The organism is Dactylosporangium sp. CS-033363, from assembly GCF_050942475.1.
In the GTDB taxonomy this organism is placed as follows: Bacteria; Actinomycetota; Actinomycetes; order Mycobacteriales; family Micromonosporaceae; genus Dactylosporangium.
On the sequence record NZ_CP192032.1, the window covers coordinates 2,038,570 to 2,094,468 of the forward strand.

General features: G+C 72.0%; 57 protein-coding genes (2 of these 57 cut by a window edge). 31 read left to right on the top strand and 26 right to left on the bottom strand.

From position 1 onward, the window contains the following. A protein-coding gene (tkt, locus tag ACQPZ4_RS09350) for a transketolase (RefSeq protein ID WP_433066407.1) crosses the window boundary here: on the bottom strand, window positions 1–742 show its start. The gene continues 1,316 nt to the left of window position 1, outside the view; 742 of the gene's 2,058 nt are visible here — the first part of the coding sequence; its start codon is at window positions 740–742; the stop codon falls past the left edge of the window. 461 nt (window positions 743–1,203) lie between these two features. Between tkt and ACQPZ4_RS09355 the strand changes: the two genes are divergently transcribed. From ACQPZ4_RS09355 to ACQPZ4_RS09390, 8 genes are all read left to right on the top strand, one after another. Continuing rightward, on the top strand, window positions 1,204–2,193 hold the full coding sequence (locus ACQPZ4_RS09355; protein WP_433057937.1) for a heme o synthase: 990 nt from the start codon (window positions 1,204–1,206) through the stop codon (window positions 2,191–2,193). Window positions 2,194–2,474: 281 nt separating this feature from the next. Continuing rightward, on the top strand, window positions 2,475–2,798 hold the full coding sequence (locus ACQPZ4_RS09360; RefSeq protein WP_433057939.1) for a hypothetical protein: 324 nt from the start codon (window positions 2,475–2,477) through the stop codon (window positions 2,796–2,798). Between the two features lie 67 nt (window positions 2,799–2,865). Then, window positions 2,866–3,777, top strand: coding sequence for an ATP-grasp domain-containing protein (locus ACQPZ4_RS09365; RefSeq protein WP_433057940.1), 912 nt, complete (start codon window positions 2,866–2,868; stop codon window positions 3,775–3,777). A 26-nt stretch (window positions 3,778–3,803) separates the two neighbouring features. Next, window positions 3,804–4,436, top strand: coding sequence for a hypothetical protein (locus ACQPZ4_RS09370; protein ID WP_433057942.1), 633 nt, complete (start codon window positions 3,804–3,806; stop codon window positions 4,434–4,436). Window positions 4,437–4,439: 3 nt separating this feature from the next. Beyond that, window positions 4,440–5,162, top strand: coding sequence for a TIGR03089 family protein (locus tag ACQPZ4_RS09375; protein WP_433057944.1), 723 nt, complete (start codon window positions 4,440–4,442; stop codon window positions 5,160–5,162). A 48-nt stretch (window positions 5,163–5,210) separates the two neighbouring features. Next, a complete protein-coding gene (locus tag ACQPZ4_RS09380) occupies window positions 5,211–5,534 on the top strand; it encodes an ArsR/SmtB family transcription factor (protein ID WP_433057946.1) in 324 nt (107 codons plus the stop codon). A 56-nt stretch (window positions 5,535–5,590) separates the two neighbouring features. After that, a complete protein-coding gene (locus ACQPZ4_RS09385) occupies window positions 5,591–5,953 on the top strand; it encodes an SRPBCC family protein (RefSeq protein ID WP_433057948.1) in 363 nt (120 codons plus the stop codon). 12 nt (window positions 5,954–5,965) lie between these two features. Continuing rightward, window positions 5,966–6,721, top strand: a complete 756-nt coding sequence (locus tag ACQPZ4_RS09390; protein WP_433057950.1) for an alpha/beta fold hydrolase — start codon at window positions 5,966–5,968, stop codon at window positions 6,719–6,721. Window positions 6,722–6,723: 2 nt separating this feature from the next. Here ACQPZ4_RS09390 and ACQPZ4_RS09395 read toward each other — a convergent pair whose 3' ends face one another. Genes ACQPZ4_RS09395 through pcaB form a run of 3 tightly spaced genes read right to left on the bottom strand, consistent with a single transcriptional unit; the run spans window position 6,724 to window position 9,000 of the window. Beyond that, complete coding sequence (locus tag ACQPZ4_RS09395; RefSeq protein ID WP_433057952.1) at window positions 6,724–7,503, bottom strand: IclR family transcriptional regulator domain-containing protein; 780 nt, start codon at window positions 7,501–7,503, stop codon at window positions 6,724–6,726. Continuing rightward, a complete protein-coding gene (locus tag ACQPZ4_RS09400) occupies window positions 7,500–7,862 on the bottom strand; it encodes a carboxymuconolactone decarboxylase family protein (RefSeq protein ID WP_433057954.1) in 363 nt (120 codons plus the stop codon). Before ACQPZ4_RS09400 ends, ACQPZ4_RS09395 begins: the two co-directional genes overlap by 4 nt. Then, window positions 7,855–9,000, bottom strand: coding sequence for a 3-carboxy-cis,cis-muconate cycloisomerase (gene pcaB, locus ACQPZ4_RS09405; protein ID WP_433057956.1), 1,146 nt, complete (start codon window positions 8,998–9,000; stop codon window positions 7,855–7,857). Before pcaB ends, ACQPZ4_RS09400 begins: the two co-directional genes overlap by 8 nt. A gap of 136 nt (window positions 9,001–9,136) precedes the next feature. Here pcaB and ACQPZ4_RS09410 point away from each other — a divergent pair, with 136 nt between their 5' ends. Further along, window positions 9,137–10,558 (top strand): benzaldehyde dehydrogenase, encoded by a 1,422-nt coding sequence (locus ACQPZ4_RS09410; RefSeq protein WP_433057957.1) that lies wholly within the window; start codon window positions 9,137–9,139, stop codon window positions 10,556–10,558. A 53-nt stretch (window positions 10,559–10,611) separates the two neighbouring features. On the opposite strand, the gene ACQPZ4_RS09415 is transcribed toward ACQPZ4_RS09410, so the two are convergent. After that, window positions 10,612–10,926, bottom strand: coding sequence for a hypothetical protein (locus ACQPZ4_RS09415; protein WP_433057959.1), 315 nt, complete (start codon window positions 10,924–10,926; stop codon window positions 10,612–10,614). 81 nt (window positions 10,927–11,007) lie between these two features. Between ACQPZ4_RS09415 and ACQPZ4_RS09420 the strand changes: the two genes are divergently transcribed. The 3 genes from ACQPZ4_RS09420 to ACQPZ4_RS09430 all read left to right on the top strand — a co-directional run bounded on the left by ACQPZ4_RS09420 (window position 11,008) and on the right by ACQPZ4_RS09430 (window position 12,686). Next, window positions 11,008–11,373, top strand: a complete 366-nt coding sequence (locus ACQPZ4_RS09420) for a VOC family protein (protein WP_433057961.1) — start codon at window positions 11,008–11,010, stop codon at window positions 11,371–11,373. A gap of 82 nt (window positions 11,374–11,455) precedes the next feature. After that, entirely contained in the window at window positions 11,456–12,187 is a 732-nt protein-coding gene (locus ACQPZ4_RS09425) for a DUF4184 family protein (RefSeq protein ID WP_433057963.1), read from the top strand. Continuing rightward, on the top strand, window positions 12,141–12,686 hold the full coding sequence (locus ACQPZ4_RS09430; protein WP_433057965.1) for a GNAT family N-acetyltransferase: 546 nt from the start codon (window positions 12,141–12,143) through the stop codon (window positions 12,684–12,686). The genes ACQPZ4_RS09425 and ACQPZ4_RS09430 overlap by 47 nt, the downstream gene beginning before the upstream one ends. Here ACQPZ4_RS09430 and ACQPZ4_RS09435 read toward each other — a convergent pair. Together ACQPZ4_RS09435 and ACQPZ4_RS09440 are read right to left on the bottom strand one after the other, a co-directional pair. After that, window positions 12,638–13,570 carry a COX15/CtaA family protein gene (locus ACQPZ4_RS09435; protein ID WP_433057967.1) on the bottom strand — a complete coding sequence of 311 codons (933 nt, stop codon included), beginning with the start codon at window positions 13,568–13,570 and terminating at the stop codon, window positions 12,638–12,640. The genes ACQPZ4_RS09430 and ACQPZ4_RS09435 overlap by 49 nt on opposite strands. A gap of 20 nt (window positions 13,571–13,590) precedes the next feature. Next, window positions 13,591–13,791 (bottom strand): DUF397 domain-containing protein, encoded by a 201-nt coding sequence (locus ACQPZ4_RS09440; RefSeq protein WP_433057969.1) that lies wholly within the window; start codon window positions 13,789–13,791, stop codon window positions 13,591–13,593. Between the two features lie 178 nt (window positions 13,792–13,969). On the opposite strand from ACQPZ4_RS09440, the gene ACQPZ4_RS09445 reads away from it, so the two are divergent. Then, on the top strand, window positions 13,970–14,236 hold the full coding sequence (locus ACQPZ4_RS09445; protein WP_433057970.1) for a DUF6232 family protein: 267 nt from the start codon (window positions 13,970–13,972) through the stop codon (window positions 14,234–14,236). 1 nt (window position 14,237) lies between these two features. Here ACQPZ4_RS09445 and ACQPZ4_RS09450 read toward each other — a convergent pair whose 3' ends face one another. Further along, the gene (locus ACQPZ4_RS09450) at window positions 14,238–15,101 is read right to left on the bottom strand and encodes a helix-turn-helix domain-containing protein (protein WP_433057972.1); all 864 of its coding nucleotides are present in this window, start codon (window positions 15,099–15,101) and stop codon (window positions 14,238–14,240) included. Between the two features lie 223 nt (window positions 15,102–15,324). Here ACQPZ4_RS09450 and ACQPZ4_RS09455 point away from each other — a divergent pair, with 223 nt between their 5' ends. From ACQPZ4_RS09455 to ACQPZ4_RS09490, 8 genes are read left to right on the top strand one after another with little or no spacing between them, the layout of a single operon-like run. Further along, window positions 15,325–16,038, top strand: a complete 714-nt coding sequence (locus ACQPZ4_RS09455; RefSeq protein ID WP_433066410.1) for a helix-turn-helix transcriptional regulator — start codon at window positions 15,325–15,327, stop codon at window positions 16,036–16,038. Next, window positions 16,035–17,441, top strand: coding sequence for a Fe-S cluster assembly protein SufB (gene sufB, locus ACQPZ4_RS09460; RefSeq protein ID WP_433057974.1), 1,407 nt, complete (start codon window positions 16,035–16,037; stop codon window positions 17,439–17,441). Before ACQPZ4_RS09455 ends, sufB begins: the two co-directional genes overlap by 4 nt. Further along, on the top strand, window positions 17,438–18,577 hold the full coding sequence (sufD, locus tag ACQPZ4_RS09465; RefSeq protein WP_433057976.1) for a Fe-S cluster assembly protein SufD: 1,140 nt from the start codon (window positions 17,438–17,440) through the stop codon (window positions 18,575–18,577). Before sufB ends, sufD begins: the two co-directional genes overlap by 4 nt. Beyond that, on the top strand, window positions 18,574–18,900 hold the full coding sequence (locus ACQPZ4_RS09470; protein WP_433057978.1) for a non-heme iron oxygenase ferredoxin subunit: 327 nt from the start codon (window positions 18,574–18,576) through the stop codon (window positions 18,898–18,900). The genes sufD and ACQPZ4_RS09470 overlap by 4 nt, the downstream gene beginning before the upstream one ends. Then, entirely contained in the window at window positions 18,897–19,673 is a 777-nt protein-coding gene (sufC, locus tag ACQPZ4_RS09475) for a Fe-S cluster assembly ATPase SufC (protein WP_433057979.1), read from the top strand. The genes ACQPZ4_RS09470 and sufC overlap by 4 nt, the downstream gene beginning before the upstream one ends. Before the next feature lie 10 nt (window positions 19,674–19,683). Then, window positions 19,684–20,931, top strand: coding sequence for a cysteine desulfurase (locus ACQPZ4_RS09480; RefSeq protein WP_433057981.1), 1,248 nt, complete (start codon window positions 19,684–19,686; stop codon window positions 20,929–20,931). Beyond that, the gene (gene sufU / locus ACQPZ4_RS09485; protein ID WP_433057982.1) at window positions 20,931–21,389 is read left to right on the top strand and encodes a Fe-S cluster assembly sulfur transfer protein SufU; all 459 of its coding nucleotides are present in this window, start codon (window positions 20,931–20,933) and stop codon (window positions 21,387–21,389) included. Before ACQPZ4_RS09480 ends, sufU begins: the two co-directional genes overlap by 1 nt. Further along, a complete protein-coding gene (locus ACQPZ4_RS09490; RefSeq protein WP_433057983.1) occupies window positions 21,386–21,712 on the top strand; it encodes a metal-sulfur cluster assembly factor in 327 nt (108 codons plus the stop codon). Before sufU ends, ACQPZ4_RS09490 begins: the two co-directional genes overlap by 4 nt. Before the next feature lie 60 nt (window positions 21,713–21,772). On the opposite strand, the gene ACQPZ4_RS09495 is transcribed toward ACQPZ4_RS09490, so the two are convergent. Next, a complete protein-coding gene (locus ACQPZ4_RS09495) occupies window positions 21,773–23,371 on the bottom strand; it encodes an ABC-F family ATP-binding cassette domain-containing protein (RefSeq protein ID WP_433057985.1) in 1,599 nt (532 codons plus the stop codon). A gap of 193 nt (window positions 23,372–23,564) precedes the next feature. Here ACQPZ4_RS09495 and ypfJ point away from each other — a divergent pair, with 193 nt between their 5' ends. Both ypfJ and ACQPZ4_RS09505 read left to right on the top strand, forming a co-directional pair. Further along, window positions 23,565–24,503 carry a KPN_02809 family neutral zinc metallopeptidase gene (gene ypfJ, locus ACQPZ4_RS09500; RefSeq protein WP_433057987.1) on the top strand — a complete coding sequence of 313 codons (939 nt, stop codon included), beginning with the start codon at window positions 23,565–23,567 and terminating at the stop codon, window positions 24,501–24,503. After that, on the top strand, window positions 24,500–25,174 hold the full coding sequence (locus ACQPZ4_RS09505; protein ID WP_433057988.1) for a DNA alkylation repair protein: 675 nt from the start codon (window positions 24,500–24,502) through the stop codon (window positions 25,172–25,174). The genes ypfJ and ACQPZ4_RS09505 overlap by 4 nt, the downstream gene beginning before the upstream one ends. Here the strand turns inward: ACQPZ4_RS09505 and ACQPZ4_RS09510 are convergent. Next, window positions 25,158–25,802, bottom strand: a complete 645-nt coding sequence (locus ACQPZ4_RS09510) for a LysE family transporter (protein WP_433057990.1) — start codon at window positions 25,800–25,802, stop codon at window positions 25,158–25,160. The genes ACQPZ4_RS09505 and ACQPZ4_RS09510 overlap by 17 nt on opposite strands. Window positions 25,803–26,106: 304 nt before the next feature. Then, a complete protein-coding gene (locus ACQPZ4_RS09515; protein WP_433057992.1) occupies window positions 26,107–27,267 on the bottom strand; it encodes a hypothetical protein in 1,161 nt (386 codons plus the stop codon). 104 nt (window positions 27,268–27,371) lie between these two features. Between ACQPZ4_RS09515 and ACQPZ4_RS09520 the strand changes: the two genes are divergently transcribed. Then, entirely contained in the window at window positions 27,372–27,995 is a 624-nt protein-coding gene (locus tag ACQPZ4_RS09520) for a helix-turn-helix domain-containing protein (protein WP_433057994.1), read from the top strand. Here the strand turns inward: ACQPZ4_RS09520 and ACQPZ4_RS09525 are convergent. Beyond that, complete coding sequence (locus tag ACQPZ4_RS09525) at window positions 27,930–28,685, bottom strand: hypothetical protein (RefSeq protein ID WP_433057996.1); 756 nt, start codon at window positions 28,683–28,685, stop codon at window positions 27,930–27,932. The two genes, ACQPZ4_RS09520 and ACQPZ4_RS09525, sit on opposite strands and share 66 nt — an antisense overlap. 714 nt (window positions 28,686–29,399) lie before the next feature. On the opposite strand from ACQPZ4_RS09525, the gene ACQPZ4_RS09530 reads away from it, so the two are divergent. The 3 genes from ACQPZ4_RS09530 (at window position 29,400) to ACQPZ4_RS09540 (ending at window position 32,452) form a co-directional block, all read left to right on the top strand. Further along, window positions 29,400–29,624, top strand: coding sequence for a helix-turn-helix domain-containing protein (locus tag ACQPZ4_RS09530; RefSeq protein WP_223102223.1), 225 nt, complete (start codon window positions 29,400–29,402; stop codon window positions 29,622–29,624). Further along, window positions 29,621–30,397: an enoyl-CoA hydratase/isomerase family protein gene (locus ACQPZ4_RS09535; RefSeq protein ID WP_433057998.1), complete on the top strand. Its 777-nt coding sequence runs from the start codon at window positions 29,621–29,623 to the stop codon at window positions 30,395–30,397. Before ACQPZ4_RS09530 ends, ACQPZ4_RS09535 begins: the two co-directional genes overlap by 4 nt. 141 nt (window positions 30,398–30,538) lie before the next feature. After that, window positions 30,539–32,452, top strand: coding sequence for an ABC transporter ATP-binding protein (locus ACQPZ4_RS09540; RefSeq protein ID WP_433057999.1), 1,914 nt, complete (start codon window positions 30,539–30,541; stop codon window positions 32,450–32,452). Between the two features lie 934 nt (window positions 32,453–33,386). Here the strand turns inward: ACQPZ4_RS09540 and ACQPZ4_RS09545 are convergent. From ACQPZ4_RS09545 to ACQPZ4_RS09570, 6 genes are all read right to left on the bottom strand, one after another. Continuing rightward, window positions 33,387–34,160 (bottom strand): caspase family protein, encoded by a 774-nt coding sequence (locus ACQPZ4_RS09545; protein WP_433058001.1) that lies wholly within the window; start codon window positions 34,158–34,160, stop codon window positions 33,387–33,389. A 119-nt stretch (window positions 34,161–34,279) separates the two neighbouring features. Continuing rightward, window positions 34,280–34,537 (bottom strand): hypothetical protein, encoded by a 258-nt coding sequence (locus tag ACQPZ4_RS09550; protein WP_433058003.1) that lies wholly within the window; start codon window positions 34,535–34,537, stop codon window positions 34,280–34,282. Window positions 34,538–34,798: 261 nt separating this feature from the next. Then, the gene (locus ACQPZ4_RS09555) at window positions 34,799–35,203 is read right to left on the bottom strand and encodes a hypothetical protein (RefSeq protein WP_433058005.1); all 405 of its coding nucleotides are present in this window, start codon (window positions 35,201–35,203) and stop codon (window positions 34,799–34,801) included. Beyond that, entirely contained in the window at window positions 35,185–36,009 is an 825-nt protein-coding gene (locus ACQPZ4_RS09560) for a DUF692 domain-containing protein (RefSeq protein ID WP_433058007.1), read from the bottom strand. Before ACQPZ4_RS09560 ends, ACQPZ4_RS09555 begins: the two co-directional genes overlap by 19 nt. Next, complete coding sequence (locus ACQPZ4_RS09565) at window positions 36,006–36,947, bottom strand: TIGR04222 domain-containing membrane protein (RefSeq protein ID WP_433058009.1); 942 nt, start codon at window positions 36,945–36,947, stop codon at window positions 36,006–36,008. The genes ACQPZ4_RS09560 and ACQPZ4_RS09565 overlap by 4 nt, the downstream gene beginning before the upstream one ends. An 81-nt stretch (window positions 36,948–37,028) precedes the next feature. Further along, window positions 37,029–37,619 carry a TetR/AcrR family transcriptional regulator gene (locus ACQPZ4_RS09570; protein ID WP_433058011.1) on the bottom strand — a complete coding sequence of 197 codons (591 nt, stop codon included), beginning with the start codon at window positions 37,617–37,619 and terminating at the stop codon, window positions 37,029–37,031. 154 nt (window positions 37,620–37,773) lie between these two features. Between ACQPZ4_RS09570 and ACQPZ4_RS09575 the strand changes: the two genes are divergently transcribed. Both ACQPZ4_RS09575 and ACQPZ4_RS09580 read left to right on the top strand, forming a co-directional pair. Further along, window positions 37,774–38,421: an HAD family hydrolase gene (locus tag ACQPZ4_RS09575; RefSeq protein WP_433058013.1), complete on the top strand. Its 648-nt coding sequence runs from the start codon at window positions 37,774–37,776 to the stop codon at window positions 38,419–38,421. A gap of 144 nt (window positions 38,422–38,565) precedes the next feature. After that, a complete protein-coding gene (locus ACQPZ4_RS09580) occupies window positions 38,566–39,459 on the top strand; it encodes a serine protein kinase RIO (protein WP_433058015.1) in 894 nt (297 codons plus the stop codon). 215 nt (window positions 39,460–39,674) lie between these two features. Here the strand turns inward: ACQPZ4_RS09580 and ACQPZ4_RS09585 are convergent, their stop codons facing one another. Then, complete coding sequence (locus tag ACQPZ4_RS09585) at window positions 39,675–41,225, bottom strand: MFS transporter (protein WP_433058017.1); 1,551 nt, start codon at window positions 41,223–41,225, stop codon at window positions 39,675–39,677. A gap of 80 nt (window positions 41,226–41,305) precedes the next feature. After that, a complete protein-coding gene (locus ACQPZ4_RS09590; RefSeq protein ID WP_433058019.1) occupies window positions 41,306–42,265 on the bottom strand; it encodes a quinone oxidoreductase family protein in 960 nt (319 codons plus the stop codon). A gap of 168 nt (window positions 42,266–42,433) precedes the next feature. Between ACQPZ4_RS09590 and ACQPZ4_RS09595 the strand changes: the two genes are divergently transcribed. Continuing rightward, a complete protein-coding gene (locus tag ACQPZ4_RS09595) occupies window positions 42,434–45,328 on the top strand; it encodes an Hsp70 family protein (RefSeq protein ID WP_433058021.1) in 2,895 nt (964 codons plus the stop codon). A gap of 48 nt (window positions 45,329–45,376) precedes the next feature. On the opposite strand, the gene acnA is transcribed toward ACQPZ4_RS09595, so the two are convergent. The 6 genes from acnA to asnB all read right to left on the bottom strand — a co-directional run bounded on the left by acnA (window position 45,377) and on the right by asnB (window position 55,601). Next, entirely contained in the window at window positions 45,377–48,142 is a 2,766-nt protein-coding gene (gene acnA, locus ACQPZ4_RS09600) for an aconitate hydratase AcnA (RefSeq protein ID WP_433058023.1), read from the bottom strand. A 161-nt stretch (window positions 48,143–48,303) separates the two neighbouring features. Further along, on the bottom strand, window positions 48,304–51,456 hold the full coding sequence (locus tag ACQPZ4_RS09605; RefSeq protein ID WP_433058025.1) for a BTAD domain-containing putative transcriptional regulator: 3,153 nt from the start codon (window positions 51,454–51,456) through the stop codon (window positions 48,304–48,306). Window positions 51,457–51,471: 15 nt separating this feature from the next. After that, window positions 51,472–51,855, bottom strand: a complete 384-nt coding sequence (locus ACQPZ4_RS09610; protein WP_433058027.1) for a hypothetical protein — start codon at window positions 51,853–51,855, stop codon at window positions 51,472–51,474. A gap of 86 nt (window positions 51,856–51,941) precedes the next feature. Further along, window positions 51,942–52,673: a hypothetical protein gene (locus tag ACQPZ4_RS09615; protein WP_433058029.1), complete on the bottom strand. Its 732-nt coding sequence runs from the start codon at window positions 52,671–52,673 to the stop codon at window positions 51,942–51,944. A 44-nt stretch (window positions 52,674–52,717) separates the two neighbouring features. Further along, window positions 52,718–53,641, bottom strand: coding sequence for a carbohydrate kinase family protein (locus ACQPZ4_RS09620; RefSeq protein WP_433058031.1), 924 nt, complete (start codon window positions 53,639–53,641; stop codon window positions 52,718–52,720). A 25-nt stretch (window positions 53,642–53,666) separates the two neighbouring features. Further along, on the bottom strand, window positions 53,667–55,601 hold the full coding sequence (gene asnB / locus ACQPZ4_RS09625; RefSeq protein WP_433058033.1) for an asparagine synthase (glutamine-hydrolyzing): 1,935 nt from the start codon (window positions 55,599–55,601) through the stop codon (window positions 53,667–53,669). A 70-nt stretch (window positions 55,602–55,671) separates the two neighbouring features. Between asnB and ACQPZ4_RS09630 the strand changes: the two genes are divergently transcribed. Continuing rightward, window positions 55,672–55,899, top strand: the 5' portion of a protein-coding gene (locus tag ACQPZ4_RS09630; RefSeq protein WP_433058035.1) for an aminopeptidase P family protein. 1,212 nt of this gene lie beyond the right edge of the window; 228 of the gene's 1,440 nt are visible here — the first part of the coding sequence; its start codon is at window positions 55,672–55,674; the stop codon falls past the right edge of the window.

Sequence of the window (55,899 nt, forward strand, 5' to 3'; positions counted from 1 at the left end):
AGCCGATGATGGTGCGCAGCGCGATGAACGACGGCTTGTCGGTCACCGCCTTGGCGGCCTGGATCGCGTCCCACAGCGCGTGGACGTCCTCCTTGTAGACCCCGTCGCCGGCGTCGTGGCCCTTGCGCCAGTCGACGACCTGCACGTGGAAGCCGTACGCCTCGTAGCGCTTGGCCACGTCCTCGCTCTTGGCGACCTTGGTGTCGTCCTCGATCGAGATCTCGTTGTCGTCGTAGATGACGGTCAGGTTGCCCAGCTTCTGGTGTCCGGCGAGCGCACTGACCTCGTGGCTGATGCCCTCCTCGATGTCACCGTCGGAGCACAGCACGTAGACGTCGTGGTCGAAGAGGCTCTGCCCGACGCCCGGCTCCGGGTCGAACAGGCCGCGCTCGCGGCGGGCCGCCATGGCGAAGCCGACCGCGTTGCCGATGCCCTGGCCGAGCGGGCCGGTGGTGGTCTCGACGCCGGCGGTGTGGCCGTGCTCGGGGTGGCCCGGGGTCAGCGAGCCCCACTGCCGCAGCGACTTCAGATCGTCGATGCTCAGGCCGTAGCCGGCCAGGTACAGCTGGATGTACAGCGTCAGGCTGGAGTGCCCGCAGGAGAGCACGAACCGGTCGCGGCCGAGCCAGTTCGGGTCGGTGGGGTCGTGCTTCATGACCTTCTGGAACAGAAGGTAGGCGGCCGGTGCCAGGCTCATCGCGGTGCCGGGGTGGCCGTTGCCGGCCTTCTCGACGGCGTCCATCGCGAGCACCCGGACCGTGTCGACCGCGCGCCGGTCGACGTCGGACCAGGAAAGCTCGGGACCCTTGACCTTCTCATCGCTCACGGCGGTGCTGCTCCTGTCGAACGGCGAGTTTGTGAAAATCGCGAAAGGGGTTATCAAGTCGACCCTACCCACGATCGGGTGGCGGCACGCGCAGTCGACCATGTTTCGGACATCGGCGACACTGCCTGCGGCAACGGTAGTCGATGACGTCATGCCGTCACCTCGCCCGGATGAGCCGCAATGCCTGCGAGCCGGACACGCCTGGATCGATTCAGCCCTGAGCGAAATTTCTCATCGCGGGACAGCCCCCTCGATCGGGTCCCCGGGGTCGCCGTCCGAGCTGCTCTGATCCTGTTCTACGATGCGGGAGCCCGCTGATCTCGGCGGGATCCCCGCTCCGCCGCATGGCCTCGCCCCGGGAAGGTGGCAAACCAGACGTGACGCAACTCGTCGACCGCGGTGTCGCTGACCAGCTCACGTCCGCCCCGGTGCGCCCGACCACGGCGGCTGCCCTCGCCCGGTTGCAGCAGCGCGAGGACGCCGCGCGCCGGGCCGGCTTCGGCGCGGTGGTCAAGGCCTACGTCTCGCTGACCAAGCCGCGCATCATCGAGCTCCTGCTGATCACCACCGTCCCGGTGATGTTCCTGGCCGACAAGGGCCTGCCGTCGCTGTGGCTGGTGCTCGTCGTGCTCGTGGGCGGCTCGCTCGCGGCCGGCGCGGCCAACGCGCTGAACTGCTACATCGACCGCGACATCGACCAGCTGATGAAGCGCACCTCGCGGCGCCCGCTGGCCACCCACACCGTGTCCCCGCGCAACGCGCTCATCTTCGGCCTGACCCTGGCCGCGGTGTCGACGGTGCTCATGGCCACGTTCACCAACCTGCTGGCCACGCTGCTGACGGTGGGCGCGATCGCCTACTACGACCTCGTGTACACGATGTGGCTCAAGCGCACCACGCCGCAGAACACGGTCTGGGGCGGCGCGTGCGGGGCGGCCCCGGTGCTCATCGGCTGGGCCGCGGTCACCGGCGGGCTCTCGTGGACCGCATGGGTGCTCTTCGCCGTGGTCTTCCTGTGGCAGCCGCCGCACTTCTACGCGCTCGCCATCAAGTTCAAGGACGACTACGCCCGGGCCGGCATCCCGATGCTGCCCGTGGTGCGCAGCCTGCGCCGGGTCGGGCTGGAGACGGTGATCTACAGCTGGCTCACCGTCGGCGCCTCGGTCGCGCTCTGGCCGATGGGCATGACCCCGCTGTACGGCGTCGTCGCGGTCATCACCGGCGTGCTGCTGCTCGTCGAGGCGCACCGCCTCTACGGCCGCGCCCGCCGCGAGGAGCCGCTGAAGCCGATGCGGCTGTTCCACTGGTCGGTCACGTACCTGACGCTGCTGTTCGTCGCCGTCGCGGTGGACGCGCTCATCCAGTAAGTTTCGGGGCCGTCACCGGGGGCCGAAACCCCCGGTGATATGGGGGTCTAAGCGAAACTTAAGCCAGAAACGCCCGAATTTTGTGGCACACCCTTCAGGGTTCACCCGACGTGACAAGAGTCTCGCTTTCCGGCGGATGTCAACCCCGAAGAAAATCCGGATATTTACGGACATGGGCTGACGAATCGGTCGCCGTCACTGCTAAACCCGTTGGTAAGAACGGTCACAACCGGGGCCGAGTTCACCCGCAGGTGGCTTTTCGTGCCTCTAGTCTGGCCGACATGGCAGATGGTTCCGATACGACGATGACCCTCAACCGCCCGGTCCCGGGTGGTCTGATCGCCGGCCTGAAGTCCTTCGCGGACGACCACGGCGGCGCGAAGGCGGTCATCGAGTACGTCGGCCGGCGCGGTGCTCGCATCGTGCTCGTCGGAGAGGACGGCGTCTGGGGCGACCAGTTCGCCGAGGGCACGGACATCGCGCGGTCCGCCTGCGCCCAGGCCGGGGTCACGATCGAGAACGCCTGGGAGCGCGAGCTCCTCGAGCACATGCGCCCGAGCAACGACCTCTGGCGCTCCATGGGGCGCCGCACGCTCTCCCGCTAGCGTGCCGCGGATTGCGGCCCACGCGCGGTAGCGGCGCTCCTGCCCCGCACGCAGGTATCGTCGCCGCGTGAGCCAAGATCCACCACAGACCGACCCATCCCATTCCCAAGCGACCCGGGCCGCCGCCCGGGTCGCTCTCGTTACCTGTGCCGACCTGCCGGACCTGGACGCGGACGACCGCCCGCTGGTGGCGGCGCTGGCCGCGCTGGGCATCGCCGCCGAGCCGGTGGTCTGGGACGACCCCGGCGCCGACTGGGCCGGCTACGACCTGGCCGTGGTCCGCGACACCTGGGACTACGCCAAGCGGCGCGAGCAGTTCCTGAAGTGGGCGCGCGCGGTGCCGCGGCTGGCCAACCCGGCGGGCGTCATCGAGTGGAACACCGACAAGCGGTACCTGCGCGAGCTGGCCGCGGCCGGCATCCCCATCGTCCCGACGACCTGGGTCGAGCCTGGCGACGCGTTCGTGCCCGAGGGCCGCGGCGAGATCGTGGTCAAGCCCGCGGTGAGCGCCGGCAGCATCGACACCGGGCGGTACGACCTCGCGACCCAGGCCCCGGCGGCCGCGGCGCACGTGCGGCGGCTGCAGGAGGCCGGCCGGGTGGTGATGATCCAGCCGTACCTCGACGCGGTGGACACGGCGGGGGAGACGGCGCTGCTGTACTTCGACGGCGTCTTCAGCCACGCGATCCGCAAGGGCGCCATCCTCACCGGGCCGTACGAGGAGGGCGGGCTGCTGTACCAGAACGAGAACATCTCGGCGCGGGTGCCGTCGGCGGCCGAGCGCGCGCTGGGCGCCCGGGTGCTGGAGGCGCTGCCGGTGCCGGCGGGCACGTTGCTGTACACCCGCGTGGATCTGCTGCCCTCGCCGGACGGGCCGGTCGTGATCGAGGTCGAGCTGACCGAGCCGTCGCTGTTCTTCGGCTTCGCGGCGGGATCGGCGGACCGCTTCGCCGCGGCCGTCGCGCGCCGGCTCACATAGCGGCTGCCCGTGCCGATGTTCCGGGTGTGAAGCGGCGCATCGGCGCGGGCCTGGCCCTGTTCGCCGCCCTGGCGACCGGGGTGGCCGGCTGCAGCATGCTGCCCGGGCTCAACGGCTCCGGGACCGGCGATGGGACCAGTACCAGCAAAGGCTCCGGCAAGGTCGTCAACCTGCCCGAGAAGACCGTCTACTCCCGCGGCGACGCGGTGAACCCCTCGGCCGGCGACACCACGGGCGCCCCGGTGCGCGGCCCGATCGCGTCGCTGTCGCCGTTCGCGTCGCGCACCCCCGCGACCGCCACCCCGAGCTACAGCCCGACCGAGTGCACCGGCGTCTACCGCCAGGGCGTCATCAGCGGCGCCGACGTGGTCGCCGGCACCACCTCGGCCCAGGTCAGCTGGTGGAACATCGGCGACCCCACGCTGATCGAGTACCAGGTCGCGGCGGTGTCGCAGGAGCTGTACCAGGGCGCGCCGCCGGCCTGGACCTGGCAGACGGTCGCCAAGGGCACCGGCTGCACCCGCGTCACGACCACCGTCACCGGCCTGACCTCGGGCGTCCCGTACGTCTTCGTCGTGCACGCGCGGCTGCGCAAGTACGAGTCGCTGCCGCCGATCGCCCCGGAGGTGGCGCGCAGCAGTGCGACCGTCATGCTCTAGGGCATGGGTTCCCACCGCGCGCCGGAGCTGACCGAGCCGTCCCTGCTCACCTTCCACGACGCCGCCACCGGCGAGCACACCTCGCTGAGCGCGACCGAACTGGGCGGGTGCGCGGCGCAGGTGGCCGGGCTGCTGCGCGAGGGCTGTGGCATTGCCGAGGGCGGCCGGGCCGCGGTCCTGCTGCCGCCGCACTGGCTCACCGCCGCGGTACTGCTGGGCGCCTGGTCGGCCGGGCTGCAGGTGTCGCTGCAGAGCCGGGCGACGGCCGGGCTCAGCGTGCTCGAGCCGGGCGCGGACACGCCGTACGACGTGCTCTTCGTCGCCGGGGACCGGATCGGCTCGTGGCTGGAGAACATCCCCGACGCCAAGCACCGGTTCGCGCTGTTCGCCGAGGAGCCGCCGCCGGGGTACCGCGACCTGGAATCGGCCATCGACGAGTATTCCCCGCACGTACCGTCGCCGGCGCACACCCGCGCCGGCGACGCGGTCACGCCGGACGGCACCTCGTTCGGCGCGTTCGGGACGATCGCGCTGGAACTCGCGGAGCGGATCGGCCTGCGGGCGGGGGACCGGCTGCTCGTCGACGCGTCCACGGAGGAGCAGCCGCTGAAGTGGCTGCTCGCGCCGCTGTCGGTGGGCGCGTCGGTGGTGCTGGCGGCCAACGCGACCCCGGCCTCGTTCGAAGCCCTCGCCGAGTCGGAGGGCGCGACGCACCGGCTGACTTAGACAACCTTCTGGTTGTTAAACCGCTGAGTTGTCGGTACCGTCGCAGGCATGGCGGTTGTCACCGACGAGCTCAGTCTCGTCTTCGCGGCCCTGGCCGACCCGACGCGGCGGGCCATCCTGGAGCGGCTCACGGCCGGTGAGGCCACGGTCCACCAGCTGGCCGAGCCCTTCGCGATGACCCAGCAGGCGATCTCGAAGCACCTGAAGGTGCTGGAGAACGCGCGGCTCATCTCGCGCACCCGCAGCGCCCAGGCGCGCCCGTGCGTCCTGGAGGGCGCCCGGCTCACCGAGGCGGCCGGCTGGATCGAGCGGAACCACGCCCTGTGGGCGGACCGCCACGACCGGCTGGCTGCTTACCTGGAGCAGTTGTGAGCGCATTCGAATTTCGGCGTGTCCACATGGCCTCGACCGAGCGTCTGTTCGACTGCATGACCACTCCTGCGCACCTCACGCACTTCTGGGGCCCGACCGGCACCACGACCCCGCTCGACGGCATCGTGGTCGAGCTCCGCCCGGGCGGCCGCTTCGAGACGACCATGGTGGGCGCGGACGGCTCGGCGTACACCATGCGCGCCGTCTACGCCGAGATCGACCGCCCGAACCGCCTGGTCTGGATCGAGGCCGAGAGCCGCATGCGCACGGAGGTCACGTTCCTGGACCTCGGCGACGGCCGCACGGAGGTCGTCACCCACCAGACGGACGTGCCCGAGGCCTACGCCACCGCCGAGGCCCGCGCCGGCTTCGCCACGAGCCTCGACCGCTTCGACACCTACCTCGCCACGCTGGAGTAGCCCATGCCGACTTTGACTTCTGTCGATGGCACGACGATCGCCTTCTCGGCGACCGGTTCGGGCCCCGCCGTGGTGCTGGTGGACGGCGCCTGCTGCTTCCGGGGCGCCGGCCCGATGGATCCCCTCGCCGCCGTGTTGCAGGAGCACTTCACGGTGTACTGCTACGACCGGCGCGGCCGCGGCGAGAGCACCGACACCCTGCCGTACGCCCCGGCGCGCGAGGCCGAGGACCTGCTCGCGGTCATCGGCGCGGCGGGCGGCGCGGCGAGCGTCTACACGATGTCCTCGGGCGGCGCGATCGGCCTCGCGGCGGCGGCTGCGTCTCCTGCCGCGGTCCGGGCCTTGGCGGTGTACGAGCCGCCGTACGTCGGGCCCGCGCCCGCCTACAGCGCGGAGCTGGTCGAGCTGCTCGCCGAGGGCCGCCGCGCCGATGCGGTGACGCGGTTCCAGCAGCAGGTGGGGATGCCGCCGGGCGCGATCGCGGCGTTCCGGGCCTCGCCGGGGTTCGCGGTGCTGGAGGGGATCGCGCCGACGCTCGCCTACGACGACGCGGTGCTCCAGCCGGGCCACGTCCGGCCGGAGGTGGCGGCCGCGATCACCGTGCCGACCACGATCATCGCCGGGGCCGCGAGCCCGTCGTTCCTGGTCGACGCGGCCCGCTCGACGGCGGAGGCGATTCCGGTCGCGCGGTTCGAGGTCCTGGAGGGCCAGACCCACGACGTTGACCCGGCCGTCCTGGCGCCGTTGCTGGTCAAGCTGCTGAGCTGAGGTCAGCGCGAGCCCGGTGGGAGGTCGGCCTCGATCCGGGCGGCCGCGGCCAGCAGCGGCGGGACCAAATCGCGGCGTACGGCGGCGGCGGCGTCGCGGCGGCTCGCCGCGGTGGACAGGTTCAAGGCGGCGATCACCCGGCCCGCGCGGTCGTGGATCGGGGCGGCGACCGAGCGCAGGCCCTCCTCCAGTTCCTGGTCGACCAGCGCCCAGCCCTGGTCGCGGGCGCGGTCGATCTCGGTGCGCAGGGCGGCCGCGGTGGACACCGTGTGCGGGGTGAGGGCCTCGGGCTTCACCGCGGCGAGGTAGGACTCGAGGTCGGCCCGGGGCAGGCCGGCGAGCAGGACGCGGCCCATGGACGTGGCGTACGCCGGGAAGCGCGTGCCGACCGAGATCATCACGGTCATGATGCGCGACGTCGGGACGCGGGCCACGTAGACGATGTCGGCGCCGTCCAGGACCGAGACCGACGAGGACTCGTTGACCTCGGATACCAGGGCCTCCAGGTGGGGCTCGGCGATCGCCGGGAGGGACAGGCCGGACAGGTACGCGTAGCCGAGCTCCAGCACCCGCGGCGTGAGGGAGAACTGGCGGCCGTCGCTGCGGACGTAGCCGAGTTCGGTCAGGGTGAGCAGGAAGCGGCGGGCGGCCGCGCGGGTCATGTCGGTGAGCGTGGCCACCTCCGTCAGGGTCAGCTCCGGGCGGGTGGCGTCGAACGCGCGGATGACGGCCAGGCCGCGCTCCAGCGACTGCACGAAGTCGGCGCCGCGCGGGTCGTTCACGGAAGCTGGTCCAGCACTCGGCTCGCGGTGGTGAAGGCGGCGTTGCCGGCCGGGGCGCCCGCGTAGACCGAGGTGTGCAGGAGGACCTCGGCGATCTCCTCGCGCGTGACGCCGTTGCGCAGGGCCGCCTCGACGTGCATGGCCAGCTCGTCCTCGCAGCGCAGGGCCGCGAGCACGGCCAGGGTGATGCAGCTGCGGGTGCGCCGGTCCAGGCCGGGGCGGTCCCAGACGGCGCCCCAGGCCGCGGTCAGGACCCACTCCCGGAACGGCTCGGCGAACGGTGTGGGCGGGCGGTCGGCGACGTCCCCGAGCACCTCCCGGCGGACCGCCGCCCCGCGGTCGGACAGGGAGTCAGTCACCGTTTCTCCCCGAAAGGGCGCGGTCCACGAGGAGGCCCGTCGCGGTCAGGTCGCCGGTGAGGCCGCTTCGCGTGAGGTTCGCTCGCATCACGTCAGGATGGACCACCAGCCGCTCCAGCGCCGAGCGCAGCCAGGACGCCGCCGAGCCGGTCGAGACGAGCAGGTCGCGCATCGGTCGCCACTCCGCGTGCCAGGAGCCGGCCGCGCGTTCGTGTTCGTGGGCCATCGCGGCCAGCAGGTTGGCGACCAGGCCCGGCGCCGAGGCCGCGCAGCCCAGGGCGCACACCGCGGCGATCGGGTTGCGCTTGTGGGGCATGGCCGAGGAGCCGCCGGGGGAGGAGTCGGAGACCTCGTCGACCTCGTTCTGGGCGAGCAGGGTCAGGTCCCGGGCGACCTTCGCCACCGCGCCCGCGGCCGAGCCCAGGGCGCCGGCCAGGTCGGCGATGCGGGTGCGCTCGGTGTGCCAGGGCAGGGCCGGTTCGCGCAGGCCCAGTACCGTCGCCAGGCCTTCGAGAAGATCGGGGGCCGCCTCGCCGAACGGGGCCAGGGTGCCCGCCGCGCCGCCGAACTGGACGGCCAGGCGGTCGGCGCGCACCTGGTCGAGGCGGCGGCGGGCCGCGTCCAGGCCGCCGAGCCAGCCGGCCGCCTTGAGGCCGAAGGTGGTGGGGACGGCCTGCTGCAGGAGGGTACGGCCGATCATGGCCGTGTCGCGGTGCTCGCGGGCGAGGCGGGCGGTGAGGTCGGCGCTCGCCCGCAGGTCGGCCAGCAGGGGACGCAGGGCGCGGGCGGCGACCAGCATGCCCGCCGTGTCGAGGATGTCCTGGCTCGTCGCGCCCCGGTGGACCGCCTCGGCGTGGTCGGGGACGGCGCGGCGGAGGGCGTGCACCAGCGGTACCACCGGATTCCCGCTCTCCGCGGCCGCCCGTCCCAGCTCCGCGGCGTCGAAGGACTCCGGCCGGGCGCACGCGGCCCCGATGGCGTCGGCGGCGGCCTGGTCGAGCAGGCCGGTGAACGCCTGGGCCTCGGCCAGCGCCGCCTCGACCTGGAGCATCGCGGTCAGCCAGGCGTCGTCGGCGACCGCCGCGGCGACGGCGCCGCGGGACAGCACCCCGCCGAACAGGCTCGAAGTGGGTCCCATGCGACTCCCTGCCTGTCTGTACGTGCAGCACGTAATGCTATCGACCCGCCACCGCCCACCCGGCCACCTTGCGCAACCTTGCGGCCCGGACGGCGATCCGCGAACAATTGTGCGCTATACGAACAAGGAGGTTCGGATGAGCTTGCTGGAAGAGCGGCCGCTCGGCGCCGGGACGCGGGACGTGATCGAGCCGGCGACCGGGGCCGTGCTGGGGACGGTCGGGCTGGCCGCGCCCGGCGACGTCGCGCGGGCCGCCCGAGAGGCGGCGGAGGCGCAGCGGGCCTGGGCCGCGGCCCCGTTCGAGGAGCGCGCCGGGGTGCTGCGCCGGGCCGGGGCGCTGTTCGAGTCGCGGGCCAAGGAGGTGGAGGAGTGGCTGGTCCGCGAGGCCGGCTCGATCCCGCCCAAGGCCGGCGTCGAGACCCACGTGGCCGCGCAGGAGTGCTACGAGGCCGCCGCCCTGGCGTCCCGCCCGCTCGGCGACATCCTGCCCAGCGCGCTGCCGCGGCTGAGCCTGGCCCGCCGCTCGCCGGTCGGGGTGGCCGGGGTGATCGCGCCGTTCAACTTCCCGCTGATCCTGGCCATCCGCGCGGTCGCGCCGGCGCTGGCGGTCGGCAACGCGGTGGTGCTCAAGCCGGACCCGCGTACCGCGGTCAGCGGCGGCTTCGCGATCGCGGCCCTGCTGCGGGAGGCCGGCCTGCCCGACGGCCTGCTGCACGTGCTGCCGGGCTTCGCGGACGTCGGCACCGCCCTGGTCGAGGAGCCGCTGGTCCGGGTGGTCGCGTTCACCGGCTCGACCGCGGCCGGGCGCAAGGTCGCCGAGCTCGCCGGGCGCCACCTCAAGCGGGTGCACCTGGAGCTGGGCGGCAACTCGGCGCTCATCGTGCTGCCCGACGCCGACCTGGACCGCGCGGTCTCGGCCGGGGCGTGGGGCGCCTACCTGCACGCCGGGCAGATCTGCATGACGACCGGGCGGCACCTGGTGCACGAGTCGATCGCGGACGAGTACGTCGAGCGCCTCGCCGCCCACGCCGAGGCCCTGCCCGTCGGCGACCCGCACACCCAGCCGGTCGCGCTCGGGCCGCTGATCGACGAGGGGCAGCGGGACAAGGTGCACGCACTGGTCACCGCGACCGTGGACGGCGGGGCGCGACTGGCCGCGGGCGGCCGGTACGACCGGCTGTTCTACCGCCCGACCGTGCTCGACGGCGTGGCGACGGGCGCGCCGGCGTACGCGAACGAGATCTTCGGCCCGGTGGCGCCGGTGGTGCGCTTCGCGACCGAGGACGAGGCGGTCGCCCTGGCGGCGGACTCCGAGCTGGGGCTGTCGCTGGGCATTCTCACCGGCGACGCGATGCGCGGGCTGGCGCTGGCCGAGCGGATCCCGACCGGGATCGTGCACATCAACGACCAGACGGTCAACGACGAGGCGGTGGCCCCGTTCGGCGGGGTCCGCGACTCCGGCACGGGGGCGCGCGCCGGCGGCTCGGGCAATGTGGACGCTTTCACGGATCTGCGCTGGATCACCATGCGCGGGTCGATTCCGGAGTATCCGTTCTGAAAAAAACCCCGGCGCCGGCCCCGACGGTGGGGCCGGCGCCCGGGGAAGCGCGGCTACAGGAAGTCGGTGAATCCCGGTCGGAAACGGTCATCGGGCTTGCCGAATGCCGTGAACGCGAGACCGCCGCGCGGCTCCACGCCCGGCAGGTGTTCGATCATCCGATCGTGTTCAATCACACACGCCAATGCTTGGCTCAGGTCGGACTCGAGCTGGTGGACCGCCTCTTCGAGGTCCTCCTCCCGCCTTGACCAGTCGATGTCTGCTTCGCGCAGTTGCTGACCGGCCAGCTTCGCAACGGTCTCCGGATCGGTGACCGCAACCTCCAGGCGGCAGTAGATCTGCATGATGAGCGGTTCCGTGTGCCCCATTGCAGAAGAGTTGCACACGGGGCAAGCGGCATCATAGAAAGTGCAGATGAATTTACAACTTGGCAATGATGGGTAGGCCCGATGGTCTCGTTCATCCGTAACGTGTCGTTCGATGCCGCAGATGCATATGCACTTGCGCGGTTCTGGAGCGGTGTCGTCGGGCATCCGGTGCACCCCGAATGCGCGCCCGGCGACGAGGAGGTCGTCATCGAGCCGCCGGGCGGGCCGCGGCTGTTCTTCCAGACCGTGCCCGAGGCCAAGACGGTCAAGAACCGGGTGCACGTGTGCCTGCAGCCCGGCGACCGCAGCCGGGACGAGGAGGTCGAGCGCCTGCTCGGGCTGGGCGCGACCATGCTGACCGACCACCGCGACGGGCCCGGCGCGGGCTGGGCGGTGCTCGGCGACCCGGACGGAAACGAATTCTGCGTGACCCGTAGCACCCGGTGAGGGCGTGACCCGCGGGTGAGGGCTTCGTGGTGATCCCGTGGAGGCGGCCGCTGGAGCCGCCTTCGCGGGGCAGCATCGGCCCGTGCCCTCGACCTTGCCGACGCACCCGCTCGCCGTCCTGCCGCTGAAACTGTGGCGCCCCCGCTGGTTCGACGGCGTCGCCCTGGCCACCGGGGCGTGCGCGCCCGACTTCGCGTACGCCCTGGACGGCCCCGGCATCCGCATCCCCAGCCACACCGTCCCGGCCCTGCTGTGGTGGAGCCTGCCGACCGCGATCGTGGTCGCCCAGCTCTGCCGGCGGGGCGCCCCGGCGGTGTCCGCGCACCTGCCGCCGTGGTTCGCCCTGCGCGACTTCGGCGTGCTGGGGCAGGTCCGGCACCGGTGGTGGATCACCGCGTCCTCGGCGCTGCTGGGCGCGATCAGCCACCTGCTGTGGGACCTGGTCACCCATCCCGGCCCGGTCGCCGCCTGGTGGCCGATCCGCGAGGCCAGCGACACCGCGGCCGTCTTCCTGCTGCCGGTTTTCGTCGTGTACGTCGGGCAGCGCCGCAAACTCCGCGAGTGGCACGGCCCGCCGCCGGAGGTGCCGGTGCGCATGGGCCGGTTCTGGAGCGTGACGGCCGCCGCGCTGGTCGCCGGTCTCCTGCTCACCTGGGTGCTCGGCGACCGGCAGTACTACGTGGGGAACCTGCACGTGTTCTTCGTCCGGATCATGGTCGCCGGGGCGCTGGCGCTGCTGGCGGGGGCACTGGCCGTACAGTCGCAGCGTGTTGCAGACCGAGCGCCTCTTGCTGCGGCCGTTCCGCGCCGCTGACGCCCCCGCGCTGTCCGCCTATCGCTCCGATCCCGAGGTGGCGCGCTACCAGGGGTGGGACGCGCCCTATCCGCTGGAGTCCGCGCTCGCGTTCGTGGCCGGGCTGGACGGGCGCGATCCGCGGGGCGAGGGGTGGTACCAGTGGGCCGTGGAAACGCGCGACGGCGGCACGATGATCGGCGACGTGGGCGTGAACCGGCACGACGAGGGGCGCCAGGCCGAGATCGGGTTCACGCTCGCCCGGGAGCACCAGGGGCGCGGGTATGCCGCCGAGGCCGTCGGGCGCGTGGTGCACCACCTGCTCGCCGAGGAGGGCCTGCACCGGGTGCACGCGTCGGTCGACGCGCGCAACGCGCCCTCGGCCCGGCTGCTGGAGCGGCTGGGCTTCCGGCGCGAGGGCCTGGAGCTGCAGAGCCAGTGGTGGAAGGGCGAGTGGACCGACGACCTGCGCTACGCGGTGCTGGCCAGCGAGTGGTCCTCGGACTTCGCCGGCGCCTGATCGGACCGGGTCGTCACCCGGGCCAGCAGGTTCAGCGTCGCCGCCCAGACCAGGCAGGCGCCGAGCATGTGCAGGACGACGACGTACCAGGGCAGGCCGGTGAAGTACTGCACGAACCCGATCACCCCCTGCGCCAGCTCCACGACGACCAGGATCGCCGCCGCCCGGGTGACCCGCAGCGGCGCCCCGAGTGCGCGCAGGCCGAACCACATGGCCACGGACAGCCCGACGAGCACCATCACGGCGTCGGTGTGCAGCTGCGACACGGACTCCGGGTCGAAGCCGGTGCGGGCGGCCTTGGTGTCGCCGGAGTGCGGGCCGCTGCCGGTGACGATCGTGCCCAGGACGAGGACGACCGCCGAGACCGCGGTGGTGAGGACGCCGGCGGCGCGCATGGCCCGCGGCGCCGTCCAGCGCGGGGGCTCCTCGCGGGTGCGGTCCCACAGCGCGAACGCGAGCGCGATGAGCACCATCGAGAGCAGGAAGTGCGCCATGACCGTCCACGGGTTCAGCGCCATGCGCACCGTGATGCCGCCGAGCACGGCCTGCGCGGCCACGCCCAGGAGCACCCCGACCCCCGCGCGCAGGGCGGACGGCAGCCGGCGCCGCTGCCGCCAGGCGGCCGCGAGGGCCAGGATCGCGGCGATGCTGACCACGCTGGTGAGCGTGCGGTTGCCGAACTCGATGAGCCCGTGGTGCCCCATCTCCGCCGTGGTCACGTAGGAGTCGTCGGTGCACCGCGGCCAGGTCGGGCAGCCGAGCCCGGAGCCGGTCAGGCGCACGAGGCCGCCCGTGCCCACGATGACGATGTTGGCCACGAGCGACGCGAGGGCCGCCCTGCGCAGCGTCGCCGGCCGGTCCAGCCACTCCAAAACCCAGCTCACGCGGGCGATACTACGCCAGGCTACATATCGGACCGCAGGCGGACTTGCTCGACGAACGCGCGCCAGTCGGCCGCCGTGAAGACGAGCCGCGGGCCGGCCGGGTCGCGGGAGTCGCGCACGCCGATCAGCCCGGCGAGGCGGGCCCACTCGACGCACTCGCCGTCGCCGCCGCTGCGCCGGCTCTTGCGCCAGGTGGCTGTGGTCCAGTCGGCTTCGGTCATGCCTGACTATAGATGCCGTGATGTGCGTCGATGGCAATCTGCCATGTGCAGTTTGCTTCAATACGCCTTGACATGGCGATGGGGCGCATCGACCCTGGAGGTCGAGCAAGGAGCCACTGCCCGCGGCGAGGGGTCACCGTGGCTGGCCGGTGAGGTGTTCAGCGCAGCAGGAGGCGGCATGACCGCGAGGGGGAGCTCAAGCAGGACCTACTACCCGATGCGCCGCGGCGTGGCCGTGACCTCGGACTATCTGTTGGTGCACGGCGAGCAGTACGACCTGCGGGAGCTGGCCGACGTGCGGCGCTGGGGCTCGTGGGAGCTCTGGGGCACCTACCGCGGCGAGGTCGTGCCGCTGTGGGCCTCGCGCGACGAGACGGAGTTCGGCCAGGTGTGCCGCGCCCTGCAGCGGGCGCTGGAGGCGCACCGGGACGAGGTGAAGTACTGAGTCAGCCCTGTTCTTGAACCAAGGTCTCGAGGAACTCGACGGCGCGCTCGTCCCGCAGCGCGTGCGCCAGCATGCCCTCGAACGCCTTGCGGTAGCTCTCGACCAGCTCCGGCTGGTCCTGCAGCAGGATGTTGCCGGTGGCGTTCTCCTGCACGAGCAGGTCGCCGTCGACGTCGTCGGCGAACTCCATGATGGTGAACCCGCCGGCCAGGCCCGCGTGCGGGCCGGCGGCCAGCGGCAGCACGGCGACGGTCAGCCGGGGCGACGCGGCCGCGCGCTGCAGGTGCCGGTACTGCTCGCGCATCACCGCGGGCCCGCCGACCGGGCGGCGCAGCGCGGCCTCGTCGATCAGCATCGTGATGTCGGCGCCCTCCTCGGCCTCGACGATCTCGCGCTGGCGGCGGATGCGCACGGCGTAGAGGTCCTCGAGGGCGGGCTGCGCGGTCGGCTCCAGGCGCAGGGCCGGGATGAGCACGCGCATGTACTCCTGGGTCTGCAGCAGCCCCGGAATGATGCTGAGGTGGTACTGCAGCATCCGCGACGCGTCCAGCTCGAAGCCGATGAAGTTCTTGTAGGCCGCGTTGATCGTGGGGTACGAGCTCCACCAGGTGCGGCCCTTGGTCTGGCGCACCAGCTCGACCAGGTGCTCGACCTCGCCGGCCGGGGCGTCGTAGATGCCGGTCAGCGCCCGCAGGTCGGTCACCGAGATGCCGACCGTGCCGTTCTCGATGCGGATCAGCTTGGACGTGCTCCAGTCCAGCTTCTGGGCGACCTCGACCTGCTGCAGCGACCGCTCTTCCCGCATGCGCTTGAGCTGGTCCCGCAGACGCCGAAGGGAGGTCTGACGACCCTGCGTCACGGCCATTGCGAAGATCCTCCGCCGAAGTATCGATCAATTCGCAGCGCGCTATCTGCTATGTGCAGGTGGCCAACGAACGATCGGCTATGGGCACTCGGCAACGATATTCCTTTTGTCAAGTCCGCGTGGGCCGAAGCGCGGGTGAGGTTTGGTTAGGGTTACCTTCCGTGCGGTGGATCACCCGGGCGGTGGTTTGCTCGCTCACCGCGAATTACGTAACGTTGGTGTTGTGAAAAACGGCGAAGCACCAGTGCGGGTGGACGCCGCGCTGGATGTGCGGACCCGTGACCGCGTCACTGACCTGCTCCTGCAGGAGGGTTCCGCCACCGCGACCGAACTCGGGCTCGCCCTCGGGCTGAGCCCCGCCGGCGTGCGCCGCCACCTCGACGCCATGCAGGCCGAGGGGCTCGTGGAGTGCCGGGAACGCACGGAGCGTGGCCCCCGCGGGCGCGGCCGCCCGGCGCGCGTGTTCACGCTGACCGCGGCGGCGCGGGAGACGCTGCCGCACACCTACGACGGGCTCGCCTCCGCCGCCCTGCGCTGGATCTCCGAGCACGGCGGCCCGGCCGAGGTCGCCGCGTTCGCCGCGGCCCAGGTCGAGGGGCTCGAGGAGCGCTGCAAGTCGGCGATGGCCGAGGCGGGCGAGGATCCGCTGGCCCGGGCCGAGGCCCTCGCACGCGCCCTGACCGCGGAGGGTTACGCTGCCGGCGCGACGACGATCGCCACCGGCGGGCAGCTGTGTCAGCACCACTGCCCGGTGGCCCACGTCGCCGCCGAATTCTCCCAGCTGTGCGAGGCCGAGACCCAGGTGATCTCGCGCCTCGTCGGCACGCACGTCCAGCGGCTCGCCACCATCGCCAACGGCGATGGCGTCTGCACCACCCATATACCGGCCCCGGTCCAACCCGGAGCCCGTCCCGATAGGCAAAGGATCGTGAGATGACGACTGCCGATCAGCTGGCCGGTCTCGGCCGGTACGAGTACGGCTGGGCCGACTCGGACTCCGCGGGTGCCTCGGCGCGCCGCGGTCTCAACGAGGACGTCGTGCGCGACATCTCGGCGAAGAAGTCCGAGCCCCAGTGGATGCTGGACCTGCGCCTCAAGGGCCTGCGGCTGTTCGACCGCAAGCCCATGCCGTCGTGGGGCGCCGATCTGTCGCACATCGACTTCGACAACATCAAGTACTTCGTCCGCTCCACCGAGAAGCAGGCGGCCAGCTGGGACGAGCTGCCCGAGGACATCAGGAACACGTACGACAAGCTGGGCATCCCCGAGGCCGAGAAGCAGCGGCTGATCGCGGGCGTCGCGGCGCAGTACGAGTCCGAGGTCGTCTACCACAAGATCCGCGAGGACCTCGAGGAGCAGGGCGTCGTCTTCCTCGACACCGACACCGCGCTCAAGGAGCACGAGGAGCTCTTCAAGGAGTACTTCGGCACCGTGATCCCGGTCGGCGACAACAAGTTCGCCGCGCTCAACACCTCGGTCTGGTCCGGCGGCAGCTTCATCTACGTGCCGAAGGGCGTGCACGTGGAGATCCCGCTGCAGGCGTACTTCCGGATCAACACCGAGAACATGGGCCAGTTCGAGCGGACCCTGATCATCGTCGACGAGGGCGCCTACGTGCACTACGTCGAGGGCTGCACCGCGCCGATCTACTCGTCGGACTCGCTGCACTCCGCGGTCGTCGAGATCGTGGTGAAGAAGAACGCCCGCTGCCGGTACACCACGATCCAGAACTGGTCGACCAACGTCTACAACCTGGTCACCAAGCGGGCGGTGTGCTCCGAGGGCGCCACCATGGAGTGGATCGACGGCAACCTCGGCTCCAAGGTCACCATGAAGTACCCGGCCGTCTACATGACCGGCGAGCACGCCAAGGGCGAGGTCCTCAGCGTGGCCATGGCCGGCGAGGGCCAGCACCAGGACGCGGGCGCCAAGATGGTGCACGCCGCGCCGCACACGTCCTCGACCATCGTGTCGAAGTCGATCGCGCGGGCCGGCGGGCGCACCTCGTACCGCGGCCTCGTGCAGGTGCTGGAGGGCTCGCACCACTCGAAGTCCACGGTCAAGTGCGACGCCCTGCTCGTCGACACGATCTCGCGCTCGGACACGTACCCCTACGTCGACATCCGCGAGGACGACGTCTCCATGGGGCACGAGGCGACCGTCTCGAAGATCAGCGACGACCAGCTCTTCTACCTCATGTCGCGCGGCCTCACCGAGGACGAGGCCATGGCGATGATCGTGCGCGGCTTCATCGAGCCGATCGCCAAGGAACTGCCCATGGAGTACGCGTTGGAGCTCAACCGGCTCATCGAGCTGCAGATGGAGGGCGCGGTCGGATGAGCGCTCCCTCCCTGGTCCCCCCGAAGACGCGCGCCCAGCAGGTCCGCTCCTTCGACGTCGCCGACTTCCCGGCCCTCACCGGCCGCGAGGAGGAGTGGCGCTTCACCCCGCTCAAGCGGCTTCGTGGGCTCGACTCTTTTGACGGGGCGGGTTCGCCCGCTCCGAAGGTCGGCGCGGACGAGCTCCCGTCCGGCGTCACCGTGGCCACCATCGACCGCACCGACCCGCGGGTCGGCTCCGCGCTGACGCCGTTCGACCGCATCAGCGCGCTGGCCTTCTCGCGGGCCTCCGAGGCCCTGCTGGTCTCGGTGGCTCCCGACGCCGTTCTGGAAACCGCCGCGGTTGTACGGCTTGTCGGCGGCTCCCTCGACGCTGCGTTCGGGCACACCGTGGTCGAGGTGGGCCGGTTCGCCGAGGCCGTCGTGGTGCTCGAGCAGACCGGCTCGGTCACGCTGGCCGACAACGTCGAGGTGCTCGTGGCCGACGGGGCCAAGCTCACGCTGGTCACCGTCACCGACTGGGCCGCCGACGCGGTGCAGGCGCAGCACGTGCGCTTCAGGATCGGCCGCGACGCCAAGGTGACGCACGTGCAGGTCACGCTCGGCGGCGACCTGGTCCGGCAGTACACCAGCGTCGACTACGCGGGCCGCGGCGGCGAGATCGACGCGTACGGCCTCTACTTCGCCGACGCCGGCCAGCACCTCGAGCACCGGCTCCTCGTCGACCACTCGGTGCCGGACTGCCGCAGCTACGTCGCCTACCGCGGCGCGCTGCAGGGCGCCGACGCGCACACGGTCTGGGTCGGCGACGTGCTGATCCGGGCGGAGGCGACGGGCACGGACACGTACGAGATCAACCGCAATCTCGTGCTGACCGACGGCGCCCGCGCGGACTCGGTGCCGAACCTGGAGATCGAGACCGGCGAGGTGGCGGGGGCCGGGCACGCGAGTGCCACCGGCCGCTTCGACGACGAGCAGCTGTTCTACCTGATGTCCCGGGGCATCCCGGACGAGCAGGCCCGCAAGCTGGTCGTGCGCGGCTTCTTCCACGAGCTGCTCGCCAAGATCCCGGTCGAGGAGCTGCGCGACCGGCTCGGCGACGCGATCGACGGCCGGCTGGAAGAGGCCGGTTCGTGATTCGTGTGTGTGCGGCCACCGAGGTGGCCAAGGGCGAGGTCGTCCAGGTCACGGTCGAGGGGACCGAGATCGCGCTCGTGCACGCCGACGACGACAACTTCTACGCCGCCTACGACGAGTGCTCGCACGCGGCGGTCGCGCTCAGCGAGGGCGAGGTCGAGGGCTGCACCCTGGAGTGCTGGCTGCACGGCTCGCGCTTCGACCTGCGCACCGGCGCCCCGAGCGGGCTGCCCGCCACCGAGCCGGTCCCGGTCTACCCGGTCGAGGTTCGCGACGGCGACGTCTACATCGATCTGAACCCGAGCAACGGAGTCATGAAGTGAGCGAGCTTTCGATCAGCAACCTGCAGGTCTCGGTCAAGCTGCCCGACGGTGAGCTCAAGCCGATCCTCGCGGGCGTCGACCTGACCGTCCGGGCGGGGGAGACCCACGCCATCATGGGCCCGAACGGCTCCGGCAAGTCCACCCTGGCGTACTCGATCGCCGGCCACCCGCGCTACGAGGTCACCGGCGGCTCGGTGACCCTCGACGGGCAGGACGTGCTGGCCATGACCGTCGACGAGCGGGCGCGGGCGGGGCTGTTCCTGGCGATGCAGTACCCGGTCGAGGTCCCCGGCGTGTCCGTGGCCAACTTCCTGCGCACGGCCAAGACGGCCATCGACGGCGAGGCGCCGAAGCTGCGCACCTGGGCCGGCGAGCTGCGCGGGGCCATGGAGAAGTTGCAGATGGACCCGGCGTTCGCGCAGCGCAACGTCAACGAGGGCTTCTCCGGCGGCGAGAAGAAGCGCCACGAGATCATGCAGCTGGAGCTGCTCAAGCCGAAGATCGCGGTGCTCGACGAGACGGACTCCGGCCTGGACATCGACGCCCTGCGGATCGTGAGCGAGGGCGTGAACCGGGTGCGCGAGCAGGGCGACACCGGCCTGCTGCTCATCACGCACTACACCCGCATTCTCCGGTACATCAAGCCGGATCACGTGCACGTCTTCGTCGGCGGCAAGATCGTCGAGGAGGGCGGCCCGGAGCTGGCCGAGCAGCTGGAGAGCAGCGGCTACGAGCGCTACCTCGCCGGCGCCGGCCCGGCCTCCATCGCGTAAGGACTCTTGAATGACCGCCCTGGATGTTGAGTCGCTCCGCAAGGACTTCCCGATCCTCGAACGCACCGTCAACGGCAAGCCGCTGGTGTACCTCGACTCGGGCAACACCTCGCAGAAGCCGCGTCAGGTCATCGACGCGGTGCGGGAGCACTACGAGCGGCACAACGCGAACGTGGCCCGCTCGGTGCACACGCTGGGCACCGAGTCGACGGCGGCCTACGAGGGGGCGCGCGAGCGGATCGCGGCCTTCGTCGGGGCCCCGTCGGCGGCCGAGCTCGTGTTCACGAAGAACTCGACCGAGGCGATCAACCTCGTCGCCCATGCCTTTACCTCGGCGTCGGAGGACCCGCGCTTCCGCCTCGGCCCCGGCGACGAGATCGTCGTGACCGAGATGGAGCACCACTCCAACATCGTGCCGTGGCAGCTGCTCGCCCAGCGCACCGGCGCGACGCTGCGCTGGTTCGGGATGACCGACGAGGGCCGGCTGGACCTGTCGAACATCGACGAGCTCATCAACGAGCGCACCAAGCTCGTCTCGGTCGTGCACTACTCGAACATCCTGGGCACCATCAACCCGGTCGAGCTGCTCATCGCCAAGGCCCGCGCGGTCGGCGCGCTGGTGCTGCTCGACGGCTCCCAGTCGGTGCCGCACGTGCCCGTCGACGCGGCCGCGCTCGGCGCCGACTTCCTGGCCTTCACCGGCCACAAGATGCTCGGCCCGACCGGCATCGGGGCGCTGTGGGGCCGCTACGAGCTGCTCGACGCGATGCCCCCGTTCCTCGGCGGCGGCTCGATGATCGAGACCGTGTCGATGACCGGCACCACGTTCATGCCGCCGCCGGCCCGCTTCGAGGCCGGCACCCCGCCGATCGCGCAGGCCGTCGGGCTCGGCGCGGCCGTGGACTACCTGGCCGCCGCCGGCATGGACAACGTCGTCGCGCACGAGAAGGCACTCGTCGCGCACGCGCTGGACGCGCTGACGTCGCTGCCGTACGTGCGGATCGTCGGCCCTTCGGATTTGGTCGATCGAGGCGCGACGATCTCGTTCACGGTCGACGGCGTGCACCCGCACGACGTGGGCCAGATCCTCGACGACGACGGCGTGCAGGTCCGCGTCGGCCACCACTGCGCGCGCCCCACCTGCGTGCGCTTCGGCGTTCCGGCCACCACCCGAGCCTCGTTCTACCTGTACACGACCAACGACGAGATCGACGCGCTGGTCCGCGGGATCGAGCGGGTCCGGAAGGTCTTCGCCTGATGCAGATCGATCAGCTGTACCAGGAGATCATCCTGGACCACTACAAGCACCCGCACGGCCGCGGCCTGCGCGACCCGTTCGACGCCGAGGCCCACCACGTCAACCCGACGTGCGGCGACGAGGTGACCCTGCGCGTCCAGCTCAAGGCGGGCAGCGTGGCGGACGTATCGTACGAGGGCATGGGCTGCTCGATCAGCCAGGCCTCCGCCAGCGTCCTCTACGACCTGCTCAAGGGCGCCACGGTCGCCGACTCCCTGCGCCGCCACGAGGCCTTCGCCGAGCTGATGGCCGGCCGCGGCCAGGTCGAGCCGGACGAGGAGATCCTGGAGGACGCGGTCGCCTTCGCCGGCGTCGCCAAGTACCCGGCGCGCGTGAAGTGCGCGCTGCTGCCCTGGATGGCCTTCAAGGACGCCCTCGCCCGGGCGTCTGCTGCCCCCGTTGTTGAGGAGTCCCCATGACCGCGGTTCTGGCCGACATCGAAGAGGCGATGAAGGACGTCGTCGACCCCGAGCTGGGGATCAACGTCGTCGACCTCGGCCTCGTGTACGGCATTCACGTCGACGAGGAGAACGTCGCCACCCTCGACATGACGCTGACGTCGGCGGCCTGCCCCCTGACCGACGTCATCGAGGACCAGACGCGCACGGCCCTGTGCACGGGCCCGGGCGGCGGCCTGGTCTCGGACATCCGCATCAACTGGGTCTGGCTGCCGCCGTGGGGGCCCGACAAAATTACGGATGAAGGCCGCGACCAGCTGCGCGCCCTCGGCTTCAACGTCTGACGCGAGTTCCGAAAAACGCCCCGCCGCCGTTCTCCGGCGCGCGGGGCGTTCTGCGTTGCGTCAGGCGAGTTCGACGAGTTCCAGGAGGTCGTCGCTCCAGGTGTCCTCGACGCCGTCGGGGAGGAGGATGGCGCGGTCGGGCTTGAGGGCCTGGACGGCGCCCGGGTCGTGGGTGACCAGGACGATGGCGCCGGGGTAGCGGGCGATCGCGTCCAGGACCTGTTCGCGGCTGATCGGGTCGAGGTTGTTCGTCGGCTCGTCGAGGAGCAGGACGTTGGCGCCCGAGCAGACCAGGGTGGCGAGGGCGAGGCGGGTTTTTTCGCCGCCGGACAGTACACCCGCGGGCTTGTCCACGTCGTCGCCGGTGAACAGGAACGCGCCGAGGATCTTGCGCAGTTCTGTGTCGTTCTGGTCGGGGGCGGCCGAGCGCATGATCTCGAGGATCGTGCGGTGGACCTCTAGCTGCTCGTGCTCCTGGGCGTAGTAGCCGCGCTGGAGGCCGTGGCCCTGGTTCACCTCGCCGGTGTCCGGGTCGAGTTCGCCGGCCAGCATGCGCAGGAGGGTGGTCTTGCCCGCGCCGTTGAGGCCCAGGATCGCCACTCGCGAGCCGCGGTCGACCGCCACGTTGACGTCCATGAAGATTTCCAGCGAGCCGTACGACTTGGACAGGCCGCGCGCCGTCAGCGGGGTCTTGCCGCAGGGCTTGGGCTCCGGGAAGCGGACCTTCGCGACGCGGTCGGCCACGCGGACCTCTTCGAGGCCGTCCAGCATGCGCTCGGCGCGGCGGGCCATGTTCTGGGCGGCCACGGTCTTGGTGGCCTTGGCGCGCATCTTGTCGGCCTGGGCCATCAGGGCGCCGGCCTTCTTCTCGGCGTTGGCGCGCTCGCGGCGGCGGCGCTTCTCGTCCGTCTCGCGCTGCTGCTGGTACAGCTTCCAGCCCACGTTGTAGAAGTCGATCGTGGAGCGGTTGGCGTCGAGGTACCAGACCTTGTTGACGATCGCGTCGAGCAGGTCGACGTCGTGGGAGATGACCACGAGGCCGCCCTTGTGGCTGGCCAGGAAGCCGCGCAGCCAGGTGATGCTGTCCGCGTCGAGGTGGTTGGTGGGCTCGTCGAGCAGCAGGATGCCGCCGCCGGTGGCGCTCGCGTCGCGGAACAGGATGCGGGCCAGCTCGATGCGGCGCCGCTGGCCGCCGGACATGGTGCCGATGGTCTGGCTCAGGACCCGGTCCGGCAGGCCGAGGTTGGCACAGATCCGCGCGGCCTCGGCCTCGGCCGCGTAGCCGCCCAGGCCGGCGAACTGGTCTTCCAGCTGGCCGTACCGGCGGATCAGTCGTTCGTCGTCGCCGAGCTTGGCCTCCAGGGCCTTCATCTCGGCGTAGATGGTGTCGAGGCCGCGCGCGGACAGGACGCGGTCGCGGGCGGTGACCTCGAGGTCGCCCGTGCGGGGGTCCTGCGGCAGGTAGCCGACCGGGCCGCGCCGGTCCACCTGGCCGGCGTGCGGGGTGCCCTCACCCGCGAGCACCTTGAGGGTGGTGGTCTTGCCGGCGCCGTTGCGGCCCACGAGGCCGATGCGGTCGCCGGGCTGGACGCGCAGGTTGATGTCGCTGAGCAGGATTCGCGCACCCGCGCGCAGCTCAAGGCCGGTGGCCGTGATCACAGCGAAGACTCACTTTCGAGCAGAAGGGAACAGAACAGACTCCGGGTGTCGTACTGGAGTCACTCCCTCTGCGTGATCACGCCGATAGTCTACCGTGCGATCCCGGTGCCCCCGCCACACGATTACGTCACAAGATCATCGGGTACCTGCCGCCTAGCAGACGCCGGTCGATTCCAACCCCCCGAGGTGTGCCATGGAGTTCAACGACGACGCCGATCTCGATACCAGCCAGGTCAACGACCTGCGCGGGTCGGGCGGAGGTGGTGGAGGTGGCGGCGGCGGCATCGGCGGGATCCCGATCCCGATCGGCGGCGGCCGCGGCGGCATCATCGTGACGGTCATCATCCTGGCCGTCGTCCTCTGCGGCGGCGGTGGCCTGTTCGGCAGCGGCCTGCTCGGTGGCGGCGGCGGGGACAACAAGCCCGACAACTCGAACATCGACAAGTCGTGCGACAAGTCCAACCCGGACCGCTTCAAGAACGCCGACTGCCGCAACGTGCTGTACATCAACTCCGTCCAGGCCTACTGGAAGACGGAGATGCCGGCGGCGTTCGGCAAGCAGTACACCCAGGCCAAGACCAACTTCTTCAGCAACCAGGTCAACACCGGCTGCGGCGCGGCCGACTCCGGCGTCGGGCCGTTCTACTGCCCGGCCGACAGCCAGGTGTACATCGACCTGACCTTCTACAACGAGCTCAACAGCCGCTTCGGCGCGTCGGGCGAGTTCGCGGCGCCGTACGTGCTCGCCCACGAGTACGGCCACCACATCCAGAACCTGCTCGGCACCAACGCCAAGGCCGAACAGGGCGCGCAGCAGGGCGCCAACTCCGCCTCCGTGCGGCTGGAGCTGCAGGCCGACTGCTACGCCGGCACCTGGGCCAACCACGCCACCGAGACGAAGGACCCGCAGGGCGACGCGCTGTTCAAGTCGATCACCCAGCAGGACATCGACGAGGCCATCCAGACGGCCGAGGCGATCGGCGACGACACGATCCAGAAGAAGGCCGGGCAGAAGGTCAACCCCGACGGGTTCACCCACGGCACGTCGGCCCAGCGCAAGAAGTGGTTCACCCAGGGGTACAACACGGGCGACCCCCGGCAGTGCGACACCTTCGCGACCAACAACCTGTGACCACCGCGCTCCTGGAGCGACTGCAGAGCGTTTTCGGCGCGGCCGCCGACCCCGGGCAGGCCGCGCCGATGCGCGCGTACATGCGCGATCGTTTCGCGTTCCTCGGCATCACCAGCGTGCCCCGGCGGGCGCTCACCCGGGACGTGCTGCGGGACGCGCCGCGCCCGACCGAGGCCGAGCTCGCGGCGACCGCGCGGGCGTGCTGGGGGCTGGCGGAGCGGGAGTACCAGTACTTCGCCTGCGACTGCCTGGTCAAGCACGCGCGGCTGCTCACGCCGGCGTCGATGCCGCTGCTGCACGACCTGATCACCACGAAGTCGTGGTGGGACACGGTCGACGCGCTGGCGTCCAATGTGGTCGGTCCGATCGTCCGCGCGTTTCCGGCCGAACGCGCGACGATGGACGCGTGGACGGCGCCCGGGACGGATCTGTGGCTGGTGCGCACGGCGATCCTGCATCAGCTGAAGTACCGCGACCAGACCGACCGCAACCGCCTGTTCGACTACTGCGAGGCGTGGGCGGGCGAGCGGGACTTCTTCATCCGCAAGGGGATCGGGTGGGCCTTGCGCGAGTACGCCAAGACGGACCCGGCCGGGGTGCGCTCCTTTGTGGACACCCACCCCGGCCTGTCGCCGCTCTCGGTGCGTGAGGCGCTCAAAAACCTGGGGTGACCAGCGTGACGGCGAGGACCGCGATGACGGCGCTCGAGCTCAGGGCCGTCCACAGTCGACCGCGGGGGCCCGTGAGCAGGCGGCCGAGCAGCGAACCGCTCGCGGCCAGGAACAGTTGCCAGCTCGCGGACGCCACGAACGCCGCCGCCACCCAGAGCGCCTCCGCGCCGGCGGACAGCCCGTCGTCCGCCTGCCGCCCGAGCACGAGCGATCCGAAGTAGACGATCGTCGCCGGGTTGAGCAGGGTCAGCCCGAGCAGGCTCAGGAACGCCCCCGACGGCCGCGCCATCCGCCCGTCGGCCCTGCGCGCGGTGGCCGCCTCGCCCCGGTGCGCGAGCGCGTCGTGCGCGATTTTCAGAGCCAGCGCCAGCAGTACCGCGAACGCCACCCACCGCAGCCACCCGGCAATCGGCGCGATGACCCCCGCGAGAGCCGCCCCGCCGAGCACCGCGACGACGGCATAGAGCCCGTCCGCCGCGGCGACCCCGAGCGCGGCGGCGGCGCCGACCTTCCAGGAGTGCCGCGAGGCGAGGGTGACGATGAGCGCGCCGATGGCCCCGACCGGGACGGCGACGGCGTACCCGGCGAGCAGGCCGCTCCCGACCACCCCGCCGATCCCGGCGCTCACGACCGCTGCTTGCGGCTCGCTCCCGTCGTGGTGCCGGCCTGCTGTCGCTCCGACCCCTCGCCGGCGGCGACAGGGACGAGCAGCGGCAACTTCCGGGATCGACTCATGCGGGCGATGATGCCGTCCCCCGGCCGCCGCCTGCCAGTGATTTACGCCCGCCCGATTGCTCGGCGATCCGGGGTCTCGCGGGGCCCGGGTCTCGCGGGGCCCGGGGTCTCGCGGGCGGGCCGGTGCTCGCCGCCCGCACGCCTCGGCCGGCGCGGGCTGCACGGCGCGGCGGGCGAGGTTTCGGTGGTCGGCCTGCTCACCCGAGCCGGTATTCGCCGCCGCAGGCTTCGGCCAGGGTGGCGCCGAACAGGGCGGCGGGGGTCCAGGCGCCGGGCGTGCCCTCGCCGGCCAGGAGGCGGCGGACCACCTCGGCGGGGACCGTCGCGGTCCAGGTCTGGGCGTCGCCGACCCGCAGCCAGCCCTCCCGGGACGTGCCGTCGGGCCAGTCGACGACGGCGTGGCCCCAGGAGTGCTCGCGGGGCTTGGGGTGAGGCTTTGTCCGTACCATGGCGAGACGACGGCGGGCGAAAGCACGCAGCGGCCCGATGTTCAGCAGTGCGGTCGCCACCGGGAACAGCGCGCGGGCGGCGGGGGAGGACGGGGCCTCGCTCGACGCGGCGAGCACATCGGCGGCTCCGCTGGCCCGCTGGGCGGCCATCAGCTCGCCGAGCGGCATGCCCGCCGTGGTCACCGCCGAGCCGTCCGGGAGCACGAGGCGCATCGGGTCGCCGCCGAGCGGGGCGGGGGCCAGGCGGCCGTCGCGGTACCGGCGGCCCTGGAAGCGGCCGCCGCCCGGTACGCCCGGGATGCCCTCGACGATCGTGCCGGCCAGCGCGTCGCCGACCAGTCCGGCCTCGCTCGCCAGCGACGGGATCATGTCGACCCGGACGCGGCGCGGGGTGGGGCGGCCCTCGCACAGCTTGACGACGACGCTCTCGGTGGCGGTCACGCCGAAGCCGGCCCCGGTGACGGCGGTGCGACCGGCGGCGGCCAGCTCCGCGTCGCGGCCCAGCAGCGCGCCCACCGCCGCGAGGTCGTTGGCGAGGTCGAGGTAGTGGCTCGAGGGCAGGCAGGCGGCCAGGATCGGCTCGGCGGTCTCGAGGAACGGGCAGATGGTGTTGACGACCACGGCCGGCCGGTCGCGGCGGATCGCGTCCGCGGTCTCGGCCACCGATCCGGCGACGACGATGCGCAGGCCGCCCGCGTTGTTCGCCCCCGAGCCGGCCTTGACGGTGCGCTGCCCGCCGCCTTCTCCCGCGGCCGGGTCGGGCCCGACGGTGCGCAGGTCGCCGGCTAGCGCCTTCAGCCGCTCGGCGTCGCGGCCGACGAGCACCGGGTCGATGCCCCGCTGCCGGAGCGCGGTCGCGATGGCGCGGCCGCTGCGGCCGGTACCGCCGAGAACCCAAACCTCAGTCATGGCACAGCTCCGCCCTGGGAGTGGCGGCCGCCCCGAGTGACGACACGCCGTGTCATGACCATAGCGCCGATGACACGACATGTCATCACCAGTACACTCGGGGCATGGCGCGATGGCGGCCGGACGCGCGGGAGCGTCTGCGGGAGGCGGCGCTCGAGCTGTTCGCCGAGCAGGGCTTCGCCGCGACCACGGTGCCGGCGATCACCGCGCGGGCCGGGCTGACGACGCGCACGTTCTTCCGGCACTTCGCCGACAAGCGCGAGGTGCTGTTCGCGGACGAGGGCGAGATCCCGGCGCTCGCGGCCGAGCTCATGGCGGCCGCGCCCGAGGGGGAGCCGCTCCCGGTCATCGTGGCGGGGCTGCGGCTGCTCGCCGAGCGGCAGTTCGAGGGGCAGAAGGAGGCCATCCGGCGGCGGCGCGCGATCGTGGCCACCGACCCGGGACTGCGCGAGCGTGACCTGCACAAGCGGGCGGCGGTGGCCGCGGCCGCGCGGGACGGGCTGATCGCGCGGGGGCTGGCGCCGCTGCGGGCGGGGCTGCTGGCGGAGACCGCGGTGACGCTGATGTACGGGTCGGTCACCGAGTGGCTCGACCGCGACGACGACACGCGGCTGCGCGACGTGGTCGACGAGGCGCTGGCCACGCTGCGGGCCGATCTGGCCTCACCAGGGCGTGACGAGGACTCCCTCGATGAGCACGGCGACGATCGCGCCCAGGCCGACCAGTAGCAGCGGCGCGGGTGGCGGGTCGCCGGCCGGGCGCTCCGGGGCCACCGCGGCGACCGTGAGCCAGGGGAAGAACGGCAGCCAGGCGTGCTCGACGCCGCCGCGGGCCAGGCCGGCCGCGATCGAGAAGACCACCGCCGCGCCCGCGCCGACCAGGAACGGCCACATCGCGGTGTTGCGGACCTTGCGCGCGGACGCGTAGAGCGGCGGGCCGGCCGCCAGGAGCAGCACCACGACGCTGATGGCGCTCCACCAGAGCACGGAGCGGTACGGCGCCACCCGCGCGGCGTAGTCCGTCTCCGCGGCCACCAGGCCGTCGCTCCAGCCGAAGCCGAGCAGCTGGGCGCCGAGGACGGGCAGCAGGGCGCCCACGCCGCTGAGGACGTTGAGGGAGGCGCGGCGGCGGGCGAAGTACACGCAGACCAGGGAGAGCCCGAGCCACGGGGACGAGTAGGAGAACAGCGCGGCGACCCCGACGAGCAGGCCGGCCAGGACGGCCCAGCCGGTGGCCGCCCACCCGCGCACCCGGCGGCGGCTGGCGCGCAGGCCGGAGACGATCGCGGCCGCGCCCAGGACGGCGACGAGGCCGTCGAGGCTCACCGCGGTCCAGATCGCGTAGGGGGCCAGGACGAGCACCGGGAGGTACCGTCGCGCGGCCTCCTCGCCGACCGAGTCGCGCACCGCGGCGAGCACGAGGGGAATCGCGAGTACCGATACCGCGGTGATCAGGAAACCGAGGACAATGTGGTCGCTGACGCCGATTCGTTGCAGCGCCCACAAAAAAAGTACGGGGCCCGGAGGATGGCCCCGGGAAGCTACCGAGTGGTACCCGGCGTCGGCCGTGAAATGTCTGAGGTATGTCAGTGGTTCGGTTCCCACCTGAGCGACGTCGCCCAGATATTCCTCGGGTGAACCAAGGGCTTTCGTGAGGCCCGACCAGCCATCGACAAGCGCCAAAGCGATAGCCCATGCCAGGCCGGTGACGTACCCGAATAGCTGAATTTCGTGCCATCTCAGCCGGGTGAACCTGGGCGTCGCGGCGGCCCACAGCACGCCGGCCGCGACGAGGGGCGCCAGAACCGAGCCCGGGCCGATCCTGATCTTGTACCTGCCGAGGAAGGGGGCGCTTGCGGTGCCCAGACGCGCGTCCAGCTGGACGGCGAGGGCGGCCAGCGCGAGGCCGCCGAGCGCCAGCAGGAGCCAACACAGCGCATCGCGGCGCTCACGGTGCGCAGCGGTCGGTCGGTCGGCGGGCGGTTCGCTCTTCACGGCGCATCACGGTATCGGGTAGGCGACAATGCTCTGCGTGTCGGTTGGCGCCCCGTCGATATCTAGCGCATGATCGTTCGAGGCGGTCTAATAGGTGGGACCGCACCAACCGCTCTGTCTGGGACGTGAGGGATCAGCATGGCAGCCACCGCCACCACCAGCACCGAGAAGGGTCGCCGGATCATCGGCGCCGAAAGGCAGACGCTGGCGAAGGACCTCGTGAAGCGGTACACCAACGGTGAGAGTATCCGTGCGCTCGCCGCTTCCACCGGCCGTTCCTATGGATTCGTGCACCGGGTGCTGACCGAATCCGGCGTTCAGCTTCGTCAGCGTGGCGGCGCCCGGCGTCGCAAGAAGGCGTGAACGCGCAAATCTCCTCGGCAAGCGCCGCGCCCGGTTCGGGCGAGGCGCGATTCGACCTCGACGGGCCGGTCGCGACGGTGACGTTGTGCCGGCCCCAGGTCCTGAACGCGCAGACCCCAGCACTCTGGGCCGAGCTGCGCGAGTTCGGTCGGACACTGCCGGGTGACGTACGCGTCGTCATCGTCCGCGGCGAGGGACGGGCCTTTTCAGCCGGGCTCGACACCAAGGCCGCGACCGCGATGCTCGGCGAGATCGCCGCCGGCTCGGACTCCGACGCCCGCATCGCCGGCTTCCAGGAGGCGTTCGCCTGGCTGCGCCGGCCCTCGCTGATCTCCATCGCGGCGGTGCAGGGCCATGCCATCGGGGCCGGCTTTCAGATCGCGCTGGCCTGCGACTTCCGGGTCGTGGCGGAGGACGTCTCGTTCAGCATGGCCGAGATCAAGCTCGGCCTCGTGCCCGACCTCGGCGGCACCAAGCGCCTGGTCGAGCTGGTCGGCTACGCCCGGGCGCTCGAGCTGTGCGTCACTGGGCGGCGCGTGTCGGCCCCGGAGGCGTCCCAGATCGGCCTGGCCAATGTGGTGGTACCTCGTGAAGAGCTCGACGAGGCCGCCAGCGACCTCGCCGCCGCCGTCATGGCGGGCGCGCGGGACGCGGTGATCGAGATCAAGGCCCTGATCGGGCAGGCCGCGGCGCACACGTTCGCGCAGCAGGAGGCCGCCGAGCGGGCGGCTCAGCTGCGGCGCATCGCGGATCTGACGGGTCAGGGCGAGTAGCCCCAGGTCTCTTCGTCTGTTTGCGGACCTAGGTCGAAAGTCCTGGTCGCGACCGGGAAGTCGCGGCGGGCTCCGAAAGTTGTCGTACCTGCCGGGCACAATCAGCCCGGCAGGTACTTCTGGTTTCGGGGGTGTGCGGCAATGTCCTCGCCGATGAGCAGCATGACGGGGTGGGAGACCCTGCGCTCGCTGCGCAAGGCCGACGAGCTGGCGGGCCGGAAACTCGGCCGCGACACGACCAGGCGGATCATGCGGTTCGCCCGGCCGTACCGGCGCGACATCGTCGTCTTCCTGCTCACGGTGGTGGTCGGGGCCGGCATCGGGGTCGCGACCCCCTACCTGGCCGGCGACGTCGTCAACAAGATCGGCGCGGGCGGCCCCGGCGCCGGCACCGCGGTGGTGCGGATCGCGCTGCTGATCGGCGCCCTGGCCGTGGTCGACTCGCTCCTGTCGCTCGTCCAGCGGTGGTACTCCGCTCGCATCGGCGAGGGCATCATCCTCACCCTGCGCCGGCTCGTGTACGACCACGTCCAGCGCATGCCGCTGCAGTTCTTCACCCGCACGCAGACCGGCGCCCTGGTCAGCCGCCTGAACAACGACGTGCAGGGCGCCCAGCGGGCCTTCACCTCGACGCTGTCGGGGGTGGTCAGCAACGTCATCCAGCTCGTGCTCACCGCCGCCGTGATGCTCACCCTGTCGTGGCAGATCACCCTGTTGTCCCTGGTCATGCTCCCGCTGTTCATCCTCCCGGCGCGGCGGGTGGGCCGCCGCCTGGCCGCGATCACCCGCGAGGCGTACCAGCTCGACGCGAAGATGAACGCGACCATGACCGAGCGGTTCGGGGTCGCCGGCGCGCTGCTGGTCAAGCTCTTCGGCCGCCCCGACGACGAGGCCGAGCGGTTCGGTGAGCGGGCCGGGCGCGTGCGCGACATCGGGATCCAGACCGCGATGTACAGCCGCGTGTTCTTCGTCAGCATGCTGCTGGTGGCCTCCCTGGCCCAGGCGCTGACCTACGGCCTGGGCGGCTGGCTGGCCGTGCAGGGCCGAATCACGGCCGGCACCGTGGTGACCCTGGCCCTGTTGCTCACGCGGCTCTACGGCCCGCTGACGGCCCTGTCGAACGTGCGCGTGGACGTCATGAGCGCACTCGTGAGTTTCGAGCGCGTCTTTGAGGTGCTAGACCTTTCGCCCTCGATCGCCGAGCGCCCGGACGCCCGCGAGATCCCCCGCGGCGCGGCGACGGTCGAGTTCCGGGACGTGCACTTCCGGTACCCGTCGGCGGCCGAGGTCTCGCTCGCCTCGCTCGAGGACGTGGTCTCCCTCGACCGCACCGTCACCGACGAGGTCCTGCGCGGCGTCACGTTCAGCGTCGCGCCGGGCAAAATGGTGGCGCTGGTCGGCCCGTCCGGCGCCGGCAAGTCCACGACGGCGATGCTGCTGCCCCGCGTGTACGACGCGACGTCGGGCGCGGTGCTGGTGGGCGGCGTCGACGTACGCGAGGCGACCTTGCAGTCCCTGCGCGACACGATCGGCGTCGTGACCCAGGACTCCCACCTGTTCCACGAGACGATCGCCGAGAACCTGCGCTACGCCAAGCCCGACGCCACGGACGACGAGCTGTGGACCGCCCTGCACCGGGCCCAGGTCGGCGAGCTGGTCGAGTCCCTGCCCGACGCCCTGGACACGGTCGTGGGCGAGCGCGGCTACCGCTTCTCGGGCGGCGAGAAGCAGCGCATCGCGATCGCCCGGCTGCTGCTCAAGGCCCCGTCGATCGTCATCCTCGACGAGGCCACGGCCCACCTCGACTCGGAATCGGAGGCCGCGGTCCAGCGCGCGCTGGCCGAGGCCCTGGCGGGGCGCACGGCCCTGGTCATCGCCCACCGCCTCAGCACCATCCGCGACGCCGACGAGATCCTGGTCGTCGACGAGGGCCGCATCGTCGAACGCGGCACGCACGACGCGCTGGTGGGGGCGGGCGGGCTGTATGCGGAGCTGTACCGGACGCAGTTCGCGGTGGTGGACTCGCCGCTGCCGCATTCGACAACAACCGCCTGACGCCGCGCCGCCGGCGGTCGGGTTGGGTGCCGGCATGCGGCAGGCGCGTGCCGAGCTGCGGGCCGTTGCCTGCCGGGCCGCGGGTCGGGGGCCCGAGCTCTGGCCGGGGTGCCGGCAGTCGGGTTGGGTGCCGGCATGCGGCAGGCGCGTGCTGGCCTGCGGGCCGTCGAACTGCGGGCCGTTGCCTGCCGGGCCGCAGGTCGGGGCCCGAGCTCTGACCGGGGCGCCGGCATGCGGCGGGCGCGTGCTGGCTGCGGGCCGTCGAACTGCGGGCCGTTGCCTGCCGGGCCGCAGGTCGGGGCCCGAGCTCTGACCGGGGCGCCGGCATGCGGCGGGCGCCCGGTGCGGGGGTGGTGAACGCGTGCCGGCCGGGGGAGTGGCGAGGCTGGAACCGTTGCCGTGCAAGCGATTGCTCGGCGTTCGGTGCCCGAGGGGGCCGATGCCGGCGGTGGGGCGGTCGCGATGCACGGCGATCCCACCCCGCGACGGGCGTGTGCGCGGCGATGACGGTCCGCGAGCCGGTGTTGGCGGAGACGATGGCCGGTCGCCGGCGCGGGCTGCGCTTCGCGGTGTGCTGGAGTGCGTGAGGCGGTGTGCTGGAGTGCGTGAGTCGGCCAGGTTCGGTCTGGTCGTCCGGGAGAGCTTGCGGTCGGCCAGGTTCGGGTCTGGCCGCCGCTCGCGTGTGCAGCTTGCCGGACGTCGGCGAACGGTGACCTGACGCCCTGGCCCGACTGCTGGATCTCGGCCGCCGCCTGTGGTTGACGCGATCCCGACTGCTGAGTCTCGGCCGCCGCCTTGCGGCTGACGCGATCCCGGCTGTGCCAGCTGCCGGGCACGGTGTCCGGTTGACGTCTGTGCTGCTCGTCGGGCCGGTGATGGTTTTGAGGGGGTGTGGGTGGAGCGGAGCTCCCCCGCCTGCTTTGGCTAGCTCAGCTCAGCTCAGCAGGGGCCAAGCGAGCTGGGGTTTTGTGGCCTGTAGCGCCGGGGTCTGCGGGTAGTCCTGGCTCGGCAGCGTTCGGCGGATGGCCTGCAGCCAGTCCGGGTACGTCGCGGTCGGGGGCAGGGTCTGCAGGGCGTTCAGGGCCACGTAGGTGAAGGCGCCGTTGGGGCGGGTGTCGAAGGTGGCGTCGTAGGCGTACTCGAGGTCGGAGCAGCCGGACAGGAGCAGGGCCGTGGGGCGGCGGTCGGCGGGGCGCCGACGGCTGGGGGCCGTGGGGCGGGCGATCGGCAGGAAGGTGGCCGGCGGCAGGAAGCGCGTGCGGGCCGGGTGGTCGCCGATGGGGCGGTTGAGCCTGGTCAGGGTGCCGGAGTGGCAGGAGTCGGAGATCAGGACGGTACGGACGCCGGGGTTGGCTTTTGAGAACAGTTCGTGCAGCTCGTCGTCCAGCAGGGGGCCGTTCGCCGCGATGTCGTGGGGGCAGATTGCCTCGTCGCGGTGGTCGGGCTCGTCGCCGTCGGTGTCGGGGAGCCAGGTGCCGTGGCCGGAGTAGGTGATGACGAAGATGTCGTCGTGGACGGTGGCGGACAGGAGGTCGCCGATGCCCGCTCGGATGGCCTCGCCCGTGGCCGCCGCGTCCAGCAGGAGGCGGGTGCTGAAGCCGCGGGCGGTCAGCGCGGCCGCCCAGTCCTCCGCGTCGTTGCGGCAGCCGGCCAGGTCGTTCTCGGTGCCGGGGTAGTCGTTGATGCCGATGCACAGTGCGAGTTTCATGTGTTCCCCCGTGGTCAGGTGCGGACCTTACGCATTGGTGGCGTTACGGAGGGTGTGGGCGGTTGGGTACGCGACGCCGCTGGATCCGCGCCCCTTGCCCATACGCACAAATCGGACAGCTACGGCGGAGGCGGAGGTTTGGGCGAGGGGAACGGGCGGCGGCGGGGGCGTTCGAAGTCGTCCCAGGTCATGCGCGAGGGCGTCGCGCTGCGCGCGGGGCGGTCCGTGGGCGGGCTCGGCGGGGGCGGGTCGGCCAGCGCGAACAGCCGGCGGAGCTCCGTGAGCAGGGCCTCGTCGTCTTCCGAGGAGGAGTCCCCGGAGCCTGAGGAGGAGGCGGTCATGGCCGGGCAGCCGCCGGACACGACGGTGGGCCCCACGGTAACCAGATCGACTGCGGCTGCATGGTGGTTCTCCGTCCCCGCTGTGGCGCCGCCGTTCGGTGGTGGCACCGGTTCAGGTGACATGAGGACGGTTGGGTTGTTCCTGATACAAGCCCGGACAGATCGTTCGGATCCTGTCGTTTGGGTTCGTTTGCCGGTGCTCCCTCGGCAGGCGACGAGGCCCTGAGCTTCGGATTCCGTTGTGGGCCGATCCTCGCGGCGGACCCGGTCATTCGGGCTCGTACTGTCCGGAATCCGCTAAGCGAAGCGGCGCAGGCGCGACCAGAGCGAGCGGCGGCGAGGGACCGGCGCGGAGGTGCCGTCGTAGGACAGCTCCGCCTCCCGCGCGTCGAGTTCCTCCCGGGCCAGGGGCGGCAGCGAGTCGCCCATCGCCCGCGCGAAGTCCCAGCCGTCGCGGAGGGAGCCGTTCGGCGGGTGGGACCCGGCCCAGGCCGCGAACGTCGAGGGCCAGCCGGCGCCGTACGACGCCGCGAGGAAGGGCCAGCGCTGGGCCACCTCGCCGGCGCGCTTGCGGCGCAGGGCCGCACGCGTCGCCTGTACCGCCGCGGCATTGAAACCGGCCGGCAGAGGGCCGCCCGCGACCAGGGCGGCGACCAGGGCCTCCTGCTGGGCGGCCAGGTCGGTCACGTGATCGTCGGCCATCCCGCCGCCTCCGCGATCGCGTCGAGTTCGGCGGTCAGGTGCGCGGCCGGTGGGTAGTCGCCGTCGCGCTCCAGCATCAGGGCGGGCGGCGTGGTGCGGGCGCACAGGTCCTTGACCAGGGCGAGGACCTCGGCGGGAATGGCATCTGTGTGCGTGTCGTGGTAGAAACCGCCGTGTTCCATGCCGCCGGCCACATGGACGTATGCGATGCGCTCGAGGGGCAGTTCGTCCAGCAGCGCGGTGGGCGGCTCGTGGCGGTTGCGCGCGTTCGCGTACACGTTGGCGATGTCGAGCAGGAGTTGGCAGCCGGTCCGGTCCAGGATCTCGGTCAGGAACTCGGCCTCGGTGAGCTCGGCGTCCGGCCAGTCGAACAGCGCCGCGATGGGTTCCAGCGCCAGCGGTACCCCGCCCAGCGCCGCCTGCGTCCGCCGGACGTTCGCGACGATCGCGGCGACGGATGCGCGCGTTCGCGGTACCGGCAGAAGATGGCCCGCCTCCATCCCGCCGGCGCGGACGAACGCGATGTGCTCACTCACCAGTGGCGCATTGAGCAGTTGTGCGCACTCGAACAGGTGGGCCGCGCGCTCGTCGGCGATCGGTTCGGCGCCGCCGAGCGACAGCTTCACGCCGTGCGGGATGACGGTGACCCCGCGCCCGACGAGCTCGGCGAGCGCGTCGGGCAGCGGGTCATGCGTGTGCAGGGACTCGGCCACGACCTCGGTGAAGCGCAGGCCGGGCAGGCCGGCCACGTAGCCGGCGATCTCCGGGCGCCAGCCGATGCCGACGCCGTGGCGCGCGTTGCTCATCCCCCGCATCCTCCGCCGCCGCAACCACCGCCGCCACCGCAACTGGAGCCGCCGGAGCAGCTCGAACTGCTGCTGGAGCACGAGGAGGACGAGCCGCCGTCGGAGGACGACGAGGAGCCGGTGAACCCGGTCTGCGTGATGTGCCGCTGCAGCTCCGCGTCGGACGCGAACGCCGGGTCGGCCAGCCAGAACGCGCCGACGCCGAAGAGCCCGACGCTGAGCGCGGCGGCCTGCGGGCCGTACGTGGACCAGGACGGCTTCTGGGTCGGCGACAGGTGCCGCGCGGCCGCGCGCATCATGGTGAGCTTGGTCTTGCCGGACGAGGAGACCCGCGGCACCGCCAGCAGCACGAAGGCGATGACGGCGACCGGGATGATGAGCAGGACCAGGTTGGTGACCGGCCGGTTGTTGCTGACGCCGGCGAAGACCCGGACGATGCCGAGCAGCACGACGCCGAAGACGACCAGCGCGCCCATGCGTACGGTGCGGCGGGTCTGCTCGTCGAGAATCCAGCCGGCCTGGGCCAGCTCCGCCTCGTTGCGGTCGAGGATGGCGCGCACGGTCGCGTGGGTGAGCACGCCCGTCGTGGTGATGCCGTTGTGGGCGAGCGAGTAGATCGCCCGGTCGAGCTCGGACGCGCCGGTCGGCGGGAGGGCGGTCTGGCGGATGTATCCGCGCTTGTCGGTCTCGATGCTGCCCGCGGCGCGCAGGGCGGCGAGGGAGCTGTAGACGGCGAGGCGGCGATCGGCGTTGATCAGCGCGGCCTGGGTCGAGGTGAGGTCGCGGGCGTTGCGCAGCGACGGGCCCCTGGTGATCGAGCGCCGCCAGATGAGCACGCCGATGATCGCAACGGCGGCGAGGCCGATGTACAGCCACAGGAACTGCGGGCCCGGGATCCCCCAGGTGTCACCCGGCCCCGCCACGATCGATGTCGTCATGGCCCCAGTGTGGGTGCCGGTGTCGAGTGGGGCACGTCACCGGTTGGTCACTTGAGCAAACCTTGCGGCGGATACCGGAGCTCAGCTCCGCCGTACCGCCGCCTCGACCAGGCTCAATACCGCCTCCAGGTCCTGCACCGGGCGGCCGGTGGCGAGATGCAGCACGAGCCCGTCGTACGCCAGCTCCAGGAACTGGGCCAGGATCCCGATCGGCACGTCGTCGCGCAGGACGCCGGCCTCGAGCTGGCGCTGCAGGCGCTCGCGGGTGGCGGCGGCGACGGCCTCGGAGCGGGCGGCCCAGCGCTTGGCGAACTCGGGGTCGGTGCGCAGCCGCCGCGACACCTCCAGCTGGCTGCCGAGCCAGCCGGTGACGTCGGGCTCGCCGCCGGTGGCCGCGGTGGAGGTCTGGCTGAGCAGGTCGCGCATCACCTGGACGAGGCCGTGCTGGGCGACCGTCGATACCATGGTGGCGGCGTCGTCCTCGGCGACGGCCAGGAAGAGCGAGTCCTTGTCGCGGAAGTGGTGGAAGATCGCGCCGCGCGAGAGGCCGATCTCCTCCTCGAGCCGCCGCACGGTCGCGCCCTCGTAGCCGTGGCGGGCGAAGCACGTCCGGGCGCCGGTGAGGATCTCCTTCCGGCGCGCGTCGAGCTGGTCCTGGCTCACCCTGGGCACCTGTCGATTATGCAAGCCGTACATACGGTTTGCATACAGGGGCGTTTCGCCCATGTTTCTTACCCCCGTTTGATGCCGGTTTGCGGGAGTTTGTCGGCCCAAACGCGAACATGAGGATCTGTTCGATATCAATCGGGTCACGTACCCTGCCCGCGTGCCCCTGTTGTTGCTCAGCCTGGACGACACCCTGCTTGACAGGGCTGGGGCGTTCCGTGCGTGGGCGACCGGGTTCCTGGCGGAGATCGGCGCGCCGGACTACGACCTCGACTGGCTGCTCTCGGTGGACGCCGACGGCATGGGATCCGCCTGGGACGTGGCCGAGGGCCTGCGGGAGCGCTACGGGCTGCGGTACAGCGCGCTGGACCTGGTCGAGGAGATCCGCCAGGCGATCATGGACCGGATCCGGCTGGACCCGCTCACCGCGTGCGCCCTGGCCATCGCCGAGGACTCGGGCTGGGTGCCGGTGGTCGTGACCAACGGCGAGTCCCGCCAGCAGGAGGAGAAGCTGCGCAAGACCGGGCTCGACCGGTACCTCGCTGACTGGGTCATCTCCGAGGAAGCCGGCGTGCGCAAACCCAACCCGCGCATCTTCGCCATCGCCGCCGAGCGGGCCCGGATGCGGCTCTCCGGCGCGTGGCTCATCGGCGACAGCCCCGAGGCCGACATCGGCGGGGCCGACGCGGTCGGCGTGCGCAGCGTGTGGCTGCACCGGGGCCGCCGCTGGATCGAGTCGCGCTACGAGCCGACCAGGACGGCCGACGGCGTGATCGCGGCCATCGCCGAGGTCATGGCGTCGCGCTAGAAAAACCAGTTGCAAGCCGTCATCCGGTACTGCACGCTGGCGGGAACTTCGAGTCGAGAGGGGGCTGGTTCGCATGACTGCCGTCACGGCGCGCTTTCGCATGCTCATGAACCCTCTTCCTTCCTCGACTCAGGAGACCTCGCGTTGCGCGACCACAACTTCGCTTCACCGCGCCGTCGTCGCTTCGATGACGACGACCCGACCTTTCTGAAGCGGCTCTCCCACGACTTCGACACGGCGTGGGACGCCTCGGACGCACCGTCCGAGGACGACGACACCTACACCACCTGGGACGCTCCCGGCGTGCTGCACGGCCCCGAACCCCGCCCCGGCTGGGTCGTGACCGAGCTCGCGGCCCGGGACGCCGAGCTCGGCATCCTCAAGACCGGCAAGGAGGCCGACGTCCACCTCGTGGAGCGCGCGGTCCCCGGCGGCCGGCGCACACTGCTGGCGGCCAAGCGCTATCGGGCCGCCGAGCACCGCATGTTCCATCGCGACGCCGGCTATCTCGAGGGCCGCCGCGTCCGCGAGTCCCGCGTCACCCGGGCCATGGCCGGCCGCACCTCGTTCGGCCGCGAGGCCATCGCGGGGCAGTGGGCGGCGGCCGAGTTCGCCGCGCTCGGGCAGCTGTGGAGTCTGGGGGTCAGCGTCCCGTACCCCGTGCAACTCCTCGGAACCGAGCTCATGCTCGAGTTCGTCGGGGCGCCGGACGGTACCGCCGCGCCCAGACTCGCCCAGACCCGGCCTTCGCGCCCGGAGCTGGAGTCGCTGTGGTGGCAGCTCGTCGACGGGCTGCGGGTGCTGGCCCGGGCCGGCGTGGCCCACGGCGACCTTTCCCCGTACAACCTGCTGGTCGACGGCGAGCGCCTGGTCTTCATCGACCTGCCGCAGATCGTCGACATCGTGATCAACCCGAACGGGGCCGAGTTCCTCGCGCGCGACGTTTCCAACGTGGCGCGCTGGTTCGCGGGGAAGGGCTTCGCGGTCGACCCGGAGCCGCTGGTCGTGGAGCTGCTGCACGACGCCGGCGTGCGCTGAACTGGATGGACTGCGGCCCGCCCGGATTCGTGACCGGGCGGGCCGCAGTGGGCGCGGCATCGGCGGGGAGGGTGGCCGCCGCTACCGCTGATTCGGGTGTTTTCCGCTGTTGTCCGATAAGTCGGGCGCTGACGCGCCGCGACTTATCGGATTTATACCCCGACAGGGTAAATGTCAGAAAATATGGATCGCGAAGCTATCTGGGATTTTTCGATCTAGCCCATGTGCACCGCAGCGCCCTCAGCAGGCACGTCGTTGCGAGAGGCCTTGACGAGGAAGAACACGACGAGCGCCGCCACGATCAACAGCGCGGAGCCCCACCAGAACGCCGTCACGTAGCCGTCCACCATCGCGTGCGCCCGCATGCCCGCCATCGCGGCCGGGTCCGGGGACGAGGGCAGGTGGTCGCGCCCGTACGCCGTCGCCGCCGTGATCGCCACGGTGTTCAGCAGCGCCGTGCCGAGCGAGCCGCCGACCTGCTGCGACGCGTTCACCACCGCGCTCGCCGCGCCCGCGTCGTGCTCGTCCACGCCGATCAGGGCGATGTTGCCCATCGGCACGAACGTGAGGCCCAGGCCGAGGCCGAGGATGAGCAGCGAGGGCAGGACGGTCGTGGCGTACGAGGTGTCGACCCCGATGCGGGTCAGCAGCACCATGCCGACGGCCGCGACGACGCCGCCCACGGCCATGATCGGCTTGGGGCCGAGGCGCGGGAGCAGGGCGCTGGCCAGGCCGGCCGCGGTCACGACGCCGACCGAGACCGGCAGCGAGTGCACGCCGGACTTGAGCGGGGTGTAGCCGAGGACCAGCTGGAAGTACAACGTGACGAAGAAGATCGCGCCGATGAACCCGGCGCCGATCAAGGTTGACGCCAGGTAGGCGCCGCCCCGGGTGCGGTGGGCGATCACGCGCAGCGGCAGGAGCGGGTTCTTGATGCGCGCCTCGACGACCACGAACAGCGCGAGCAGCAGCAGCGCGACGCCGACGAACCCGAGCGTGACGGGGGAACCCCAGCCGTACTTCAGGTTCATCTGGGCGTCGGTCTCGCCGGCCTTGGTGAAGCCGTAGACGAGCAGGCTCAGGCCGAGCGTGGCCAGGATCGCGCCCGGGATGTCGTAGCGGGTGTTCCCGTGCGCCCGGCTCTCCGGCACGACCGGCACGGCCAGGGCGATCGCGATCAGCGCGACCGGGATGTTGACCAGCAGGCACCAGCGCCAGTTCGCGTACTCGGTGAGCAGGCCGCCCAGCACCAGGCCGAGGGCCGCGCCGCCGCCCGCGATCGCGCCGTAGACGCCGAAGGCCTTGGCCCGCTCCTTCGGGTCGACGAACAGCACGCTGAGCAGGGCCAGCGACGCCGGGGCGAGCAGCGCGCCGAAGACGCCCTGCAGGCCGCGGGCCAGGAACAGCGAGGTGTCGTTCCAGGCCGCGCCGCCCAGGGCCGAGGCCAGGGCGAAGCCGACGATGCCGACCACGAAGGTGCGCTTGCGGCCCCAGTAGTCGGCGATCCGGCCGCCGAGCAGCAGCAGGCCGCCGAAGGTCAGCGTGTAGGCGGTGACCACCCACTGCTGGTTGGCGTCGCTGATGCCCAGGTCGGCCTTGGCGTGCGGGAGCGCGACGTTGACCACGGTCGCGTCCAGCACGACCATCAGCTGGGCGACCGCGATGATCGCCAGCGCGAACCAGCGCTTCGGGTACGCGTGCAGCGGCGTCGAGACCACGTCGGTCGCGTGCGCCTCGTGCTTGCCGCCGGTGGAGACGTGACTCATGCGGAACCCCCCTGAACCATTGAAGGTCTACCGGGGCGGCACGGCGCGAATTTCGTCAGGTTCGCATTGTGAGATCGTGATCACGGAATAATGAGCAGCTTTCCGGTGGTCCGCCGACCCTCCAGTGCCGCGTATGCGTCGGCCACCGCATCCAGCGGATAACGCCCCGTGACGGCCGCGTCCACAATGCCGTCGGCGACCCATCCGAACAGCGTTTCCGCGCGTTCCAGCAATTCCGGTCGAGAGGCTGTGAAATGGCCCAGGGTGGGCCGGGTGAGGAAATAAGAACCGGTCATCAGGCGCAGTGGGTCGAACGGCGGGACCTTCCCGCTGGCCGAGCCGAAGAGCACGAGGGTGCCGCGCGGGCGCAGGGCCTGCAGGCTCGTCTCGAACGTGTCCTTACCCACGCCGTCGTACACCGCGTCGACCCCGATCCCGCCCGTCACCTCGCGCACGGCCGCCAGCGCGTCCTCGTAGGGCACGGCGCGTACCGCACCCGCCGCCGTGGCCAGGTCCCGCTTCTCCGGCGTCGACGCGGTCGCGACCACCCGGCCGCCGAGGTGCGTCACGATCCGGGTCACGAGCCGGCCCATCCCGCCGGCGGCGGCGTGCACGAGCACGGCGCAGCCGGGGCGGACGGCGTACGAGTCGTGGGTCAGGTAGTGCGCGGTCATGCCCTGCAGCAGCACGGCGGCCGCCTGCTCGGTGGAGACGTCCTCCGGCACCGGGACGAGCCGCTCGGCCGGCACCAGGGCCTGTTCGGCGTGGCTGCCGGGGACGCCGGTCCAGGCCACCCGGTCGCCCGGGGCGAGGCCGCGCACGTCGTCGGCGAAGGACAGCACGGTGCCGGCCCCCTCGGTGCCCAGCGGCGCCGGGAGGGGCACCTGATAGGCCCCCGTCCGCTGGTACACGTCGATGAAGTTGACCCCGCTGGCCTGCACCAGCACGAGTACCTCACCGGGGCCGGGCCTGGGATCGGGCCGGTCCTCGACGTGCAGGACCGAACCATCGCCGTACTCGCCGAACACCACAGCGCGCATTTGCGGTTGCCTCCTCGATTTGTCAGGTTCTTGTCTACCCCAAACCGCCGATCGGAAATGTCGTACCGCTGCCGTAGCATCCGGGCCAGTCACTGGAGGTGAGCAGTGGGCCCGACCCCCACCCATCGACTCGCGATCGACCTAGGCACCTGCCACACCGTCGCCGTCGTGCGCCGCGGCGACGAGGCCCCTCGGGCGCTGCTGTTCGACGGCTCGCCCGTGATGCCCTCCGGCGTCTACGCCGACGAGCAGGGCCGGCTGAGCGTGGGCCGGGACGCCGAGCGGCTCTCGCAGCTGTCCCCGGAGCGCTTCGAGCCGTACCCGAAGCGGGGCGTCGACGAGGGCTCGGTGCTGCTGGGCTCGACCGAGGTCACGGTCGTGGAGATGCTCGCCTCGCTGCTGCGCCGGGCGGCCGACGAGTCGCTGCAGGCCGGGGTGAACCCGGTCGGCTCGACCGTGCTCACGTGCCCCGCCGACTGGGGCGGCCAGCGCCGCGGCGTGCTGCTGGAGGCGGCCCGCGCGGCCAACCTCGGCCCCGTGGTGCTGGTCGACGAGCCGATTGCCGCCGCGGAGTACTGCCTGCGCGTCCTCGGCCAGCAGGTCGCCCCGCTGCAGAGCCTGGCCGTGTTCGACTTCGGCGGCGGCACGCTGGACGTCTCGGTGGTCCGCCGCGAGTTCGACGGGCTGCGCGTGCTCGGCCTCGGCGGCCTGGACGACCTCGGCGGCGTCGACATCGACGCGGCCCTCGTCGGCCACCTCGGCCAGCTCATCAGCCTCCGCCACCCGGAGCTGTGGCAGCGGCTGTCCAACCCCGACACCACCGCGGCCAAGCGGGACCGGCGGGAGCTGTGGGAGGAGGTACGCGCGGCCAAGGAGATGCTGTCGCGGACCGCCTCCGCCCCGGTGCACCTGCCCGGCACCGACGAGGCGCTGCACCTCACCCGCGAGGAGCTGGAACGGGTCGCCGGGCCGCTCATCGACCGCGCCGTGGACGAGACCCGGCGGGTGCTGGAGCGGGCGGGCGTCGACGTGCGGCAGCTGGCGGGCATCTTCCTCGTCGGCGGGTCCAGCCGGATTCCGCTCGTGGCGAGCCGGTTGCACGCGCGCTTCGGGGTGGCGCCGGTCGTGCCGGAGCAGCCGGAGCTGCCGGTCGCCTACGGCGGGATGCTGGCCGTCGGGACCGCGGTCGGCAACCAGCCGCCGACGATCAACCCGCCGCCGCCCATGCCGCCGCGGCAGATGCAGCCGCCGCCGCAGCAGTTCAATGCGCCCATGCAGGCTCGCCCGGTGTCGTCGACGCCGGCGTCGGGGATCCCGGTGTCGGGCGTGCCGACCTCCGGGCCGGGTGCGCCGTATCCGGTCTCGGGCACGTTCGCCTCCGCCATCCCGTCGTCCCCGGCCACCGGTCCGGTGAGCCCGGCGGGCCGGCCGATGACGCCTCAGTTGGGCCCGCCGCCGAACTCGCTCGCCACGCCGCCGGGCCGGCCGCCGAACGGGCCGCCTGGCCTGCCGCCGAACGCGCCGCCGGCCTATGGGGTCGGGGTTCCGGTGGTGGCGCCCGCGCGACAGCGGCGCCGGACCGGGCCGTGGATCGCGCTCATCATCGTGCTGGCCGTCATCGGCGGCTGCGTGTACGGCGGGAACAGGGTCTTCACCTGGTTCGGCAACCAGTTCGAGTCGGCCAAGAACGGCTTCCCGGGCTTCGACACCGGCACCGACGGGCCGGGGCAGGTCGACGGGCTCAAGGCCGGCGCCCCGATCTCGCTCGCCTCCGACGGCTCGTACGCGGCCACGGCCGGCGCCGGCGCGGTCTACACGGCGCAGGTGAGCTCCGGCTCGACGCTCGTCACGGCGTACGCGACCACGGGCAACCAGACGTGGACGGCGACGCTGCAGATGGAGCCGGAGAAGCTGCACCTGAGCGTGGTGGGCAACCTGCTCATCGTCGACGGCGAGAACGACGCCACGCTGGGCGGGGAAGGCGACCTGGAGTCCCGCTCGGTCATCGACATCGGCACCCACCAGGCCAAGTGGACGAAGCCGTGGAACGACAGGCGGCTCGACGTGCAGTACATCGGCACGGACGCGATCGTCGAGGACCGCGACTGGTACAAGGGCAAGCTGGAGCGGGTCAACCTGCTCGACGGCTCGGTGAAGTGGACCAGCCAGGGCGACCCCAAGGAGTCCACCACCTCCGGCCAGCGCAACGTGCTGCCCGTGCTGCAGTGGCCGGGCAAGGCGGACGCCAACCTGCACGCACCCAGCTACGGGCTGACCTTCACCCAGGTGAAGCCGTTCCAGGAGACGCTGGCCCCGGACGCGGGGGTCGCGGTGCAGCTGATCGCCGACGGCAAGGCCCAGATCGTCGACCTCAACACCGGCAAGCCGAAGTCGAGCGGCAAGATCGACAAGAAGCACGACTCGTGGCTCGCCTACGACGGCCTCGTGATGGTCAAGCCGGAGAACGAGGCCACGATCATCGCGTACCGGCAGTCGGACTGGGGCACGGCGTGGACCTACAAGGCCACGGCGGGCACGACGGCGGTGGACGACCTGCGCCCGTGCGGCCAGCACGTGGTCTGCGTGCAGGCGGAGCAGACGGGCAGCAAGAAGGCGTTCATCGGCATCGACACGGCCAACGGCCAGACCAAGTGGACGAATCCCACGCTCAGTGACCGCGGCAACGGCACCATCAAGACCTACGACAAGCCGAACTGGTACGTGATGGGCGACGGCAAGCTCGTCGCCGGCACCGGCACGTTCATGACGGTCGGCGACGCCTCACTGCTCGACCCGGGCAACGGCAAGGAGCTCAAGATCATCGGCGAGGGGCTGGCCCAGCAGAACATCTACGCGGGCTACGGCAACAACCTCGTCATCGAGGCCGTCCGCAAGGGCACCGGGCAGTTCGCGGCCTTCGTCGTCACCCTGGACGGGAAGATCATCGGCTCGGCCGACCTGCCCACGCTGCTCCAGGACGTGTCCGTCAGCAACGACACGCTGATCGCCGTGGACGACAAGGACAACAAGGTCTACCGCTTCGAGATCCCCGCCGCCAAGTAGACGAAAGGGCGGCCCGTCCACAGTGGACGGGCCGCCGTTCCAAAAGTTCTATGCCGCGATCATCTTGCGCAGCACGTACTGCAGGATGCCGCCGTGCCGGTAGTAGTCCGCCTCGCCGGGGGTGTCGATGCGCACCACGGCGTCGAACTCCACGCCGCTGTCGGTGCTCACCTTGACCGTACGCGGCGTGCTGCCCTCGTTGAGCTGCTCGACGCCGGTGATGGTGAACGTCTCCGTGCCGGCCAGGCCCAGCGACTCGGCCGTCTCGCCCTGCGGGAACTGCAGCGGCAGCACGCCCATGCCGATGAGGTTCGAGCGGTGGATGCGCTCGTACGACTCGGCGACGACGGCGCGCACGCCCAGCAGCGCGGTGCCCTTGGCCGCCCAGTCGCGGGACGAGCCGGAGCCGTACTCCTTGCCGGCCAGGATCACCAGCGGCACCCCGGCCTCGGCGTAGGCCACCGAGGCGTCGTAGATCGTGGTCTGCTCGCCGTTGAGGTGGTTGACCGTCACGCCGCCCTCGGTCCCCGGCGCGAGCTGGTTGCGCAGCCGGATGTTGGCGAACGTGCCGCGGATCATCACCTCGTGGTTGCCGCGCCGCGAGCCGTACGAGTTGAAGTCCTTGCGGTCCACCCCGTGCTCGGCCAGGTACTTGCCCGCGGGCGAGTCGGCCTTGATGGAGCCGGCCGGCGAGATGTGGTCGGTGGTCACCGAGTCGCCCAGCTTGGCCAGCACCCGGGCCCCGCTGATGTCGCTGACCGCGGACGGCTCGGTGGCCATGCCCTCGAAGTACGGGGGCTTGCGCACGTACGTCGAGTCGCCCGCCCAGTCGAAGGTGTCCCCGGTCGGCGTGGGCAGCGAGCGCCACTGCTCGTCGCCGGCGAACACGTCGGCGTAGCGGGTGGAGAACAGGTCCGCGCCGAGCGCCGAGGCGATGGTGTCCTCGATCTCCTTCGGGCTGGGCCAGATGTCGCGCAGGTACACCGGCTCGCCGTCCGACCCCGTGCCCAGCGGGTCGTTGGTCAGGTCGATGTCCATCGTGCCGGCGAGGGCGTAGGCGACCACCAGCGGCGGCGAGGCCAGGTAGTTCATCTTCACGTCCGGGTTGATCCGGCCCTCGAAGTTGCGGTTGCCGGACAGCACCGACACGACGGTGAGGTCGTGCTCGTTGACGGCCGCGCTGATCGGCTCCGGCAGCGGGCCGGAGTTGCCGATGCAGGTGGTGCAGCCGTAGCCGACCAGGTTGAACCCGAGCTTGTCCAGGTAGGACGTCAGGCCGGCCCGGTCGTAGTAGTCGGTGACCACCTTCGAGCCGGGGGCCAGGGTGGTCTTCACCCACGGCTTGCGGGACAGGCCCTTCTCGACCGCGTTGCGGGCCAGCAGGGCCGCGCCGATCATGACCTGCGGGTTGGACGTGTTCGTGCAGGACGTGATGGCGGCGATGACGACCGCGCCGTGGTCGAGCTCGTAGTCCTCGACCCGCACCGGCTTGGACGTGCGGCCGTTGGCGCCCTTGGCCGCCGAGACGACCTCGTGCGGGCGGTCGCCGTTGGAGCTCTGGTGGTTGGCCGGCGAGTCGCTGGCCGGGAACGACTCGGCGCTGGCCTCGTCGGCCGGGCCCTCGACGCCGTCGCCCACGTAGTTGTCCAGCACCGAGCGGAACAGCGACTTGGCGCTCTTCAGCGGCACCCGGTCCTGCGGGCGCTTCGGGCCGGCGAGTGAGGGCTCGATGGTGGAGAGGTCGAGCTCGAGGCGCTCGGAGTAGTCCGGCTCGGCGGCCGGGTCGTGCCAGAGGCCCTGCTCCTTGGCGTAGGCCTCGACCAGCGCCACCTGGGCCTCGTCGCGGCCCGTCAGCTTCAGGTACTTGATGGTCTCGTCGTCCACCGGGAAGATCGCGACGGTCGAGCCGTACTCCGGGCTCATGTTGCCGATCGTGGCCCGGTTGGCCAGCGGCACCGCGCTCACGCCGGGGCCGTAGAACTCGACGAACTTGCCGACCACGCCGTGCTTGCGCAGCATCTCGGTGATGACCAGCACCAGGTCGGTGGCGGTGGTGCCCTCCGGCAGCTCACCGCTGAGCTTGAAGCCCACGACCCGCGGGATGAGCATCGACACCGGCTGGCCGAGCATCGCGGCCTCGGCCTCGATGCCGCCGACGCCCCAGCCCAGCACGCCCAGGCCGTTGACCATCGTGGTGTGCGAGTCGGTGCCGACGACGGTGTCCGGGTAGGCCTGGCCGCCGCGGTCCATGATGACCCGGGCCAGGTACTCGATGTTCACCTGGTGCACGATGCCGGTGCCGGGCGGGACCACCTTGAACTCGTTGAAGGCGGTCTGGCCCCAGCGCAGGAACTGGTAGCGCTCCTTGTTGCGGCCGTACTCCAGCTCCACGTTGCGCTCGAAGGCGTCCGGGCGGCCGAACAGGTCGGCGATGACGGAGTGGTCGATCACCAGCTCGGCCGGGGCCAGGGGGTTCACCCGCTTCGGGTCGCCGCCCAGCTCGACCACGGCCTCGCGCATGGTGGCCAGGTCGACCACGCACGGCACGCCGGTGAAGTCCTGCATCAGCACGCGGGCCGGGGTGAACTGGATCTCCACGCTCGGCTCGGCCGACGCGTCCCAGCTGCCCAGGGCCCGGATGTGCTCGGCGGTGATGTTCGCGCCGTCCTCCGTGCGCAGGAGGTTCTCCAGGAGGATCTTCAGGCTGTACGGCAACCGCTCGGCGCCCTCGACCTGGCCGATCTTGTAAATCTCGTAGCTGGCGTCACCGACGCTCAGCCGGCTCTTTGCTCCGAAGGAGTCGAGGCTCGCCACGGCGTGTGCTCCTCTTCCGTCAAGTCGTGCGCTTCCAGTACGCCAGTCTTCCCCAGCGCGCGGCCGGGCAGGGTGGCGGGGGTGCGTTCAAGAAAACCGTACGTCCGTCTTGTTATTCACGCAAGCGCGGTCTCAATCCTTGAGGCCGCGTGGCGCAGCCCTCACGCAAGCGCGGTCTCAATCCGTGACGCCGCGGGCGCGTGACCCAGGTTCCGCGCGAGTTCCAGGGCATGGTGGAGCTCCGCGCGGTTGCCCGTGGCCTCGCCCAGCACACGGCGCAGGTCCGGCTCGGCGAAGCGGTTCAGCCCGTCCAGCGGCTTCACGAGACGCGCCCGCGCGAGCGCCGCCGCGTCAGCGCGCCGGCCCTGCCGCAGCAGCAGGTCCGGATGCAGGGGCAGCAGCCGTGGGTACCGCCAGAGCGTCCCGCCCAGCGCCTCCTCGCCCGCGCGCAGCAGCCCCGCGTCGCCGCTCGCCCAGCCGATCAGTACCCGCGACGTCGCGCGGTACTCCCGGCTCTGGATCCGCTCGGCCAGCTCCAGCGTCCGCCGCGCCCGCGCGAGCACCTCGTCCGCGTCGTAGGCGTCGGCCGCGACCGAGGCGGTGTAGGCGGTGACGTACATGTCCTGGAACGGCGTGGCCCGGGTCGCCCGCGCCAGATGCGCCTCGGCCGCCGCGCGGTCGCCCCGCAGGCTCTCGACCGACGCCGCCGGCCCGAGGATGCCCGCGACCGGATCCCAGTCGATCAGCGGAAACACCGGCAGTCCTTCCGTCGGCAGCGCGTCGAGGGCACCCTGCAGCAGCGCGCGGGCGCGGGGGAGATCGGCGCGGTTGTGCGCGGCGTACCCCGCGTGCACGTCGGCCACGATCCGGTCGAGCGGCGCGATCGCGGCCACGCGGTCGAGGTCGCCGGTCGCGGTGTGGAAGGAGGCGTACCCCCACAGCGCCGGGAACAGCTCCGGCCCCGGTCGGACGCGGCGCAGCACCGGCTCCATCGCGGCGTACTGCGCGGCCGCGCCCTCGCCCAGATAGTCCCCCGTCGCCTGGTGCATGTAGGCCAGCCGGACCCGCAGGTCGAGCTCGGCGACGTCGCGCTGCTGCGATGGCGGGGCGGTGAGCAGTACCGACGCGGCGTTCTGGAGCAGTTCGAGGGCCTCCTCGTGGGCCGTGCGCTCGTAGGCCTCGCCCGCCGCGTCCGCCAGCACCGGCGCCACCTCCAGCGGCCCGGCGACGGGCAGCGCGAGCCGCAGGTGGACGGCCTGCTCGGTGGCGCTCGCCCCGCCCGCGCGCAGGGCCCGGGCCGCCCGCGCGTGCAGCCTGGCCCGCCGCAGCGGCCCCTGCTCCTCGTAGGCGGCCTGGCGCAGCAGATCGTGCGCGAACCGCAGCCGCGCGCCCGCGCCTTCGAGCACTCCGGTCGCGACGGCGGTGTCGAGCGTGTCGTACAGCTCCAGCTCGTCAAGGTGCGTCAGTTCGCGCAACAAAGCGACATCGAACTCCCGCCCCAGCACCGACGCGACCGCGAGCACGGCCCCGAGCTGCCCGGGCAGCCGCGCGAACCGCCGCCGGATCACCTCCTGCACCCGCGCGGGCGTGCGCTCCCGGGCCCCGCGCTCGTCCAGCGCATGCTCGGCCAGCAACACGCGCAGCAGTTCACCCACGAAGAACGGGTTGCCGCCGGTCCGGTCCACGAGCACCGCAATGGTCGCTTCGGCCAACTCCCGCTGCGCGATTCGAGCCCCGAGTGTCGCGACGTGTGCGCTGTTCAACCCCTCAAGCCGCAGGTGTACCGCCGGTGCCCCGCCGACCCCGCCACCCCCTTCCCCACTGCGCACCCCGAGCACGACCACGATCGCGCTGGTGCGGATGTCGCGGAGCAGCAGCTGAAGCAACGTCCCCGAAGGCCGATCGAGCAGATGCGCATCATCGAGCACAACGAGCACCGGAACGCTCGCGGAGAGCCGCCGCAGCCCATCGACCAGCCCCTGATACAGCCGCGACCGAGCGAGCTCGGCATCGGCCAGCCGCTCGGGCGCGGGCAGCGCGAGCATGTCCGCAAGCGCCGGATCGAGCACCGCGGGCAGATTCCCGAACGGCGCATACGCCGCGGCGAGTGCGGCCTTGTGTTCGCTCGCAAGCCCGCGCAACGCCTGCGCCCAGGGCAGGAAGACCGGCGGCTGCGGCCCGTCGACCCCGCTCCCGCGCCCGACCGCGAACCCCTGCGCGGCCGCGCGCCGGGCCACCTCGTCGAGCAGCGCCGACTTGCCGATCCCGGCGACCCCTTCGACCACCACGACGCGCCCGCGCGCGGCGAGCACCTCGTCGACGACGGCCAGCTCCCGATCCCGCCCGACGAGCACCGTTTCGCCCGGTTGCGCCGACCCGCCGACCGGCAGCCACCCGCCGCCGTGGCCCGCCCGCAGGTCGCCGCCGTCACCCGCCGGCCGCTCACCGCCGTCGCGCGGTCGCGTGGGGTGGGGTGTGTTCGCGCGTTCGTCCGGCGTGTTGTCGGTGTCGCGCGGTCGTGTGGGATGAGGTGGGTCGGGCCGGGCGGTGGTTGTCGGTGCGGCGGCGGGCGGGGCGGTCAGGGTCGGTGATCGGCGCAGGATGTCGGCTTCGAGGCGGCGGAGGTCCGCGCCGGGTTCGATGCCCAGGTCGTCGGCGAGCAGCGTGCGGGCGCGGGCATAGGCGCGCAGCGCGTCGGCCTGACGCCCGGAGCGATACAGGGCGAGGATCAGCTGGACCCACAGGGCCTCGCGGTAGGGGGCCTCGGCCAGGGCGGCCTCGGTGGTGAAGATCACTTCGGGCAGCTTGCCGCCGGTCAGCCAGGCGGCGCCGCGGCGCTCGACGGCGGCGAAGCGGAGTTCCTGCAGGCGGGCGCGTTCGGCCTGGGCCAGCGGGGAGTCGCCCAGCTCGGGCAGCGGGTCGCCGCGCCACAGGGCCAGGGCCTCGGTGAACGTGGCCGGGTCGGTGCTGGGCCCCTCGACCGCGGCGGCGAGCCGGGTCGCGTCGACGGCGGCGGGGGGCAGGTCCAGCAGGTAGCCCGGGGCGCGGCTGACCAGGACGGCGGCGCGGTCCCGGGCGGCGCGGCCGGGTTCGAGGGCGCGGCGGATGCGCGAGACGTACGCCTGCAGCGACGCGATCGCCCGCTCCGGCGGCTCCTCGGCCCACAGCTCGTCGACCAGGGTCTGCACCGGCACGACGCGGCCGGGGCGGGTGGCCAGCAGCGCCACGACCGCGCGCTGTTTCGGGGTGCCCAGGTCGATCGGGGCGCCAGCAGGGGAGACAACCTCCAGCGGGCCCAGAATCCGTACGTCCAAGCCTCGAGCGTAGGCCTACAGCTCCACGACCTCGCGGCCTTCGGGGCCCGGGCGGAAGCCGGCGGCGCGGAGGATCTCCTGCAGCTGGGGGGTGGGCAGGGCCTCCAGGGTGCGGGCCGGGGTGGCGCGCAGGGCGTCGATCAGGGCGACCACGACCTGCACCGCGCGGTCGCGGCGGCCGACCGGGGTGGCCACGCCGGCCAGGCGGACGGTGACCGGGTCGGGGCGCAGGGCGGCCAGCGCGGCCGGGGGCTCGGCGTCGTCGTCGGCCGGGTCGACCAGTTCCCACCACTGCAGCGTCGCGTCGGAGGCCAGTTCCGCATCCCACTGGCGGGCCGTCGTCCTGGTGAGCTCGATTCTGGCCGGGGGGACGCGGCGGGCGAGCAGCAGTACGTTCACGTGATCAGCATCCGGGACGGTGCTTGCAAACGCCTTGCGAACGCAAGACAGCTACGCGGCAACGCCGGTCAGAAACCGGGTGCCGGCTACGCGGCGACGCCGGTCAGGCGGGTGTACTCCTCCGGCGTTCCGATGGCGCGGCGGTGGTCCGGGTGCTCGACGTAGTGCTCCACCACCGAGCCCAGGAAGACCGGCTCGACGGCCAGCAGGTCGAGGGGGATCAGCAGCCAGCCGGGCTCGGGGCGGCCCGGGCGGCGGATGCTCAGGGCCAGCTTCGGGGCGCGGACGGTCATCGGCAGCGGGTTGGCCGGGACCGGGACCAGGTCGTCCCAGGCCAGGACGCGCCGGCCGCCTGCGCGGATGTTCAGGCCGGTGGGGCTGACGACGATGCGCGGGCCGCGCAGCAGGGGCAGGATCGCGCCCGCGATGACCAGGGCGGCGCCGATGTTGATGCCCAGGCGGGTGGTGGGGGAGAGGGCCGGGTCGCTCTCCAGGAAGATGGTGCCGAGCAGGGCCCAGCCCATGGTGAGGCGGCCCAGCAGGATCGGGGAGCCGGGCACCACGAAGGCGTCGCCGCGCACGCGCAGGGCGGCCGGGCGCGGGAACTGGATCGGCCGGAACACCACGCCGAACACGATGAACGCGGTGCTGAGCACCACGATCGGGGCGAAGAGCAGCGCGGCGGCCGCCCACATCGGGGTGTTGTCCGGGGTGACGCCGAACTCGTAGACGACCCGGAGCACGACGATCAGCAGGGCGACGCCCACGGCCGCCGCCTTGCTCGCCATCACGTACCGGCCGAACCGCCCGGGTGTCACAGGGCCAAGTCTACGAATCGGCGGCGACCTGCGCCGAACCCATTTCACACGGCGAGGTCGTCGAAGCGGGCGCGCAGGTCCCCGACCGTCGGCATGGACACCGCGCCGCCAGGGGATTCGCAGACCAGGCCGGCGACGTGGACCGCGACCCGGGTGAGCGTGGCCCAGCCGCCGAGGTCGTCGGGCTTGCCGTGGGACAGGATGCCCCAGCTCAGGCCGGCCATGGTCGCGTCGCCCGCGCCGGTGGCGTCGACGGGGGTGATGCGCGGTGCGGGTACCAGTACCGTCGAAGGGCCCTTGGCAACTAATGCACCCTGGGCGCCCAGCGTGACGACGACCACCCCGGCTCCCGCGCCCAGGAGCCGGGCCGCGGCCTGCTCCGGCGACTCGTTCCACAGCGCGGTCGCGTCCGCCGAGCTCAGCTTGACCAGGTCGGCGGTGGCCGCGAACTCCTCGACGACGTCCGGGTTCAGCCCGACGATCGGGCGGACGTTGGGGTCGAAGACGCGGACCGGGCCGGGGATCGCCCAGGCCTTGCGCGCGGCCGCGAGGACGGGCGGGGCGAGCAGGCACATCGAGCCGCAGTACAGCAGCCGCGCCCCCGCCACCAGCCGCTCGTCGACGTCGGAGGCGTCGAGCAGGCCGTAGGAGGGCGGGTCGCCGTAGAAGCAGAAGGTCGGTTCGTGGCCCTGGAACGTGGTGACGGCGAGCGTGGTGGCGACGTGCGGGACCGTGCGGGCACCGTCGGTACCGACGCCGGATTTGTCCAGGAAGTCCAGCAGCCGGTGGCCGAACGGGTCGTCCCCGAACGAGCCGAGGAAGTGCACGTCGGCGCCGAGGCGGGCGATCCCCACCGCGACGTTGAACGGGGCCCCGCCGACGGCCGGGCGGTAGACGAGCTCACCGCCCGCCGAGGACTCGAGCAGATCGATCAGAGCCTCACCGAGCACCACGCCGTAACCCGTCATGCGGCAAGTATCCGCTGGCCGGCCGTCACAGGCGAGACTCCTCGGGCGAGACGTCGGTGAATCCGGGCCGCATGGTGCCGGTGACGAAGACCGCGTGCCAGACGCAGAAGACGAGCACCGTCCAGATCTTGCGCGAGTGGTCGGCCTCCTTCTTGCGGTGGCCGCGCAGGAGCCCGCGGATCACGTCGAGGTCGAGCAGGTCGCCGGCGCCGGAGGTGTCGAGCAGGCCGTGCGCCCAGTCGTACATCTCGCCGCGCAGCCAGGGCCGGATCGGGACCGGGAAGCCGAGCTTCTTGCGGTGCACGATCGGCTCCGGCACCACCCCGACGAGGGCCCGGCGCAGCGCCGCCTTGGTCTCCTGCGAGCGCGGCGGCACCTTGAGCTCGCTCGGCAGCGTCGCCGCGACCTCCCACACCGCCCGGTCCAGGAACGGCGTGCGCAGCTGCAGCGAGTGGGCCATGGTCATGCGGTCGGCCTTGACGAGAATGTCGCCGCGCAGCCACGTGTACAGGTCGATGTACTGCATGGTCGTCACGTCGTCGAGCGCCCCGGCCTCCTTGAACACCGGCGCGGTGACGTCCGTGTGGCGCACGTCGGGCTCGTAGTGCCGCAGCAGGGCGGCCTTCTCCTCGTCGGAGAAGATCCGGGCGTTGCCGTAGTACCGCTCCTCGATCGGCGTCGTGCCGCGCTCGAGGAAGCTCTTGCCCTTGACGCCCTGCGGGATGACCCGGGACACGGCGCGCAGGCCGCGCTGCATCGAGTCGGGCAGGTGGCTGACGCTCGACAGGGACAGCGGCTCGCGGTAGATGGGGTACCCGCCGAACAGCTCGTCCGCGCCGTCGCCGCCGAGCACCGCGGTGACGTCCCGCGACGCCCGCTCGGCCAGGAAGAACAGCGGCACCAGGGCCGGGTCGGCGACCGGGTCGTCGAGGTGCCAGACGATGCGCGGCAGGGCCCGCATGAAGTCGGCCGCGGTGACCACGGTCGCGCTGAGCGGGACGCCGAGCGCGCGGGCGGACTGCTCGGCCACGTCGATCTCGGAGTACTGCGCGCCGGGCCCGGCCGCGTCGTACCCCACGGTGTAGGTGCGCAGGCCCGGGTCCTTCTCCGCGGCCAGCGCGACGATCGCGGTCGAGTCGATGCCGCTGGACAGGAACGCGCCGACCGGGGCGTCGGCCTGCATGTGCGCGTGCACGCTGTCGCGCAGGGCCTCGGTGATCCGGTGCACGACGGCCGCCTCGTCCGGCACCGGCGCCGGACGGAAGGTCAGCTGGCTGTACCGCCGGTTGGCCAGCGGCCCGCCCGGGGTGTACACGAACGACTCGCCCGCACCCAGCCGGCGCACCTCGGGGTGCATGGTCGCGGGCTCCGGCACGTACTGCATGGTCAGGTAGTGCTGCAGCCGCACGGTGTCCACCGCGGTCCGCTCGGCGACGAAGGGCAGGAGCGACTTCTTCTCGCTCGCGAGGTACACACCCTGCGAGGTCGGCAGCTGGAACAGCGGTTTGATGCCGAAGGCGTCGCGGGCCCCGAAGGCGCGCCGGGCCGAACCGTCCCAGATCACGAACGCGAACATGCCGCGCAGCCGGCTGACCGCGCCCGGGCCCCAGTGGTGGTACGCGGCCACGATGACCTCGGCGTCGCTGCCGGTGCCGAACTCGGCGCGGCGGTCCTCCTCCAGCTCGGCCCGAAGTTCCGCGGCGTTGTAGATCGCCCCGTCGAGCACGATCAGGTAACGGCCGGCCGTCACGCCGGTCGGCGGGTACTCGATCGGCTGCGTCGCGTTCGGATGCCCGTCGGCGACCCGCAGGTCTTCCGAGCCGAACACGACGTCGTCGTTGGCGACGATGCGCTCGGCGTCCGGGCCCCGGTGCCGCAGCAGCCCGAGGGCCTCGGCGACCGCATCCCGCTGCGCCGCCGCGCCACCCCGCGCGCTGACGAACGTGAGAAGACCCGCCATGGCAAGCATCCTCGCACGGGGTACCGTCGCTGGTGCAGCACGAATTCGGCTCGGATTGGAGTGGGTCACGGTGGACGAACCGGCCGGCACGCAGTCGCACGACCCGGACTTCCCGGAGCGCTTCCGGGAGTTCATGCGCACAGGCTGGCGCGACACCACGCTCGACGTCTCGCCCCGCGCGGAGGCGCCCGACCACGCCAAGCGCCGCTCCGAGCTGTCCGCCGCGTTCCCCGGTGAGACGTTGATCATCCCGTCCGGGATCGAGTACGTCCGCTCGAACGACACGAACTTCACGTTC

Bases quoted from the DNA above. Each gene is read 5' to 3' on its own strand.
- ACQPZ4_RS09530 (WP_223102223.1), top strand. From the start codon at position 29,400: ATGGCAGCCACCGCCACCACCAGCACCGAGAAGGGTCGCCGGATCATC.
- ACQPZ4_RS09385 (WP_433057948.1), top strand. From the start codon at position 5,591: ATGACCACTCCTGCGCACCTCACGCACTTCTGGGGCCCGACCGGCACC.
- ACQPZ4_RS09445 (WP_433057970.1), top strand. From the start codon at position 13,970: ATGACCGCGAGGGGGAGCTCAAGCAGGACCTACTACCCGATGCGCCGC.
- ACQPZ4_RS09585 (WP_433058017.1), bottom strand. From the start codon at position 41,225: ATGAGTCACGTCTCCACCGGCGGCAAGCACGAGGCGCACGCGACCGAC.
- ACQPZ4_RS09490 (WP_433057983.1), top strand. From the start codon at position 21,386: ATGACCGCGGTTCTGGCCGACATCGAAGAGGCGATGAAGGACGTCGTC.
- pcaB (WP_433057956.1), bottom strand. From the start codon at position 9,000: ATGGGACCCACTTCGAGCCTGTTCGGCGGGGTGCTGTCCCGCGGCGCC.
- sufU (WP_433057982.1), top strand. From the start codon at position 20,931: ATGCAGATCGATCAGCTGTACCAGGAGATCATCCTGGACCACTACAAG.
- asnB (WP_433058033.1), bottom strand. From the start codon at position 55,601: ATGGCGGGTCTTCTCACGTTCGTCAGCGCGCGGGGTGGCGCGGCGGCG.
- ACQPZ4_RS09375 (WP_433057944.1), top strand. From the start codon at position 4,440: ATGGGTTCCCACCGCGCGCCGGAGCTGACCGAGCCGTCCCTGCTCACC.
- ACQPZ4_RS09555 (WP_433058005.1), bottom strand. From the start codon at position 35,203: ATGGCCGACGATCACGTGACCGACCTGGCCGCCCAGCAGGAGGCCCTG.
- ACQPZ4_RS09520 (WP_433057994.1), top strand. From the start codon at position 27,372: ATGGCGCGATGGCGGCCGGACGCGCGGGAGCGTCTGCGGGAGGCGGCG.
- ACQPZ4_RS09560 (WP_433058007.1), bottom strand. From the start codon at position 36,009: ATGAGCAACGCGCGCCACGGCGTCGGCATCGGCTGGCGCCCGGAGATC.
- sufD (WP_433057976.1), top strand. From the start codon at position 17,438: ATGAGCGCTCCCTCCCTGGTCCCCCCGAAGACGCGCGCCCAGCAGGTC.
- ACQPZ4_RS09380 (WP_433057946.1), top strand. From the start codon at position 5,211: ATGGCGGTTGTCACCGACGAGCTCAGTCTCGTCTTCGCGGCCCTGGCC.
- ACQPZ4_RS09480 (WP_433057981.1), top strand. From the start codon at position 19,684: ATGACCGCCCTGGATGTTGAGTCGCTCCGCAAGGACTTCCCGATCCTC.
- ACQPZ4_RS09440 (WP_433057969.1), bottom strand. From the start codon at position 13,791: ATGACCGAAGCCGACTGGACCACAGCCACCTGGCGCAAGAGCCGGCGC.
- sufB (WP_433057974.1), top strand. From the start codon at position 16,035: ATGACGACTGCCGATCAGCTGGCCGGTCTCGGCCGGTACGAGTACGGC.
- ACQPZ4_RS09410 (WP_433057957.1), top strand. From the start codon at position 9,137: ATGAGCTTGCTGGAAGAGCGGCCGCTCGGCGCCGGGACGCGGGACGTG.
- ACQPZ4_RS09415 (WP_433057959.1), bottom strand. From the start codon at position 10,926: ATGGGGCACACGGAACCGCTCATCATGCAGATCTACTGCCGCCTGGAG.
- ACQPZ4_RS09620 (WP_433058031.1), bottom strand. From the start codon at position 53,641: ATGACGGGTTACGGCGTGGTGCTCGGTGAGGCTCTGATCGATCTGCTC.
- ACQPZ4_RS09540 (WP_433057999.1), top strand. From the start codon at position 30,539: ATGTCCTCGCCGATGAGCAGCATGACGGGGTGGGAGACCCTGCGCTCG.
- ACQPZ4_RS09515 (WP_433057992.1), bottom strand. From the start codon at position 27,267: ATGACTGAGGTTTGGGTTCTCGGCGGTACCGGCCGCAGCGGCCGCGCC.
- ACQPZ4_RS09565 (WP_433058009.1), bottom strand. From the start codon at position 36,947: ATGACGACATCGATCGTGGCGGGGCCGGGTGACACCTGGGGGATCCCG.
- ACQPZ4_RS09450 (WP_433057972.1), bottom strand. From the start codon at position 15,101: ATGGCCGTGACGCAGGGTCGTCAGACCTCCCTTCGGCGTCTGCGGGAC.
- ypfJ (WP_433057987.1), top strand. From the start codon at position 23,565: ATGGAGTTCAACGACGACGCCGATCTCGATACCAGCCAGGTCAACGAC.
- ACQPZ4_RS09420 (WP_433057961.1), top strand. From the start codon at position 11,008: ATGGTCTCGTTCATCCGTAACGTGTCGTTCGATGCCGCAGATGCATAT.
- ACQPZ4_RS09545 (WP_433058001.1), bottom strand. From the start codon at position 34,160: ATGAAACTCGCACTGTGCATCGGCATCAACGACTACCCCGGCACCGAG.
- ACQPZ4_RS09590 (WP_433058019.1), bottom strand. From the start codon at position 42,265: ATGCGCGCTGTGGTGTTCGGCGAGTACGGCGATGGTTCGGTCCTGCAC.
- ACQPZ4_RS09360 (WP_433057939.1), top strand. From the start codon at position 2,475: ATGGCAGATGGTTCCGATACGACGATGACCCTCAACCGCCCGGTCCCG.